Origin of the sequence: Vibrio sp. A11, assembly GCF_013048705.1 — a bacterium.
Lineage (GTDB): Bacteria > Pseudomonadota > Gammaproteobacteria > Enterobacterales > Vibrionaceae > Vibrio > Vibrio metschnikovii.
In genome coordinates this window covers 288,357-346,027 of sequence record NZ_VHSI01000001.1, presented here as the reverse complement: position 1 = coordinate 346,027, position 57,671 = coordinate 288,357, and the positions used below count along the sequence as shown (strand labels likewise).

52 protein-coding genes, 2 tRNA genes and 1 CRISPR repeat array (2 of these 55 cut by a window edge) are annotated in these 57,671 nt (G+C 44.2%); of the genes, 30 read left to right on the top strand and 24 right to left on the bottom strand.

Annotation, left to right across the window (positions count from 1 at the left end):
- Positions 1-250, bottom strand: partial view of an aromatic amino acid transport family protein gene (locus tag FKQ60_RS01505; protein ID WP_170905901.1) — the beginning only. Its footprint begins 1,007 nt before the window's first position; only the first 250 of its 1,257 coding nucleotides appear in the window; its start codon is at positions 248-250; its stop codon lies beyond the left edge, outside the window.
- A 401-nt stretch (positions 251-651) separates the two neighbouring features.
- Between FKQ60_RS01505 and FKQ60_RS01500 the strand changes: the two genes are divergently transcribed.
- Positions 652-1,515, top strand: coding sequence for a DMT family transporter (locus tag FKQ60_RS01500; protein ID WP_158138534.1), 864 nt, complete (start codon positions 652-654; stop codon positions 1,513-1,515).
- A 97-nt stretch (positions 1,516-1,612) separates the two neighbouring features.
- On the opposite strand, the gene FKQ60_RS01495 is transcribed toward FKQ60_RS01500, so the two are convergent.
- On the bottom strand, positions 1,613-2,992 hold the full coding sequence (locus FKQ60_RS01495) for an L-cystine transporter (protein ID WP_154167976.1): 1,380 nt from the start codon (positions 2,990-2,992) through the stop codon (positions 1,613-1,615).
- 271 nt (positions 2,993-3,263) lie between these two features.
- Positions 3,264-3,953 (bottom strand): NAD(P)H-binding protein, encoded by a 690-nt coding sequence (locus FKQ60_RS01490; RefSeq protein WP_170905900.1) that lies wholly within the window; start codon positions 3,951-3,953, stop codon positions 3,264-3,266.
- Between the two features lie 292 nt (positions 3,954-4,245).
- Here FKQ60_RS01490 and FKQ60_RS01485 point away from each other — a divergent pair, with 292 nt between their 5' ends.
- The 6 genes from FKQ60_RS01485 (at position 4,246) to FKQ60_RS01460 (ending at position 12,417) form a co-directional block, all read left to right on the top strand.
- A complete protein-coding gene (locus FKQ60_RS01485; protein WP_170904584.1) occupies positions 4,246-5,274 on the top strand; it encodes a succinylglutamate desuccinylase in 1,029 nt (342 codons plus the stop codon).
- 70 nt (positions 5,275-5,344) lie between these two features.
- Complete coding sequence (gene btuC, locus FKQ60_RS01480; RefSeq protein ID WP_170905899.1) at positions 5,345-6,340, top strand: vitamin B12 ABC transporter permease BtuC; 996 nt, start codon at positions 5,345-5,347, stop codon at positions 6,338-6,340.
- Positions 6,327-7,082 carry a vitamin B12 ABC transporter ATP-binding protein BtuD gene (gene btuD / locus FKQ60_RS01475; RefSeq protein WP_154167982.1) on the top strand — a complete coding sequence of 252 codons (756 nt, stop codon included), beginning with the start codon at positions 6,327-6,329 and terminating at the stop codon, positions 7,080-7,082. Before btuC ends, btuD begins: the two co-directional genes overlap by 14 nt.
- A gap of 372 nt (positions 7,083-7,454) precedes the next feature.
- Positions 7,455-8,177, top strand: a complete 723-nt coding sequence (locus tag FKQ60_RS01470) for a TetR/AcrR family transcriptional regulator (protein ID WP_154167984.1) — start codon at positions 7,455-7,457, stop codon at positions 8,175-8,177.
- A 38-nt stretch (positions 8,178-8,215) separates the two neighbouring features.
- Positions 8,216-9,334, top strand: coding sequence for an efflux RND transporter periplasmic adaptor subunit (locus FKQ60_RS01465; protein ID WP_154167986.1), 1,119 nt, complete (start codon positions 8,216-8,218; stop codon positions 9,332-9,334).
- 8 nt (positions 9,335-9,342) lie between these two features.
- Positions 9,343-12,417, top strand: coding sequence for an efflux RND transporter permease subunit (locus tag FKQ60_RS01460; protein WP_170905898.1), 3,075 nt, complete (start codon positions 9,343-9,345; stop codon positions 12,415-12,417).
- A gap of 100 nt (positions 12,418-12,517) precedes the next feature.
- Here FKQ60_RS01460 and FKQ60_RS01455 read toward each other — a convergent pair whose 3' ends face one another.
- The 4 genes from FKQ60_RS01455 to FKQ60_RS01440 all read right to left on the bottom strand — a co-directional run bounded on the left by FKQ60_RS01455 (position 12,518) and on the right by FKQ60_RS01440 (position 15,755).
- Positions 12,518-13,096 carry a nucleoside triphosphate pyrophosphohydrolase family protein gene (locus FKQ60_RS01455; RefSeq protein WP_154167990.1) on the bottom strand — a complete coding sequence of 193 codons (579 nt, stop codon included), beginning with the start codon at positions 13,094-13,096 and terminating at the stop codon, positions 12,518-12,520.
- A gap of 218 nt (positions 13,097-13,314) precedes the next feature.
- Positions 13,315-13,665: a DUF2750 domain-containing protein gene (locus tag FKQ60_RS01450; protein ID WP_004395137.1), complete on the bottom strand. Its 351-nt coding sequence runs from the start codon at positions 13,663-13,665 to the stop codon at positions 13,315-13,317.
- 116 nt (positions 13,666-13,781) lie between these two features.
- Positions 13,782-14,342, bottom strand: a complete 561-nt coding sequence (locus FKQ60_RS01445) for a DUF1415 family protein (protein WP_115342677.1) — start codon at positions 14,340-14,342, stop codon at positions 13,782-13,784.
- A 216-nt stretch (positions 14,343-14,558) separates the two neighbouring features.
- Complete coding sequence (locus FKQ60_RS01440) at positions 14,559-15,755, bottom strand: MFS transporter (protein WP_170905897.1); 1,197 nt, start codon at positions 15,753-15,755, stop codon at positions 14,559-14,561.
- Positions 15,756-15,872: 117 nt separating this feature from the next.
- Here FKQ60_RS01440 and FKQ60_RS01435 point away from each other — a divergent pair, with 117 nt between their 5' ends.
- Complete coding sequence (locus tag FKQ60_RS01435) at positions 15,873-16,742, top strand: LysR substrate-binding domain-containing protein (RefSeq protein WP_154167992.1); 870 nt, start codon at positions 15,873-15,875, stop codon at positions 16,740-16,742.
- A gap of 10 nt (positions 16,743-16,752) precedes the next feature.
- On the opposite strand, the gene FKQ60_RS01430 is transcribed toward FKQ60_RS01435, so the two are convergent.
- On the bottom strand, positions 16,753-16,986 hold the full coding sequence (locus FKQ60_RS01430) for a glutaredoxin family protein (protein WP_170905896.1): 234 nt from the start codon (positions 16,984-16,986) through the stop codon (positions 16,753-16,755).
- Between the two features lie 144 nt (positions 16,987-17,130).
- On the opposite strand from FKQ60_RS01430, the gene FKQ60_RS01425 reads away from it, so the two are divergent.
- On the top strand, positions 17,131-17,637 hold the full coding sequence (locus FKQ60_RS01425; RefSeq protein WP_040904263.1) for a M48 family metallopeptidase: 507 nt from the start codon (positions 17,131-17,133) through the stop codon (positions 17,635-17,637).
- 125 nt (positions 17,638-17,762) lie between these two features.
- Positions 17,763-17,987 (top strand): hypothetical protein, encoded by a 225-nt coding sequence (locus FKQ60_RS01420; RefSeq protein WP_158143816.1) that lies wholly within the window; start codon positions 17,763-17,765, stop codon positions 17,985-17,987.
- Here FKQ60_RS01420 and pilW read toward each other — a convergent pair whose 3' ends face one another.
- The 7 genes from pilW to FKQ60_RS01385 all read right to left on the bottom strand — a co-directional run bounded on the left by pilW (position 17,988) and on the right by FKQ60_RS01385 (position 25,362).
- Positions 17,988-18,704, bottom strand: coding sequence for a type IV pilus biogenesis/stability protein PilW (pilW, locus tag FKQ60_RS01415; protein WP_170905971.1), 717 nt, complete (start codon positions 18,702-18,704; stop codon positions 17,988-17,990). It abuts the gene before it with no gap.
- 268 nt (positions 18,705-18,972) lie between these two features.
- Positions 18,973-19,914, bottom strand: a complete 942-nt coding sequence (gene metA / locus FKQ60_RS01410; protein ID WP_170905895.1) for a homoserine O-succinyltransferase — start codon at positions 19,912-19,914, stop codon at positions 18,973-18,975.
- A gap of 427 nt (positions 19,915-20,341) precedes the next feature.
- Positions 20,342-21,490 carry an ABC transporter permease gene (locus tag FKQ60_RS01405; RefSeq protein WP_154167999.1) on the bottom strand — a complete coding sequence of 383 codons (1,149 nt, stop codon included), beginning with the start codon at positions 21,488-21,490 and terminating at the stop codon, positions 20,342-20,344.
- Positions 21,477-22,640, bottom strand: a complete 1,164-nt coding sequence (locus FKQ60_RS01400) for an ABC transporter permease (RefSeq protein ID WP_004395146.1) — start codon at positions 22,638-22,640, stop codon at positions 21,477-21,479. The genes FKQ60_RS01405 and FKQ60_RS01400 overlap by 14 nt, the downstream gene beginning before the upstream one ends.
- A 4-nt stretch (positions 22,641-22,644) precedes the next feature.
- Positions 22,645-23,619 (bottom strand): biotin/lipoyl-binding protein, encoded by a 975-nt coding sequence (locus FKQ60_RS01395; protein WP_154168000.1) that lies wholly within the window; start codon positions 23,617-23,619, stop codon positions 22,645-22,647.
- The gene (locus FKQ60_RS01390; RefSeq protein ID WP_154168002.1) at positions 23,616-25,007 is read right to left on the bottom strand and encodes a TolC family protein; all 1,392 of its coding nucleotides are present in this window, start codon (positions 25,005-25,007) and stop codon (positions 23,616-23,618) included. The genes FKQ60_RS01395 and FKQ60_RS01390 overlap by 4 nt, the downstream gene beginning before the upstream one ends.
- Positions 25,008-25,128: 121 nt before the next feature.
- Entirely contained in the window at positions 25,129-25,362 is a 234-nt protein-coding gene (locus tag FKQ60_RS01385; protein WP_040904267.1) for a hypothetical protein, read from the bottom strand.
- 470 nt (positions 25,363-25,832) lie between these two features.
- Here FKQ60_RS01385 and FKQ60_RS01380 point away from each other — a divergent pair, with 470 nt between their 5' ends.
- Together FKQ60_RS01380 and FKQ60_RS01375 are read left to right on the top strand one after the other, a co-directional pair.
- Complete coding sequence (locus FKQ60_RS01380; RefSeq protein ID WP_040904797.1) at positions 25,833-26,804, top strand: chemotaxis protein; 972 nt, start codon at positions 25,833-25,835, stop codon at positions 26,802-26,804.
- A 59-nt stretch (positions 26,805-26,863) separates the two neighbouring features.
- The gene (locus tag FKQ60_RS01375; RefSeq protein WP_154168004.1) at positions 26,864-27,559 is read left to right on the top strand and encodes a DUF2726 domain-containing protein; all 696 of its coding nucleotides are present in this window, start codon (positions 26,864-26,866) and stop codon (positions 27,557-27,559) included.
- Here the strand turns inward: FKQ60_RS01375 and FKQ60_RS01370 are convergent.
- The gene (locus FKQ60_RS01370) at positions 27,551-28,612 is read right to left on the bottom strand and encodes a GGDEF domain-containing protein (RefSeq protein WP_154168005.1); all 1,062 of its coding nucleotides are present in this window, start codon (positions 28,610-28,612) and stop codon (positions 27,551-27,553) included. The two genes, FKQ60_RS01375 and FKQ60_RS01370, sit on opposite strands and share 9 nt — an antisense overlap.
- 351 nt (positions 28,613-28,963) lie before the next feature.
- Between FKQ60_RS01370 and FKQ60_RS01365 the strand changes: the two genes are divergently transcribed.
- From FKQ60_RS01365 to FKQ60_RS01355, 3 genes are all read left to right on the top strand, one after another.
- Positions 28,964-29,040: transfer RNA gene (locus FKQ60_RS01365), tRNA-Val, on the top strand.
- Between the two features lie 20 nt (positions 29,041-29,060).
- Positions 29,061-29,137: transfer RNA gene (locus FKQ60_RS01360), tRNA-Val, on the top strand.
- A gap of 224 nt (positions 29,138-29,361) precedes the next feature.
- On the top strand, positions 29,362-30,576 hold the full coding sequence (locus FKQ60_RS01355) for an MFS transporter (protein WP_154168007.1): 1,215 nt from the start codon (positions 29,362-29,364) through the stop codon (positions 30,574-30,576).
- A gap of 120 nt (positions 30,577-30,696) precedes the next feature.
- On the opposite strand, the gene FKQ60_RS01350 is transcribed toward FKQ60_RS01355, so the two are convergent.
- From FKQ60_RS01350 to FKQ60_RS01335, 4 genes are read right to left on the bottom strand one after another with little or no spacing between them, the layout of a single operon-like run.
- Complete coding sequence (locus FKQ60_RS01350; RefSeq protein ID WP_170905894.1) at positions 30,697-32,484, bottom strand: ABC transporter permease subunit; 1,788 nt, start codon at positions 32,482-32,484, stop codon at positions 30,697-30,699.
- A gap of 14 nt (positions 32,485-32,498) precedes the next feature.
- A complete protein-coding gene (locus tag FKQ60_RS01345) occupies positions 32,499-34,022 on the bottom strand; it encodes an ABC transporter substrate-binding protein (RefSeq protein WP_170905893.1) in 1,524 nt (507 codons plus the stop codon).
- Positions 34,023-34,044: 22 nt separating this feature from the next.
- The gene (locus tag FKQ60_RS01340; RefSeq protein WP_154168009.1) at positions 34,045-34,866 is read right to left on the bottom strand and encodes an ABC transporter ATP-binding protein; all 822 of its coding nucleotides are present in this window, start codon (positions 34,864-34,866) and stop codon (positions 34,045-34,047) included.
- Positions 34,860-35,687: an ABC transporter ATP-binding protein gene (locus FKQ60_RS01335; RefSeq protein WP_170905892.1), complete on the bottom strand. Its 828-nt coding sequence runs from the start codon at positions 35,685-35,687 to the stop codon at positions 34,860-34,862. The genes FKQ60_RS01340 and FKQ60_RS01335 overlap by 7 nt, the downstream gene beginning before the upstream one ends.
- Positions 35,688-36,048: 361 nt before the next feature.
- On the opposite strand from FKQ60_RS01335, the gene FKQ60_RS01330 reads away from it, so the two are divergent.
- Positions 36,049-37,293, top strand: coding sequence for a 2-hydroxycarboxylate transporter family protein (locus FKQ60_RS01330; RefSeq protein ID WP_249374260.1), 1,245 nt, complete (start codon positions 36,049-36,051; stop codon positions 37,291-37,293).
- 236 nt (positions 37,294-37,529) lie between these two features.
- Positions 37,530-38,855: an anaerobic C4-dicarboxylate transporter gene (locus FKQ60_RS01325; protein WP_004395169.1), complete on the top strand. Its 1,326-nt coding sequence runs from the start codon at positions 37,530-37,532 to the stop codon at positions 38,853-38,855.
- Between the two features lie 91 nt (positions 38,856-38,946).
- On the opposite strand, the gene FKQ60_RS01320 is transcribed toward FKQ60_RS01325, so the two are convergent.
- A complete protein-coding gene (locus FKQ60_RS01320) occupies positions 38,947-39,627 on the bottom strand; it encodes a response regulator (RefSeq protein ID WP_170905890.1) in 681 nt (226 codons plus the stop codon).
- Positions 39,620-41,227 carry a sensor histidine kinase gene (locus FKQ60_RS01315; RefSeq protein WP_170905889.1) on the bottom strand — a complete coding sequence of 536 codons (1,608 nt, stop codon included), beginning with the start codon at positions 41,225-41,227 and terminating at the stop codon, positions 39,620-39,622. Before FKQ60_RS01315 ends, FKQ60_RS01320 begins: the two co-directional genes overlap by 8 nt.
- 451 nt (positions 41,228-41,678) lie before the next feature.
- On the opposite strand from FKQ60_RS01315, the gene FKQ60_RS01310 reads away from it, so the two are divergent.
- The 12 genes from FKQ60_RS01310 (at position 41,679) to FKQ60_RS01255 (ending at position 55,374) form a co-directional block, all read left to right on the top strand.
- Positions 41,679-43,103 carry an MDR family MFS transporter gene (locus FKQ60_RS01310; RefSeq protein WP_238925778.1) on the top strand — a complete coding sequence of 475 codons (1,425 nt, stop codon included), beginning with the start codon at positions 41,679-41,681 and terminating at the stop codon, positions 43,101-43,103.
- A 153-nt stretch (positions 43,104-43,256) separates the two neighbouring features.
- Complete coding sequence (gene cas3, locus FKQ60_RS01305; protein ID WP_249374259.1) at positions 43,257-45,869, top strand: CRISPR-associated helicase Cas3'; 2,613 nt, start codon at positions 43,257-43,259, stop codon at positions 45,867-45,869.
- A 2-nt stretch (positions 45,870-45,871) separates the two neighbouring features.
- Complete coding sequence (casA, locus tag FKQ60_RS01300) at positions 45,872-47,395, top strand: type I-E CRISPR-associated protein Cse1/CasA (protein WP_170905888.1); 1,524 nt, start codon at positions 45,872-45,874, stop codon at positions 47,393-47,395.
- 13 nt (positions 47,396-47,408) lie between these two features.
- A complete protein-coding gene (gene casB / locus FKQ60_RS01295; RefSeq protein ID WP_170905887.1) occupies positions 47,409-47,969 on the top strand; it encodes a type I-E CRISPR-associated protein Cse2/CasB in 561 nt (186 codons plus the stop codon).
- Positions 47,962-48,609 carry a type I-E CRISPR-associated protein Cas6/Cse3/CasE gene (gene cas6e / locus FKQ60_RS01290; protein WP_170905886.1) on the top strand — a complete coding sequence of 216 codons (648 nt, stop codon included), beginning with the start codon at positions 47,962-47,964 and terminating at the stop codon, positions 48,607-48,609. The genes casB and cas6e overlap by 8 nt, the downstream gene beginning before the upstream one ends.
- Before the next feature lie 21 nt (positions 48,610-48,630).
- On the top strand, positions 48,631-49,674 hold the full coding sequence (cas7e, locus tag FKQ60_RS01285) for a type I-E CRISPR-associated protein Cas7/Cse4/CasC (protein ID WP_170905885.1): 1,044 nt from the start codon (positions 48,631-48,633) through the stop codon (positions 49,672-49,674).
- A gap of 3 nt (positions 49,675-49,677) precedes the next feature.
- Positions 49,678-50,394 (top strand): type I-E CRISPR-associated protein Cas5/CasD, encoded by a 717-nt coding sequence (gene cas5e / locus FKQ60_RS01280; protein WP_170905884.1) that lies wholly within the window; start codon positions 49,678-49,680, stop codon positions 50,392-50,394.
- A gap of 2 nt (positions 50,395-50,396) precedes the next feature.
- Entirely contained in the window at positions 50,397-51,272 is an 876-nt protein-coding gene (gene cas1e, locus FKQ60_RS01275) for a type I-E CRISPR-associated endonuclease Cas1e (protein ID WP_170905883.1), read from the top strand.
- Positions 51,273-51,297: 25 nt separating this feature from the next.
- Positions 51,298-51,540, top strand: coding sequence for a type I-E CRISPR-associated endoribonuclease Cas2e (gene cas2e, locus FKQ60_RS01270; protein WP_249374258.1), 243 nt, complete (start codon positions 51,298-51,300; stop codon positions 51,538-51,540).
- A 43-nt stretch (positions 51,541-51,583) separates the two neighbouring features.
- Positions 51,584-52,404: direct repeats of the CRISPR family, unit length 28 nt; unit sequence GTCTTCCCCACGCCCGTGGGGGTGTTTC.
- Between the two features lie 300 nt (positions 52,405-52,704).
- A complete protein-coding gene (locus tag FKQ60_RS01265) occupies positions 52,705-54,468 on the top strand; it encodes an alpha-galactosidase (protein WP_170905881.1) in 1,764 nt (587 codons plus the stop codon).
- A gap of 91 nt (positions 54,469-54,559) precedes the next feature.
- On the top strand, positions 54,560-54,808 hold the full coding sequence (locus FKQ60_RS01260) for a TIGR03643 family protein (protein WP_158138510.1): 249 nt from the start codon (positions 54,560-54,562) through the stop codon (positions 54,806-54,808).
- A gap of 98 nt (positions 54,809-54,906) precedes the next feature.
- Positions 54,907-55,374 carry a DUF1456 family protein gene (locus FKQ60_RS01255; RefSeq protein ID WP_158138509.1) on the top strand — a complete coding sequence of 156 codons (468 nt, stop codon included), beginning with the start codon at positions 54,907-54,909 and terminating at the stop codon, positions 55,372-55,374.
- A 59-nt stretch (positions 55,375-55,433) separates the two neighbouring features.
- On the opposite strand, the gene FKQ60_RS01250 is transcribed toward FKQ60_RS01255, so the two are convergent.
- Positions 55,434-56,723: an ATP-binding protein gene (locus tag FKQ60_RS01250; protein ID WP_154168039.1), complete on the bottom strand. Its 1,290-nt coding sequence runs from the start codon at positions 56,721-56,723 to the stop codon at positions 55,434-55,436.
- Between the two features lie 9 nt (positions 56,724-56,732).
- A complete protein-coding gene (locus tag FKQ60_RS01245; protein WP_154168041.1) occupies positions 56,733-57,431 on the bottom strand; it encodes a response regulator in 699 nt (232 codons plus the stop codon).
- A 170-nt stretch (positions 57,432-57,601) separates the two neighbouring features.
- Here FKQ60_RS01245 and FKQ60_RS01240 point away from each other — a divergent pair, with 170 nt between their 5' ends.
- Positions 57,602-57,671, top strand: partial view of a hypothetical protein gene (locus FKQ60_RS01240; protein WP_158143838.1) — the 5' end (the start) only. 1,103 nt of this gene lie beyond the right edge of the window; 70 of the gene's 1,173 nt are visible here — the first part of the coding sequence; it begins with the start codon at positions 57,602-57,604; the stop codon falls past the right edge of the window.

Sequence of the window (57,671 nt, the reverse complement as noted above, 5' to 3'; positions counted from 1 at the left end):
TGTTAGGATAAGCAGAAGATAAGACGAATCTTGCTAGGCCGCGATGAGAGTAGTACGTCATTGGGTAGGCGAGAAGCGCCATAATCAATAACGGCCAAAACCCACCAAGCCCTAGATTAATGGGTAAAAAAAGAATGCCGGCACCGACGGCGGTACCAAATAAGCTGAGTGACCAATAAGTGTCATGTCGGTTCCAAGCGGTCTTTTCTGGAGTGATGCTAAAATGCAATGCTTCTTGGGAGTCTTTCACTGAAATTAGAGCCATATAGAAATGATAATGTGGTAAAACTTACCACATTTAGTGGATGAAGGCTTTTTGTGGTAGTGGTCACATTCACTGATTAACCCTCAGTTGTCGGCCCAATGGAACTATGTAAAAGTGAAAATATTGGTTTTTTATTCCGATTTTATTATTTTTATTGGTTTTTAATTTCTATTTTAAGTTAATTTTTAGAGTTGTATGAATTTGAGAACGGCTGTTCTTGATGATTCAGATATCGAATCAATCTCTATTTATGTGTCGCTTGCAGATGGGTTGTTAACACGTTATAGCAAAGCTAAATCATTGATATTTAGTCGATGAAGAGTGGTTTTATTTTTACATTTGGCGCACAATCTGTTCACTCTTTCCTGCCTTTGTGTGACCTTACCATGATGGTTAAATTTCGCGCTGAATCGATTTTTGTATTAACAACATTGCTCGCTGCTGCGGGTTGGGTGTTTTCAAAACAAGCCATTGAAGAATTACCACCGTTTGGCTTTATTGGCTTGCGATTTATTACCGCCTCTCTGATTTTACTGCCGTTTTGTTTCCCAGCTTTAAAAAAAGCCTCTCGACAAGATTGTCTGCGCGCAATGGGGGTCGGCGTCTTTTTAGGGGGGTCGCTTTTTTGCTGGATACATGCGATTTCATTAAGTCCCACCTTGGGCGAAGGCGCATTCATCATGAGTTTGTCGATGCTATTTGTGCCTTTACTTGCTTGGCCGCTCCACGGTAATCGACCGAATCGAGCTTTTTGGCTGGCTTTTCCAATTGCAGTATTAGGATTGTTTTTGCTCTCTTGGAATGGCGCTTGGCAAATTGCGGTCAATCAGTTGTGGTTTTTAGCGGCGGCGATGGGGTTGGCATTACATTTTAACTTCAATAGTCAATACTCCGCAAAATTGCCCGCAATGTTATTAACCACATTACAGCTTTTTACTGTCGGTTGTTTGGGGGTAGTACTCTGTTGGTTATTTGAACGCTGGCCAGAATCGGTAAGTATTATGACTTGGAAGTGGTTTGCATTGAGCGTGTTATTGGCCACGAGCCTGCGATATCTGATGCAAACTATTGGTCAAAAGCATGCTAATCCGACCAATGCGGCTTTATTAATGTTATTGGAACCGGTGTGGACATTGATTCTTAGTATGCTGGTTTATGCGGAAACCATGCCTTTGAATAAAATCCTTGGTTGTGCTTTGTTGCTTTCGGCGTTAGCACTGTATCGCTTAGGGATCCTGCGTTGGCGATAATTAACACGACCATTAATTCATCATTGATAGAAAAAAGAGACAAAAAAGCCGACCAATATACAGGTCGGCTTTTTAGTGATTAAGCAATTGTTAATGATTAAGACGCTTGGACAGGTTGTGTTTCAGCTTCTGGCTCATGAGTTTGTTTCATGAGTCGACTGGTGATAGTACCCGCTGTCATTGATCCCGATACATTAAGTGCAGTACGTGCCATATCAATCAACGGTTCAATCGAGATAAGCAGTGCTGCGATTGTCACAGGTAACCCCATCGCTGGAAGTACAATCAGCGCGGCAAACGTTGCGCCACCACCAATCCCAGCAATACCAAACGAGCTAATGGTGATCATGGCAATCAATGACAAGATGAAATGGATATCCAGCGGGTTGATCCCCATTGATGGAGCAACCATCACCGCTAGCATTGCAGGATAAATTCCGGCACAGCCATTTTGTCCAATTGTTGCTCCAAACGAGGCTGACAAGTTAGCAATCACTGGTGGTACATTAAGCTTAGTGATCTGAGCTTCGACGTTTAATGGAATGGTGGCCGCCGAGCTACGTGAAGTAAACGCGAAAGTCAGTACTGGCCAAATTTTTTGGAAATAGGTTTTAGGGTTAACGCCAACCAAAGCAACCAATAAACCATGCACAACAAACATCAAAGCAATCGCGAGGTAAGAAGCGACGATAAAGCCGAGCAAGTTTAAAATATCGCTCGCGCTTGATGTTGCAACCATTCTCGCCATCAGTGCGGCAATACCGTAAGGTGTGAGGGCGATGATCATTTTAACCAAGCGCATCACAATGGATTGCAGCGCATCAACAAAGAGGCGAATAGGCGCTTCAAGCTGTTCTTTCTCTTGCATCACTTTACGTGCGGCAATACCGACTAAAATACCAAAGATGACCACGGCAATGATTGAAGACGAACGGGCGCCAGTCAGATCAGCAAAAGGATTTGATGGAATAAAACCGATCAGCATTTGCGGAATGGTTAAGTTAGCAACGGTTGATGCGCGGGATTCAAGTTGTCCCATTCGAGCCACTTCACGTGTGCCTTCGGTTAGCCCTTCAGCGGTTAAGCCAAACGCATGAGTGATCAAAATACCAATCAAAGCGGCAATCGCTGTTGTGAACAGCAAAATTGAGATGGTGAGAAAGGAGATTTTACCCAATGAACCGCTGTTATCCAGTTTCACCACGGCAGAAATCATCGATACTAATACTAATGGCATGATAACCATTTTCAATAGTTCGACATAGCCGCTACCAACAATCGAAATCCATGAGAGCACATCGCGGATAACGGGACTACCTTGGTTAAAAATAAGCTGAAGGGCGAGTCCAAAGACACTACCAAGCACTAGACCTAATAGAACTAAGCGCGATAACGAATGGCTTTTTTTCTGTTGACCAAACAGGAACAGCAAAATACCGACAAATACCGCAAGCATAGCGATAGCTGCAACTGACATAATAGACATCCTTAACAGGGGTAAAACAACACTTAATTTAACCGTGCAGAAAGTTAAGTCCATTAACGTTATCTGGTAGCGTCATCCATTGCATTTAAGCTGCTACAGCTCTGCGCCGATAAATGGTGTAGGTATAGGGGTAATAAGACCAGCTGAGCATAGCGTGATCTAAATCAACCTTAAAAGACCAAAACGGCATAATGTAGAACAAATAGTTATTGAGTGCTTTATTTGGCTGTATTGGCATCAGTGTGGTGATTAAGTGGTCGGTTTATTGGTATTTTTTGACCAGTTCATGCATCGCTACGGAGGGTAAAACGGTAACTCGTTTGGTTGATTGATCAAATAAAGCGTACAAGAGTGCTTGAGCGACCTTATCGGCGTCAATCGGGATCAGGTTTTTTAGGCGACCAAATAGAAAAAATTGTCCTAATTTCATGATTCGTTGTAGCCAAATTTCATCATTTCTCGGCTGTTCACGTTGGCCGACTAACGGACCTGGACGAACAAACACCAGATGATCAAACCCAAGCCGACGAATGGTTTCTTCCATGCGTCCTTTGCAGCGTAAGTAATGGGAGCGGGCACTGGGATTGGCTCCGTAGCTAGAGACAATCGCAAGCCGAGTCACGCCCAAGATTTTCATACTGTGCGCCACCTGACAAACCAATTCAAAATCCACTTTCTCCAAAGCGTGTTTAGAGCCGGCTTGCTTAAGCGTTGTGCCGAGCGCGATAATGCCATACTGAGGGCGAGGCTGCTGCTCAGGCCAGTGGATAATACTGAGTTCAGAATCAATCAACTCGGTTAATTTAGGATGAGGCAGCGATAAACTCCGTCGATTCAGTGCATAGATATGTTGGATGGCAGGTTCAGCTAATAAGCGTCGTAATACGCAAGTGCCGACTAAGCCGGTGGCGCCTGCAATCATGATCACCGGATTTTGAGTTATGTTATTCATACTGATTCCTAAAATTCGTTGCTATCCAAAGTGTGTATCCCCTTCGTGCTTGAAACTGCAACGCCAAGTCGTTTGGGTGTATGCTGATCATATCAAGTGGTTGACTATCAGCACGAATAACCCAACTCTAGTGCATTAGCAATATTTAGTGTTAGAATTCGGGGAGTTAAATCCGTTTGTGATGCTTACTTGCAGGTTATTCAGCGTTCGGGTTTTGATAAGTGAGATCCTCTCTACATAAATTGGCTAAACAATTCTTTACCATACCCGCTGTGCAATAAAGGAGTAGCGCATGACGACATCCCTCTTTCGCCGATCTTTTCTTTTCGATAGTTTGGATATTGACCAGCCGATGGTCAGCGAAGAAATCACCACTCAAGCAGGCGTCCGACTTAAACTGTGGCAACGTGGTGTCCTTGAAGTATTACCAGCACATTATTCTGCGGATAGTAAAAATATCGTCATATCCTGTGGTGTGCATGGTGATGAAACGGCGCCAATGGAGCTGGTCGATAAAATTATTGATGATATCGTCAGCGGATTTCAACGTGTGCAGCAGCGCTGTTTATTTATCGTCGCTCATCCACAAGCCACTTTGCGCCATACCCGTTTTATAGAAGAAAATCTCAACCGATTATTTGATGATAAGCCTCATGCTGCGAGTTTAGAAGCGGATATCGCTACCAACTTAAAAGCGCAGGTCAGCCAGTTTTTTAATAAAACGGCACCAGAGACTCGCTGGCATCTCGATTTACACTGTGCGATTCGTTTGTCAAAGCACTATTCATTTGCTGTCAGCCCGAAAACTCGTCATCCAGTCCGTAGTCGTGCTTTGATGGCATTTATCGAGAGCGCACACATTGAAGCTGTCATGCTTTCTAATGCTCCTGCAAGTACCTTTAGCTGGTTCAGTGCCGAGCATTTTGCTGCGCAAGCGATGACCGTTGAACTCGGTCAAGTGGCAAAACTGGGTGAAAATGATTTGGCACGCCTTGCCGCATTTGATCTCGCATTACGCGATTTAATCGCGGCAGAGCAGTCGGAACATTTAGCCAAGAAAACCATCATGTATCGAGTGAGCCGAACGATTGTTCGCTTACACGAAGATTTTGATTTTCGCTTTGGTGACGATGTAGAAAACTTCACCTCTTTTATGCATGGGGAAGTATTTGGCCATGATGGCGATAAACCCTTAATGGCGAAGAATGAAGGGGAGGCGATCGTGTTTCCCAACCGCAAGGTGGCGATTGGTCAACGTGCGGCCTTAATGGTCTGCAAGGTGGATACTCGATATGAAGATGATCAATTGGTTTATGATTAAGTAAAGCACTTGAGCTTCAATGGGGTTAACGATAAGGTTAGCCCCATTATTTTTTTATGCTATTAGGCCGATGAACTTCAACCAATTAATTGCCAACAAACAGCGCCGCTGGCGATGGGTGATTGGTAGTTTTACTTGCCTGTTATTCATATTAAGTGCGACTTATTTAATGGTCGGTGAGCGTTTTATCGGGCTGGGTTCAGATTGGACGATTCTTGAACAACAATTGATCTTAGAGTTACGCCTACCTCGATTACTGGCGGCTATCGTTATCGGTAGCGCACTGGCCTTGTCGGGAGCTACGTTACAGGTACTATTGGGTAACGTATTAGCCGAACCGGGAATCTTGGGGATTTCTGGTGGTGCCAGTGTGGCGATGGTGATTGTCTTATTCTTTTTTCCTACCTTTGCTACGCCATCGCTGTTTATGTTAGCTGCCGTGATGGGCGCGTTAGTTTTTACCTTTCTTTTGGTATCGATTGCCAAGCTGACGAGTTTAACCACTACGCGTCTTTTGCTAGTTGGGGTTGCTTTAGGCATCCTGTCCGGCTCGATAGTGACATGGGCTTTTTATTTTAGTGATAACTTGAGTCTAAGGCAGCTGATGTATTGGCTGATGGGCAGTTTAAGTGGTGTCAGTTGGTATCAACATGCTCTGTCTCTTTTGGCGTTACCCGTTATTATCTGGTTACTGTTTCAAGGACGATCTCTTGATCAATTGATGCTAGGTGAAACTCATGCCAAACAGCTCGGATTAGACGTAATAGCAATACGTTGGAAATTGATTGTTGCTATCTCATTATTAGTTGGTGTGAGTGTTGCTTTAGCTGGCATCATTGGCTTCATTGGTTTGGTTATTCCACATTTGTTGCGTCTTATATTGGGGAGTGAGCATCGTATGTTGTTGCCTGCTTGCGCTGTGTGTGGTGCTCTGCTGCTGGTGGCGGCTGATATGTTGGCAAGGCTTGCTCTTACGTCCGCCGAATTGCCTGTTGGTGTGGTGACGACAACCATTGGAGCCCCAATCTTTATTTGGATGCTGGTGAGAAGTCATGATAAACGTTAGTCATTTACACGTTGGGCAACGTTTACTGCCGCTCTCTTTTCAATCGGTAGCCGGAGAAGTGCTGCATGTGATTGGTCCTAATGGGAGTGGTAAAAGTACTTTATTAGCAGCGATAGCAGGTATGATCACTAGCCAAGGTTCGGTGCAGTTAGACGATGTTGATTTATTGTCACTCTCATTACCCGCACAAGCTCAGGTTCGTGCCTACTTATCGCAAAGTGATAAACCTGCTTTTTATCTTGATGTGTTTCAATATTTAGAGTTATCCCTTCCCCAAGGGGTCAGTTATCAGGAACCTCGAGTCAGCGAAGTACTGCAAGAATTGGTCACACTGCTGGGTTTACAAAATAAGCTCTATCGTTCTATCCACCATTTATCGGGTGGAGAGTGGCAGAGAGTACGTTTAGCGGGTAGCTGCCTACAAATTTGGCCGACATTAAATCCATTTGGCCGATTACTGATCCTCGATGAACCTGCGGCTCCGTTAGATATTGCGCAAGAGCGACTGCTGTATGACCTCATCCAGCGTATTGCCAGCGATGGGATCACGGTCATCATGGCTAATCACGATTTGAACCGTTCGCTACGTTATGCCGATAAAGTATTACTGTTAGATAATGGGGTGATGCATTCATTAGGTGAACCTCGACAAGTGTTAACCGCCGAGCGTATCCAACACGTTTTTCATACCGCCGTTCAACAAGTGGAGATTGCCGGGCAGCCTTATTTAGTCTTTGATTGATGGTGGTGCATCAAGCACCATCGTGGTTCAATAATGATTCGCCTTTGGCAATGGCGTTTTATAAAAATCCTTTATAAACAATAAGATGGTTGATTGTAAAAACTTGGCATGCCAATCGCATTAAACGTATTGATACATTCTCGTTCTTGTTAGACTTTGATAGTCTTTAGCCACCTTGCCCTTAAGGTGGCTTTTTTTATTCTTTTCCCTGCCTATTCTTGCTTATTCTCATCGATGGGGAGTCATTGATGAGAATAAATGATGTTGCAGTTCACATTTTGATACAAATTGTGAACTAAGTGTGAACAATCAAAATTGATCGCTTTTTGAATCACGTTCATAATCTGTTTCCCATTCAAGTATGGTTTGATTATGACAACATCAGAAAGAAAGCTTCGTGAGCGACAAGAAAGAGAACAACTGTTCTTAATAACCGCTTGCGACATGATTGAGCAAGATGGATTCTTGAATTTACATATGGCGAAATTGGCCAAGCAGTGTCAATACGCGACGGGGACGCTCTATCAACATTTTGCAAGCCGAGAGGATTTATTGGCCGCTATTGTCGGCTTAAAGGCAGCGGATAGAACCGAACGTTTTGAATGTATTGCTCAATTGGAGGTCAGCGGGCGCGATAAAATGTTGGCTTTAGCGATTGCCGATCGTTTATTTCAGCAGCGTTATCCGCAACATGCCAAATTAGAACAATACGTTTTTACGGAAGCAGTATGGGAAAATGTCTCTGTCGCTCATAAGCAGAAAATTTTCCAATCCTGTAAACCAATTGGCGAGATCGTCAGTAGAATAACCCAAGATGCGCTTGATTGCGGTGAGCTGCCTGATTATGGCTATCACGCAATGGATCTCTCTTTAGCGCCTTGGGCGCAGTGTCAAGGCCACCATGCTTTGGTTAATGCCGATGGCTTACTAGAGGCATTAGCGGTATCACCTAATTCGATGCAACTTTATCGTAACATCACGATGCTACTTAATGGGATGGAGTGGCAGCCCTTATTATCACTGGAGGATAACGTTATTTTACAAAAAGTAACGGCATTGAAAATCGAACTAGAAAAGTATCCTGCTTTTCACTAACCCTTTTTATTTTTAGGATCAACCAGCAAGGAGTTTTCATGTTAAAACGCATGATCCTGATGTTAATCGTCAGTACGCTGATTTTTGGTGGCATTTTTGCCTACAAAGCGGTCGGCAACCATTTTATGAATCAATTTTTCGATAACATGCCGATTCCACCGGTAACCGTGACGGCTAGCGAAGTCACCACCGATGAATGGCAGCCCTTTGTCAGTGCAATTGGTAGTTTTGTCGCCGTTAATAGCACCGATTTAACCACTGAAGCGAGTGGTATCATCAACGGTATCCATTTTGCTAACGGTAGTAATATCAAAAAAGGGACGCTACTTGTCACTTTGGATGATTCGGTCGATAGAGCGGAGCTAAAAAGATTACAAGCGGTGGAAGAGTTAGCCAATATCGAGTTGACGCGTTATCAGCGTCTGTTCCGCGAGAAAAATGTCTCTGAGTCAGAGCTGCGTCGCAGTGAGAGTGAAGCCAAGCAAGCGTCTGCCGCAGTAGAAAGCCAACGAGCTCGGATCGCGCAAAAGACCATTCTTGCCCCTTTTGATGGTATTGCTGGATTGCGCCAAGTCAGCTTGGGTCAGCTACTGTCTCCGGGTAGTGTCGTTGTCTCATTACAATCATTTGCCCCAATTTATCTCAACTTCACTTTACCCGAGCAGCAGTTGGCTAATATTCGTCTAGGAGAAAGCGTGCAAGTCAACGTTGATTCCGTTGCTGGCCGAGTTTTCACCGGGAAAATTACTGCTATAGCGCCTTCAGTTCGCGAAGCAAGTCGAAGTATTGAAGTACAAGCCACTCTGGATAACCAAGATCTCGCATTGCGTCCGGGTATGTTTGCTCGCGTGCAATTGGATACGGGGAAACCACGTTCAGTTAGCTTAATTCCGCAAACCGCGATTCAGTTTAACCCTTATGGTAACTCAGTATTTGTGATTGAAGAGCAAGATGACAAGTTAGTGGTACAACAACGGTTTGTGCAAACGGGTGAGCGTCGTGGCGATCTGATTGCGGTGGAACAAGGCTTAGAGGTTGGCGATCGGATTGTAACCTCCGGCTTACTCAAGTTACGTAATGGGTCACAAATCATAATTAGTGACAATCCGCGTGTTCAACCGAGTGCGGAAGTGAACCCATCACCCGCGAATCAGTAGGAGTATTCATGCGTTTTACTGATGTTTTTATTAAAAAACCGATCTTAGCGTCGGTGGTGAGCTTATTCATTATCTTACTTGGTTTACGAGCCATTATGGATATGAATGTTCGCCAATTCCCTGAGATCCAAAATGCGGTGATCAGTGTCAGTACCACTTATGTCGGAGCTGATGCGGATCTTATCCAAGGTTTTATCACCACACCATTAGAGCGGGAAATTGCCGCAGCAGAAGGGATTGATTATTTAGTCTCTACGTCGGTCGCGGGTAATAGTACCATCGAAGCGTATTTACGCCTCGATTACGATCCTAACCAAGCGTTGACGCAAATTGCTGCTCAGGTGAATAAGGTTCGCTCAGAGTTACCGGAAAACGCTCGTGAACCGGTGGTGACCTTAAAAGTCGGCGAAAGTGTCGCGGCGATGTATTTGGCGTTCTACTCAGAAGTATTGGGTGATAACCAAATCACCGATTACTTAGTTCGAGTTGTAGAACCTCAGCTATCGACCATTCCTGGCGTGCAACGAGCGGAAATTCTTGGTGCACGTACGTTTGCTATGCGAGTCTGGCTAGATTCAGTCAAAATGGCCGCGTATGGTTTAACGGGGAGCGATGTCGCGACGGCGTTACGCAGTAACAACGTATTAGCGGCGTTAGGTCGTACTAAAGGGCAGATGGTCGCGATTGACTTAACGGCGGCGACTGATTTACGCGATGTTGAAGAATTTAAACAACTGGTGGTCAGCAGTGACGGTCAAAGCGTTGTTCGTTTAGCCGATGTTGCAGAGGTTGAATTAGGCGCTGAGAACTACGAGAGTTCGGTGAGCTTTAATGGCTTAGCTGCAACCTTTATTGGTATCGAAGTCTCTCCGGATGCGAATGCGTTGGATGTGATCGCAGATGTTCGTCAAGTGTGGGATCAAGATATTATTCCTCAGCTGCCTCAAGGACTTTCTGCGTACATCGCTTATGACTCGACGGAATATATCGAAAATGCCATTGATGAAGTAGTGATGTCGATTATTTTGGCGTTGGCAATCGTTGTTTTCGTTATTTATGCGTTTTTAGGCTCATTTCGCTCGGTTATCATCCCTGCGGTGGCGATACCTGTATCGTTGATTGGTACTTTTTTCTTGATGTGGTTGTTGGGTTTCTCTATCAACTTACTGACGCTACTGGCGATGGTACTGGCGATTGGGGTTGTGGTCGATGATGCGATCATCATGCTCGAAAACATTCACCGTCATATTGAAGAAGGTAAAAGTCGTATTGATGCGGCGATCCAAGGGGCGCGTGAGCTTGCATGGCCAATCATTACCATGTCAACGACCTTGGTTGCGGTTTTTCTACCGATCGGTTTTGTTGGTGGTTTGACGGGCGTATTATTCGTTGAATTTGCGTTTACTCTTGCAGCATCGGTTATTCTATCGGGTATTGTTGCGTTAACGTTATCGCCAGTAATGTGTGCTTATATTCTTAAGCCACACAGCAGCGATAACAAAAAAGAGAAATCGCTTGAGCAGTGGTTAGATAAGCAGTTTGACCGATTACATCATTCGTACCAACGCACGCTGCACAGCTTACTGGATAGTAAGAGTGTCGTGTTAACCTTTGGTGCGATTGTACTGGTTTCTTGTTACTTCTTGTTTATCACCAGCCCTTCAGAGTTAGAGCCACCAGAAGACCAAGGTTTCGTGTTCTCTATTTTGGAAAGCGATAGCTATCATACGCTGGATGCACTGACACAAAGTACTCGAGAACTGGATAGATTGGTTGATGATGTGGAAGAAATTGAGAACGTCTTCATCATTAATGGGTTGGGTGGAACCAACACGGCCATTGCTGGGATCGTGTTAGCGCCTTGGGAGCGTCGTGATAGGCTCACTCATGATGTGCTGGCTAAAGACATTCAGCCTTTTCTTGCTCAGCAACCCGCGCTCAATAGTTTTGCTTTAGTGCCACCGTCACTGCCCTCTCCTGGTGGTGGTACACCGGTTGAATTTATCATCGGCTCAACTCAACCTTTTGAAGCACTGCAAGAGGTGGTACAAGAGATCTTAGGCCGAGCAATGGCGAGCGGACGCTTTATCTTTGTTGACAGCGATTTGAAAATTAATCGTCCTCGACAAACCGTCGAAGTGGATCGTGAAAAAGCGGCGCTGATGGGCGTGTCGATGCAGCAAATTGCCGCTGACTTAGGCAGTCTGCTGTCTGGCGCTGATACTGGACGCTTCTCACTGGATAACCGCTCTTATCGCGTGATTCCACAGGTTGAGCGCAGCGAACGTCTTAATCCAGAGCAGTTGACTAACTATTATACCCGCAACCAACAAGGGGAGTTAGTGCCACTGTCTGCCTTAGTGACGCTGAGTGAATCCGTTCAGCCACAAGCTCTACGTGGATTCCAACAGCTTAATGCGGTGAAAATTTCTGGTGTGCCACGTCCGGGTGTTCCGCTCGGTGAAGCGTTAGCCGTACTTGATAATATTGCGGCAGAAGTGATGCCTGCTGGGTTTAGCGTCGATTATTCCGGACAATCTCGTCAATATAAGAGTGAGGGGCAGCAACTGGTTGTGACGTTCTTCTTTGCATTGATTGTGATTTTCTTGATCCTTGCCGCTCAGTTTGAGTCATTTAAGAACGCGATCATTATCATGGTTACCGTACCGATGAGTGTGTGTGGCGCATTGATTTTTACCAGCCTCGGTTTCACCAGCATCAACATCTATACCCAAGTGGGTTTGTTGACGCTGGTCGGATTGATCGCTAAACACGGTATCTTGATTGTGGAATTTGCCAATCAATTACAAATGGATGGTAAGAGTAAGCGCGATGCGATTGAAGAAGCCACCGCGATTCGTCTACGACCTATTTTGATGACGACCGCGGCAACCGTATTGGCAATGATCCCACTATTAATTGCGACCGGTGCTGGTGCTGGCTCTCGTTACGCGATGGGCTTAGTGATTGCTAGTGGCATGTCGATTGGTACGCTGTTTACCTTGTTTGTTGTTCCGGCCATGTATTTACTGTTGGCTAAAGATTTATACCAAGGTCAAGTTGAGTCAGAGGCCTCAGCATAAGGCGATGGTGATTAATTCAGTCTAATAAAATGGCCGTCTCGTTAAAGAGACGGCCATTTTTATATTGGATAGCCTTAGACAACACAATGATCGAATCAGTTTACGATTGGGTTAGCGCTGCTAAGTTCGCGGGACGATAATACACCGATTTTAGCACCTTACCTTGACGAATGGTTTTGCCTTCCATCACGACATCCTTAGCACATTTAGCAATGATGTAATCGCCTTTTTGTACTGCCGTCAGCGGGATATTTTGTTTGGCGTAAAACGCTTCAGTATCGATAAACTCTTGCTCGTTACGACAGACTTTGCTCATGTTTGAGGCATGCACTTCATCCCAGCAGGGAAGAAAATCTATCCCACGATTAACGGCAACATTTAACAGCAAATCAATAAGATAACTGATTGTTAGGTTGTCGGTAATCTGAGTGTGCCCCAAATGCACCAGGCGTCCCATTAAGACATAGACGCTATCAACAATCGCATCGGCTTGCTCGGTTTTACAGTCAGCTTCTGCCAGCTCAGTCAGCTCTTCAATAATTAAAGACGTATGCAGGGTATCGGCTTGGCTATCTAAGCTCGATGGATCAGCGACAGGGAGATCAAACGTATGACGAAATTCGCTAATATCACGATAGAGGTGTTGGTAGATATCTTCAGTCAACTTAGATAAATGCATGGTTTAGTCCGTGGTTGAAATAGTTTAAAGAGTGTATAGATAGGCGTTAATGGCAGCCGTTTAATCACCCACTTGGTTAATACCGTGGTGATTGTTGCTTCTCGTAAACGAACGACAATATCGGTCGATAGGAGAGCGAATAGTATTGGTTTAGCGCTTAGCGTTGAGGCATAAAAAGAGACAAGACGCGATCAGCGCCTTGTCTATGATCACTGGGATTATAGGTATAGCTTAGCCAGTTCAGAAGATTCCATCTCTTTACCGTCTAGTGTGGCATTCCAGTTTGGCCCAATTAGCACGCCGTCTTCGGCTAAAGTGATTAACCAATCTTCGACAAAGATATCCAGAGGGATCTCAAGCACTTCAAAATCAGACCACTCTTCAACGTTATGCAGTTGAGCATCTTCTTTTGAAGACCAAAAAGGCATCACTTCACTGTCTTCAAACTCAGTCGATTCACAAGAAAGCCAGCCTTCTTCATTGCGTAGTCCCCATACCAATTTGTTTTCTTGGGACTCTTTGATGAAAAGATCCAGGTTCGCTTGAATATCTGCTGTTAATTTGCTCATTTTATTCTCTCACTAAGAATGATGCGACTAGAGTAGCATTTTCAAGGCATAAATCCCATTAAGATTTCGATAATATCCGGTCACTGGCGAAGAGTCATTCGTCGCTTTTCTCGCGCCTATTGATTAAATAAATAAGGGAAAAGCGCCTTGCGTTCAGCGGGAGAGAGCTGACTAACACGTTGAATATTTATCTCAGGAATCGCTTCTGGGTTCGGATAATGTTTCAGTACTCTTTCCATGCTCTGTTCACGGATTAAATGAAAGATAGGATAGGGTGAACGGTTGGTTAAGTTCTCATCATCTTCTGGGCAGGTTCCAGCAAAACAATAATGAGGATGAAAGGTCGCGACTTGGAAAATGCCTTCCCAGTCTTGCTGACGAATCAAGGCTTCAACCCAATCGATAAAAAAGTTGTAGTCCATAAAGTCATCTAACATATTAGGGACCACTACTAAGGTTGTCTCTAGCTCTTGTGCTTCTTTCGTATCCAGTTCGAGTAATTGATCAAGAATATCTTGTAGCAGCGCTTCTTCACGGCTCGCTTGACTAACGAAAATTTTAATCTGCTGATTGCGTTGAGGTTTTGCAGCAAATGGACATAAGTTTAAACCAATCACGACGTCATTGAGCCATTGATTGACATGTTCGGTAATCGTTGAGGGACTAAGTGTTGACATAATGGTTGAGCACATTGATTAATATCCCTTTACCACTTGAAGTCGCAGTAATGTTGGCGAGCTTCGTCAATTCCCATCAGCATCGCTGATTGATGCTGACTGGAATTGATTCACTGATCGCCTACCTATTGTTCCAAGTCGTTTGGGTATAGTGATGAATAAGCGTCTTAGCAGCGTAATACTACTCAGACATAGAGTAATATCAGATTGTATCGGTTACTTACTGTTGATCGCCACTTTTTCTTGCTTTGGGTATAGCTGCCAGCAAAGTAAGAACAAAATCAAATAACACACCGTGCCACCAAGAGTAACCATTACCCAGCCTCCCTGTTGCCAGCAATAGAGCAGGTAAAATCCGCCCAGACTACCCCCTACGTAGTAATGTACTAGGTACAGTGCGGTCGCGGTTGCTTTGGCTTGAACCGCTTTTTGACTGACCCAAGCATAAGCTAAGGTATGAGTGAAAAAAGCGCCGAAGCTTATCAAAAGTAAACCAAACACCATAAACCATAATGATTCGACGGCGGCTAGCCACATTCCGGCCATACTGACCATGGCACCAAGAATCATCCCGGCGACAGGATGATAATGCGATGTCCAGCGGTTTGTGAGTCGAGAGCTGATGGTGCCCGCGAGATAACAAAGAAAGATTAATGAGGCAATGCCAACGGGTAGCGCATACGGATCTGCGACTAAGCGAAAACCCATTACCGAATAGAGATTAACGAACAAAGCAAAGTTGGTGCCACCGATGAGCATGGCTAACCATAAGTTACGTTGTCTTAGATGAGATATGAGTGCTTGATTATGTTGTAAAAAACGCCTACGTTGTGGCGTAAAATGGTGTTGTACGGGCAAAGAAAAATAAACAATCAATGCGCCAAATAAAGTAAAGATAGCCATAGCAACGACGGCCGTTTGCCAGCCAAAAGCATCCGTTAACAACCCGCCAGCAATACGACCACTGATCCCCCCAAGTGAATTGGCGGCGATATATCCACCAATCGCTTTGTTAAACGCTTGTGGCGATAATTCTTCGACCATATAAGCCACCGCAACAGACGCAAAAGCGGCTAGGGCAATCCCCATCAAAGCTCGACTGATGATCAGTACCCATAATTGATCGCTCAATAGAGTGAGTAATCCAAACCATGGCATGGCAAACAGCCCGAGCAGCATCACCCCGCGACGGCCAAAAACTTCAGAACTGATCGCCCAAGGCACTAGGCTTACCGATAATGCTAACGTTGAGGCAGCAAACAGCCAGTTAATTTGTGTTTCTGACACCGCAAAGTGTTGAGCCAGATAAGGCAGCATTGGTTGGAAAAGATACAAGTTACAGAAGATCAAAAAAGATCCAAGTGCAAGAGCAAACGTAACTCGGCGATAGGCTGGGCTGTGTTGTTCAATCATACGTTTTATTGACCAGGTGAAGTCGTTAGGGAAGCTTAATGTGATCAAACTAGCAGCGTTATCCGGATTAATAAAATATATTATAAATATCGAAGCAATAACTTTAATTAATAGCTAATGGATAGTCGTCAATTACGATATTTTCTTGCGGTGGCAGAGCATGAGAACTTCACTCATGCCGCACAGCAACTGCACATCGCTCAGCCAGCATTAAGTATTGCTATTAAAAAATTTGAGCAGCAGCTGGGTGTAAACCTATTTAAGCGTGGTGATCGTAAAGTAAGTTTAACGCATGAAGGTTCGGTATTAATCGACCATGCTCGACGAATTTTGCAGCAAATCGACAATGCTCAATTAGCCATGGATGAACTCAAAGGACTGGTAAAAGGGGAAGTGCGCTTAGGTGCACCAAGTATGATGGGTAGTTATTTTTTTCCACCGATCGTAATGGCGTTTAAAACCCAGTTTCCGAATTTAAAAATGACGGTCATTGATGCGGGAACCCAATCGATACGCAAAATGTTATTAGCAGGAGAGCTCGATGTCGGCGTGATTTTAAATCAAGATGTGCCTGCTGATTTAGAAACTGACCCGTTACTCTCTTCCCCGATGGTGGCCGTTGTAGGCCAGCATCATCCACTGGCTGCTCAAACACAGATCGATTTTAAGCAATTTTTTGAGCATCAACTGGTGATGTTTAAAACGGGTTATTTTCACCGTGAGTTCATTGATAAGGTTTGTAAAACACATCAACATGAGGCAAAAATTGCTTTTGAGACTAATCTGTTACCGATGATCCTCAGCATTGTTAAACAAGAACACGCGATTACTGCTTTATTGAAGCTGGTCGCAGATAATGAACCGGAAGTGAGAGCAATACCGTTCACACCTCCCGTCTCCATTGATCTCGCGTTAGCGTGGCGTAAAGAAGGCTATTTATCTAATGCCGATAGAACGTTTATCGAATTTGTAAAGCAATACGTTTAATCCGCCGCGCTTAGCTTTTTTGGGTATAGAGTCGTTCAAAATTACTGACGTTCCAGCCAATCAAGAGCTGATCGCCAATTTTGAGGACAGGGAGACTTCTTGCTCCTAGCGCATCTAACTCTTTGCGACCGCGCGCCATTTTGGCATTACACAAACGGTACTGAATACCTTTCGCATCCAAATAACGCTGGGCATCTTTACAGTGAGGGCAATTGTCTTTGACATAAAGGACAACACGTTTCATTTTTAGGCTCACTTTGACCAAAAGGGCGAATTCTAACGCTGGCTGAGCCGATACACAAGCCGCCTTGTAGTGGCAATAGGCATTACTTCTTGGGCCATTTAAGTTACACTGCCACGTCAAAAATTGATGCGACAGAGTGAATTTATGCATCCTGTATTGAAGTATATTCAAGGTTATCCCACCTCGCTAATAGAACAAATTCAACAATTAATCACTCAAGATAAGTTGATCTCTTGGTTTGAGCAGCGTTACCCAGAGCGGCATGCTATCCAGAGTGAAAAAGCGCTGTTTAACTACACGATGGCGATTAAAAATCAGTATATGAAGAAGACGTCACCGCTGAGTAAAGTGGTGTACGATGGCAAAATTCATCTTATTAATAATGCGCTCGGTCTACACAGTTATGTTTCTCGGGTGCACGGCAACAAGATAAAAGCCAAAAATGAGATTCGTATTGCTAGTGCATTCAAACAAGCACCAGAGCCTTTATTACGTATGCTCGTTGTGCATGAGTTGGCCCATTTACGTGAAAAAGACCACAATAAAGCTTTTTACCAACTGTGTTGTCATATGGAGCCTAATTATCATCAGTTAGAGTTTGATGCTCGACTATACATGATGGTACTAGAATTGAGAGCTCAACAAGGTTAAGTCGTTCTGAAAGCGAAAATTTTAGATAAATTACGTGTATAATGACATCAGAGTCAAGAATATGGCTTATCTGCCGATAAATCAGTAAGAGGTATAAATAGCGCCTAAATCTAAGGAGGCCACAAATGGACATCGACTTCTATCTGCCATGTCAACCTGAGTGGCTTTGCGTGCCCTTTATGACCGTCTTTGGGTTACTACTCTTAGCTGGGCTGATTAAGTTTATTCGTATTGCTTATCGTGAATATAAGAAAATTGAACGTGCCAAAGCCGTTAAAAAGCAGCGCCGTGTCAATTATCGCGAGCGTAAAGGCGGCAAAGATGGCCGCCCTACCAACATCAAAAAATAGTTAGACCAGCTCTGCTAATAATGCCTGATATTTGTTTTCTAACGCAGGATTGCCGCTGCGTTTTTCTAGTTCAATCAATAGCTCTAAGGATGTCTTTTGATATCCATATTGTTGATGGAACTTCATTAAACGCAGCCGTGCTGGAATAAATTGGTCATTATCAATCTCCAACTTAGCCAGTTGTAGGATTGAGCGAGCACGATTAGGGTCATGATCTAACGAACGTTCGAAATAATAGTGCGCTTTTTGTTTATCGCCCGATTTTAAAGCGCAAAATCCTGCATTCTCATAGCTGGCGGGGATCAGATAATAGTAAGGCTGCTCAACGGCACGCATAAAATATTGATCGGCTCGGCTATATTCCCCTTGTTTACACAAAAAGGCACCGTAGTTATTAAGCACATTACCATTTCTGGGGTGCTCCCTTAATGCGGTTTGATAAAGCTGCTGCGCCGTTTCATTCTCTCCCACTATTTCAAAGTAGTGCGCCATGGAGAGCTGAGCGCGGTAATAGTGCGGTGCATGTTGGAGTGCTTTTTGTAGGCTTTGCCGAGCTTTTACTCGGTTACCTTGTTCGAGATAACCTAACCCTAACGCAATTCTTGATTCTGCCATTTCAATTGGAGTACTTCGTAATTCTGCTTGTCCCTGTTCCGTCATAGTAACGCAGCCACTTAGCCACAAGGCACTGATCCCTAATCCTAATACGGCTCCCAATTTCATGCCATTTCTCCATTCAGCGACGTTGTGATGTTTGTTTTACTCGAATGTTCAGTAGTGTCATCGCACTGATTCTCTGGCATCACATTATCGATAGAACTCATCAGAGTGATTAAAGGATCTTGGCGAAGCCCAAATACAGCCGTAAATTCAAGTTGTTGTGGCGTCTATAATAGAATGATTGGGGGTTTGAAAAATGGCTAACCGACAAGGATGCGAGTCAGTTAGCAAACTCAGTTAGCCTAAGGTAAGAGGGGAAGTAGTGTTAATCGTCTTTAGTGAATTTATCTTCACTAAAGTGCTCAAGATCATAGGGCGTTTGTTGATAAACACAGTAATTAAGCCAGTTGGCAAATAATAAGTGTCCATGGCTTCGCCAGCTCGCCCGTGGTGGCTGATCTGGATTATTGTCAGGATAATAATTGAGTGGAATTTGCGGTTGCAAACCCTCGGCAAGATCTCGCACATATTCTTGATGTAGGGTATCAGCATCATACTCAGGGTGGCCAGTCACAAATACATTTCGTTTATCTTTCGTTGCCGCTAAATAAACGCCTGCAATGCTTGATGTTGCAAGCAGATCGAGATCGGTATGTTGCTCTAGATAATCAGCGGCGAAATCAGCATACCGAGAGTGTGGAGCGAGGAAGGTATCATCGAATCCTCTTAGTAAAGGATGAAAAGGCTGATGAATCTCATGCTGATAAACCCCAGAGAGTTTTTCTTCTCGAGTGCGTTTGGGGAGGTTATACAACAGCTTTAACCCAGCTTGCGCAGCCCAACAAATGTATAACGTTGAAGTGACATGATGTTTGGCCCAATTCATGACGCGCTGTAGATGATCCCAGTAAGCGACATTTTCAAATTGAACCAATCCAAGCGGCGCGCCAGTAATGATAAGGCCATCGAAATTGCGTTGACTGACTTTATCAAATTGACGATAGAAAGCATTGAGATGGGCTTCCGGTGTATTTTTACTCGGACGATCATCGATGCGTAATAATTCAATATCAACTTGCAAAGGGGAATTAGACAGCAGTCGTAAGAACTGTGTCTCGGTTTCAATTTTTTTGGGCATTAAGTTTAAAATTAATACCTTAAGAGGTCGAATACCTTGTGTCGATGCACGAGATTCAGACATAACAAAGATGTTTTCTTGGCGTAGCACATCGGTTGCAGGTAGTTGATCGGGGATCTTAATTGGCACGGCTTGCTCCCTAAGCTAATGGACGTCTATACTTCTAGACTTATAACCTATGCAACTTTAAAAGTCGATAGCTAAGTGATATCTATCATGGTTATTTATTTAACTTCGATAAGGAATAAGATAGAGGAAGGATCTCGTATTAATAGCGATAACAGATGCATGTATACCCAAACAACTTGGAGTTGCAGGTCGGCGGCAAGTGGAGTGAGTCCCCATGAGCATAGATAGATTCTATGATTGGGGTGAACAAACGTAGCCAACACTCCTGCAGCTTCAAGTAGGAAGGGTATAGCAGGGGGGCGATGGCGATAATACAAGGGCTGGTGGGCTGCTCAAGCCACCGAAGTCATTCTTTGGTTCTTATGATTTCATGCCAACCCAGGATAAGAAAGTTTGTAGAACTTTCATTATCCTGAGTAGAGATTAGTTAGTCATGATGAGCGAGTTTTCCTTTGCCGGTTCGACGGTATTGCCACCACGCTAGCCAACCCCAACCTAATGTTTGTAACCAAAGCAGTGTCCATTGTGGTGCAATTTGCCACCATTCCGCGCCCATTTGATTAAGAGCAAGAAAACCTTGTATTCCTGGGGTGCTTGGAAATAGGCTGGCCAGCCAAGTGATAGGGGGCGGAATCGCTTCTAGTGGCCAAATAAAGCCAGAAGAGAAAACTAAAGGCATCGAGCTGATTAAGACGACAACGGTGACGAGCTCTCGCCTTGGGGCGAGCGCACCAAGCCAGATACCGAGAAAACAAGCACTCAATAAAAAAGGCAATAAAAGTGTCAGCAATTGCCCCATATTGGCGAGAGTACTGATACCTAAACGACTAAAACTGGCTCCAAAGTAATACATACTGAGGAGGTAATAACAGGCGACAAACAGCAGTGTTCTTATTGCAATCAGTCGAAGTGGAGAGACGCGCTGCCAGTAGCCTTTACCCTGTTTTTGAGTACCGACCATTAATCCCACCGCCATAATCAGTGTTTGATGCAAAATCAACACAAATACACCGGGCACAACGTAATCGATATAACCCATTTTAGGGTTAAAAGTCGGCTTCATATTCGATTGTAGTGCAGACCAGTGTTCCATCGCGAGTCCCAAAGGCTCTCCATCGACGACCAAGCGCGCAACTTTCGCTTTCGCTGATAAAGTGCCACCAGCTTGAACCAATCCCTCTACCACCGTGCCATAGACCAGAAAGTACGCCGCGTCTCCGGCATAGGCTAGCGTTGGGCTTTTACCCAGCAGTAAATCTTTATAGAAATGTTCAGGGATCACCAAAATACCACTCACTTCGCCAGCTAAAAAGGCTGCTTTGGCATCCACGATCGAGTGATTTCGCTGGATGATTTTTATCTGTGGGGTAGCATCAACCATTCGCTCAAGTTGATAGCTAGTCTGGCTTTTATCTAAATTCACTACAGTAATGGGTAATTCACGAGGGGTTTGTTGGCTATACGGTAATGGATAGAGAAAAGAATAAAAAACCACACCACCGATCATGGTTAACATCACGACAGGATTAGTTATCAGCGCTTTTAACTCGGCTTTGAACAGATTAAACAGAGTCATGATTACTCCTTAGCGCGGTTTCTTTGCTTTGATGTTTATTAATAAGCACGAGTGTGATCACTAAAGGGAGTAGGTAACCGAGCATTGGCCATAAATGCTGAAGTGACTGCTGAGCGTTCAGTCCATAATTGACTTGACTGATCTGCACTTCAATATAATGACTGATGGGTAACAAACTTCGCCAAGCGAGCGCGACGCTACTCATATCTGAGGCAGGGAAAGTGACGCCCATGAACGCAAAGCTCGGCGCGGTAAATGCACCCGCAAAACTCATTGCTCGAGCAGGGTCAAGGGTTAAAAAGTAAAAAAAACAGCCCATAATCATACAAGCTAAAATAGTCACCATCTGAGCAACAATGATGATTGAGAATCTACCGTGCATCGGCCATTGCATGGCTTGATAGAACCAAATTAAAAATCCAATTCCCTGAAGTAGGAAAATGACAAAATAGGGAGCCAGTGTTTTACTCAGGTTTCGGAAAGGGTGAGCCGCTAACCAACGTTGTAGACCATATTCACGATAATTTGCCGTTAAAATTAAAATTGTCGCGACCACGATAAAAATTTGCCACAGTGCAGGAACCGCCGCAGAGACTAAAAATTGAGCATAGTGATTATTTTTATTAAACAGTGGAGTCACTTGAGTTCGAACAGGCACCGCTTGTCCCAAAGCGCTCAACAGGGTTTGATCGCCTTTTGCTAAGGTTCTGGCTCCATCCAGTTGAGCGTTAAATGTTCCTTGGGCTTGAAGAACCGCTGAATTGATTAATCGTCCAATCAAAATATATTGGCTATTGTAAAAAGTACTGACTTGAGGCTGCTCCCCACGATAAATACTTTTATCAAACTGAGTAGGAATAACGACGTAAGCATAAATATCACTTGAGATTAATGCTTGTTTCGCTTCCGAGGCACTTTGATAGTGGCGTGTTACCGATAAGGTTGATGTAGCATCCAGTTGACGAACCATTTGCCGCGATAATTGGCTGTGTGATAGGTCGACCACACCTATCGGTAAATGATGGAGGATACCTTGGGAAAATATCCACCATAATAGCGCCGCTAGAGTAATGGGCACCCAAGTCAGACATGAGAGTAGCCAGTGATCGTGACGTAACAACTGCCACTGTGAAGGGAGACGGTTTGACATGGTCTTATAACTCAACAGCAACACTCATGCCCATTCTTAACCCATCAACGGGTTGTGTGGGACGAGCTTCAACTTCAAAGGTCCTTAAATCAAAACCTTGTGAAGTATCGGTTGATCGCCAAGTAGCAAAATCGCCCATTACTGCGATGTGGGTCACGGTAAATTCAACGTATTTATCCAACGCAGGTAAGAATGCTTTGAAGGTTGATCCTTGTTCAAAGTGGCGCAATAAATCTTCTCGAACATTAAAGACTGCCCAAGAGTCGGCGCGATCAACCACGGTGACGACAGGAAAACCTTGCGGGGCTAATTCTCCGGCTTGCATTAATACTTGAGACACTTCACCGTCAAACCAGCTTTCAATGCGAGTATCAGCGGCATAAGCTTCTACTTCAGCCACCGCACCTGCGGCCATGCGTTCATTTTCAGAAGCGGCGAGTATGGTCTCTTTACGAGCCCCTTCTTTAGCCATTTCATACATTTGTAGAGCGGCATTTTCACTGTATCTGGCTGCACGCCATTGAGTATTGGCTTCATCTCGTCTTTGCTCAGCAACAACGCCTTGCTCGAAGAGATTATTCACTCGTAAATAGGTTTTTTCAGCCAGATCAGCCGCCGCTTTTGCGGTTAGCCATTGGTCTCTTGCTGCTTGTATTTGTTGGCTACGTGAACCCGTTTCCGCTTCTTGAGCTAATGCGCCAGCCGCTCTTTGCCCCGCCATCGCTTGTTCTAACTTAGCTTCGATTTCCGGACTATGAATGGTGAAAATTAGCTGACCTTTGCTGACGAGATCCCCTTTGCGAACAAAGACTTGATCAATACGTCCCGGCACTTTGGATGAGATACTGTATTGTTGAGACTCAATTTGTCCTTGGAGACGAATGGGTTGAGGCTGATAAGCTTGATAAAAGCTATAACCTATCCAAGCGACGGCGGCGACGACAGAAATTACAATAACAGAAGATTTAACCGCTTTCATGAAGGTTCCCTTTGTGAATCGACAAGGTGATTGGGCAGCATCGTTAAAGGAACTGCCATCTGCTTATAATGAGAGAAAGTTTGCATCTCACTCGATAAGGCTAAAAGCTTACTCAGAGAAATGAGATAGTTAAAACCAGCCACGGCTTGTTGAGTTTTAATGCTGGCTAAATAAAGTTCGGCATCGACAACGTCAAGCGAAGTGGCCAGACCTTGATTAAAGGCTTTTTGACGTAATGATAAGTTTTCTTGTGCCAAGCGTAAGCTTGAATTAAGCCCTTGTGCTTCTTCTAGAGCTTGTTCGGCTTCTTTATAGGTTTTTTCAACCAATACCGTTAAATCTTGTTCTGCTTGGGCGCGCAAAGAACGGACTTGAGAGACTAAACTGTTTGCGGCTCGGACTTGGTGACTGCGCCCAGTGTTCTCTATCAGCGGAATACTTACTCCAACACCGACCATCCAATCGGGTGTGAGTTGACTGAGAAGTGAATCATCTTCGTACAAACTGTAATGGCCAAACAGATATACGTCGGGATAGTACTTACCTTTTTCTGCCTTAATCAGGCTATTAGCTTGTTTCTCTTTAGCACTCAAGAGATCTAAACCTGGGTAGGTGGCTAATGTTTGCTCAATAAAAGCAGTTAACGGGGGGAGGTTTTTATTAATAAACAATTGACCGCTGGGAGCGACTGGCTGAGTTTGGTTCAGAATCTGTGTCAACGCACTTTGAGCTATGTCTAATGTTTTTTCTGATTTTTTACGCTCAATAGTGGCTTTATCTAAAGATGCTTCGGCCTGTAAACGTTCAACTAAGGCAATTTGTCCCTGTTGTTCAAGTTTTAATGCATTATCGCGATGTTTGGTTAGGCCCTGTTCGACAGCAATATGTGTTTGTAATACTTCTTGAGCAAGTACCACGCTAAAATAGTATTTGGCTAAATCCTCATAACGAGCTTGCACTACCATGGCAAATTGACTTTCAGCCTCTTGTTTTTGTCCTTCTGCGGCTGTCTGTGCTGCGGTGATTCGTCCACCGGTAAAGATAGGCCAGATAGCGCGAATGGATGAACTATAAGCATTTTTATCGGCTAAAGTTATACCGATTGTATTGGGGATCGGCAGTGGTAATTCTAGATGAGGTGTAGGAAGCGTGATATCTCGTTCAGCAATTCTAGCATAAGTTGCGCTAACGGATAGAGAAGGGTAGTTAAGATGACTCGTTGCGCTTTGCAAATGCTGGTAATGTTCGACATTGGCTCGTTCGGCGGCTAATGAGTGGTTGCTTTGCTGCAAAATATCCCAAGCTTGCTGAAACGAAATAGGCATGCTGTGGACAGAAGCACTACCCAGCAACGAGCACAACGTCAAAGTAATGGTTTTTAGCTTCATGTTACCGTTCAGAGTTCGATTTAGAGTGATTGCTCTATAGTAGCGAGTTTTTTTTCGAGAGAGTAGTATTTTGTTGTAACAAGAGTTCAAAGCTGATTCGTTACCACGAATCAGCTTTGATTTATCGATGAGGGAAATGGGGACAGAAGAAATCTGCTCGCCAAATCAATTTTTTCGTGCCTTGCATCGTAGTGAGCACATCCTTGCCCGACATTTGTGGAAAAGCGAATAATACGCGGACTTGTTCATCGTTTTCTACCGCCAGTTCGTAAGCCCGAACATGAGTAAACGTTGACAGAAGATGCTCGCTTAGCATGTCTCGTGAAAGGCATATACCTAAAGCATCTTTTTCCATAATGACTTTCCTCCTGACGATGTAAAATGAGATAAGTCAATCGTTCCTAATCTATTTAAATGATTATGATGAGTAGGGAATGATTGATGATTTAACACCTCACTGCACTTATCAGTATATAGAAGAACGTACCTGTTGAGTAAAAAATAAGCGACATTATAAGTGATCGATGTCACATATTGATATGCAAAAGAGTTTCTATTGAGGTGTTATTTTTCCCATTTTAATGGGTTAATCATTGGTTCTGTGGTGCTTCTTTTACAACTACTCATCTATATTCATAGACTTGCTGGCAATAGCACGGTTTAAGGGAGCCATGGCGGATTAACGAGAGACTTTTTTCTTGGTAATTGGGTATAGATAACAAATTAAATAAACAATCTACCCCATTATCATTTTCTTTGGACGACTTGCGTATATACTACAAAAAGGAACGAACTTAACGCTTTGCCGAAAAGATGTGAATGATTATGAGCAATCCAAATAATACAATTTTATTAGAAAGTGGTACTAATGAGCTGGAAATTATTGAATTCCATCTAGAAAAACTATTGCCTAGTGGTGAGACGAAAACCTGTTACTACGGGATTAACGTTGCCAAAGTACGAGAAGTCATTCGTGTACCTGAAACCACCGATTATCCCAATGCACAGCCTCACATGATAGGGGTCTTTTCTTCTCGGGAAATATTAACACCCTTAGTCGATCTTGCTGGTTGGCTTGGTGTTCCCACTCGCCCAGATATTAAGAACAAATACGTTATAGTGACCGATTTTAACCGTATGACAAACGGATTTTTAATTGACAGTATTAGTCGAATTCACCGTATTTCGTGGAATGATGTTGAGTCACCGAGTCAATTTTTAGAAGCTGGTGAGCAAGACTGTGTCGTTGCCGTCGTCCGTAAAGACAAAAAGCTGATCATGATTTTAGATTTTGAGAAAATCATTGCTGACATCAACCCAGAATTAAGTATGGGTAAATACGATGTTAAAATGGATCGTTCGATTGATTTAAATCAGAAAATGGTCAGCAAACGCAATGCTAAAACGATCATGGTAGTCGATGATTCGGCATTTATTCGTAGTATGATTCAAGAAACGCTGAGTTCAGCTGGTTATAACGTGATTGCTTGTAAAGATGGGGGAGAAGCGTACGAAAAGCTAATGGATATTCAGCGTGTGGCCAAAGAAGAGAATACCTCCGTTAGTGAGTTGGTAAATGCCATCGTGACTGATGTAGAAATGCCGCGTATGGATGGGATGCATTTAGTCAAACGGTTACGTGAGAATGAAGCATATAACCAAACACCAATCATCATGTTCTCATCATTAATGAGCGATGATAACCGAGCTAAAGCGCTTGCTCTAGGTGCTAACGACACTATCACTAAACCTGAAATTGGTAAGATGGTCGGTTTGATGGATAGTTTTATTTTTTAATAATAATCAATATAGCGATAAGCTTCTCGTTAGCGTTGTATAGATAAAGAATAGGTACTATGGCGAACGTCTTTATTATAGTTGCTCTTTTGGTTGGTTTTTTTCTATTCATTCAAAAATATTTAATTCGTAATGATGATAGTAAAGATTACACTTACAAAAAAAGTGGCCCGTTACTGAATGCCGCAGAAAGTACCTTTTTTAATGCATTAAGAGCTGCCGTCGGTGAGCACGGTATTGTGCTGGCAAAAGTAAGCATGACCCATGCTGTTATGCCCAAACCATTGAAGAACAAAAAACAATGGTTTATTGCTCATAGCCGGATTGCTAAGCATTATTTTAGTTTTGTGGTTTGCGATGCAAGAACGTTAGAACCACGAGTCATCATGGAACTCGATGATGGAAAACCGTTAAACAAAGGAAAAATAGAGCGACAAAAGTTGTTACTGCAAGTATGTCAGTCAGCTAATATTCCATTAATTGGCGCCAATATTAAATACAGTTATCAAGTGGGTAAACTACGCCGATTGCTTGCCGCACATATTGATCTTATTGAGCCGGATAAAGAAGTTCGTTTTTGTAAGCGTTGTGGTAGCCCAATGGTCATCAAGACGGCCAGCCAAGGTGAGTTTAAAGGCCGACGATTTTTCACTTGTAGTCGTTTACCTCATTGTACCTATACTGAGAATTATAACGTTGTTTTTGAAACTGATGAAGCTGAGGTACCGGTGTCCGAAATAAAACGGCTAAATTGAATCAGCTTGTGAAAGTTCAGTATAATCTTTGCTGGCTGATGATTGACAAATACAGACTTGATTTCGGCCATTTTTTTTCGCTTTATACAGTTCCATATCCGCTAATTTAATTAACTCATTCAAGTTATCCCCGCTGCGATACTCACAAATACCGACACTGAGTGTTAACTGGATAGCTTGTTGTTTAGAAAATGAGTAATTAGCAACAAGATTGCGTAGCCTTTCGCCGATTTGCTCTGCCTGTAACAGTGAATGATCAAAGAGAGTAATACAAAACTCTTCCCCACCAATTCGAAATAAGTTTTTCTCCCCAACATGTTGAGCAAATAATCGACATGTTTCTACTAGCACTTTATCGCCAGTATCATGGCCAAACTGATCGTTGATTTGTTTGAAGTAATCTAAATCAATAATCAATAAGCAAAGCGAGGTATTTGGGCTCTTGTTTTGCTCAAAATAGTCAAATGCAGAATGCAGCGAAAGTCGATTATGAGCTCCAGTTAATGGGTCTCGAGTGGCTAAATGAGTCAGCGTAAATTCAATTTTATGGCGATTAGATTCATAAAGATGAGCAATAAACCAAAGGCCGCTATAGCAAAAACTAAAATTAATCAGTATAGGTATGGCATTAGGATACGATGAGTAGGGGAGCTGAATAAACAAAAGGCAACTGATGATCACGACGATCATACCGGTTACTACTCCGCCTAGTTTCTGACCCAGAAAGACGTAAAGTACCACCGGAGCCAATAAGCCCCATATAAAGGTCCCATTGCTAATCGGTTGTAGATAAGTTGCTAACACTATGATCGTTAATAGGACACAAACGTAAGACTGAGCATGGCGCTCAGAGTAGTCATTCTGTTTAGCGTATTGATGAACATAGAAAGAGTAGCCTGAAAACAGAACTTCAATACTCGCTAGGCCGAGTGCTTGATGGTAGACAACGTTGAAGATGGCCATAGAGAGAGCAATAAAACACAAAAATAAGCTCAGCCCGCGAAGTACGGACGCTCTTAGCGTTTGTGAATGATTAAACAGTTTTGCATCCATGTTCTACCGACTCAATTGCATATTCGTTCGAATAGCCGTTATAGTACCCATTTGCCTTCACCAATCAACGTTATTTTTGAATCCAAATCACAAAAAGAGGAGCTAGTTCTAATTAACGGCCTTTTTGATTTTTGATGTGATCCACTTTTTCTCTTTTTTTATGACTTACTTACGGCCTACTATAAAAGGGAGATGACTGTGAACTTAGACAGAAAGATTGGATGATAACGGTTATTTTAGAGCAAAAAACCAGCAAGTTGATCGCGTAAGAGTCAGTTGATTCAAAAATAGTAAAAATCCACTTGCACTGAGTAAAATCAATCGCTAATATCCACCCCGTTCTCAAGTGATGCGTCCGTAGCTCAGCTGGTTAGAGTATCGCCTTGACATGGCGGGGGTCGGTGGTTCGAGTCCACTCGGACGCACCAATGTGAACAAGAAAAAATTTGGGTCTATAGCTCAGTTGGTTAGAGTACTACCTTGACATGGTAGGGGTCGGCAGTTCGAGTCTGCCTAGACCCACCAAATTTTAGACAAAGCCCGCTTTTGAGCGGGCTTTGTTGTTTCTGCCCCTAAATTTCCTTTCTTTTTCTCTTACTTTTTACCGTTTTCAATACCGTCAGTGATCTAGCAATATCTGTTAATGCCTATCATTAGTATTCAATAGCGTTTAATGATTGATTATTGTTATAATATTACAATTTTCTCATTCAGTTTCTTCTTCTCAATCAACAAACGAGTTTAATCCAATGATAAAACGCCCACCGGTTGCTCTTCTTAATGATTGGCAGCTTCTTTCCCCGGCAGGAAAAGTTTTGGTCGCGAATAGCCTAAGTTTTAACTTAGGTTTCTATATGTTGATGCCTTATTTAGCTGACCATTTACAAGGTTTAGGCTTAAGTAGCGCCTATATTGGGCTGGTTATCGGTTTACGAGTTCTTAGTCAACAGGGGCTATTTTTAGTTGGAGGCACTCTCGGTGATTGGTTTGGTTATAAACCGATGATTTTATTTGGTTGTATGGTTCGTATTGTCGGCTTTTTGATGCTTGCCTTGAGTGTTGAATTACCGTGGATTATCGTCGGAGCTTTTGCAACTGGATTTGCCGGGGCATTATTTACACCAAGTAGCCAAGCATTTCTTGCTGCTGAATATCCTGAAAATCAACAACGCAATCGAGTCTTTGCATTACAAAACCTTGCTAGTGAAGCCGGTATGTTATTAGGGCCTTTGCTTGGTTTGATGCTATTAAGTGTTAGTTTCACGTTGGTTGGCGTGCTATCTGCTGGTATTTTTATCCTATTACTATTGTTGCAATGGTTTTTTCTACCGACTCAAAGGCACAAAATAAACCGATCAGCTCAACAGCCATTTTGGCAAGATTGGCTAGAGATGTTACGCAATAAACCGTTTATGGCCTTTGTAATGGCTGCTTCTATTTATCAAGTGCTATTTCACCAACTGTATATGGCGATACCTTATCATGCGCGCGTAGAGACTAATGACCCTAGCATTATTACTTGGGTATTTATGGTTTCGTCACTGATGGGGGTGGCACTACAAATGATAATAAGCCGTTGGATAGATCGCTCATTAGGCACAGCAAAAGGGATGGGATGGGGAATGTCACTGATGGGAGGAGCATTCTTAATCCTTACTCTATCTTTTCCGCTTTGGCCTGCATTACCGTTTGTTTTATGCGCCGCATTACTCAGCTTTGGCTCAATGATGGTTTTTCCGTTACTGAGCGCTTACGTGCCTAATTTTGCTTCCTCAACGAAATTGGCTAGTTATTACGGTTTACAAGCTTGTATTGGCGGTATTTTTGCGTTTATTGGCAATAGTCTCGCGGGATGGTTGTTAGGTTTAAATTTTTCAACCAACTGGATCTGGATAACATTAGCCTTATTAGGTGTTTTCTCTGGTGTATGGCTGCATCGACAAACGTCACGCTCATCGTTTTAAAATCGTAAGGTAAAATTCAAGACTTGTTTAACCACTCAAAGTTCGTCGTGCATCGAAACTTAGCACGATGAACTTTGAGTGCCCGCAAAAAGCCAGTGATAGTTTTTGAGCTCCCCTATTTTATTTAAGAAGCTTTCTAGCTCCAATAACATTCACTGAACTGACCGCAAACACGGATAATGTTATTAACGCCAGTGATGGCGCAAGAACGACCCAATAACTACGTTCAATGTAGGGCATCCCTTCGGCAAGAATTCTCCCCCATTCAGGGCTTGGTGGCATAGCGCCTAACCCCAGAAAACCAAGAGAAGCAAGAGCGAGGGCAATACCAGGCACTCGTAACATGGCATGACGTAATAATGGTTTGATGACGGCTGGCAATATATAAAATAGATTACGACGAATCATTCCAACGCCAATAAGTGGTAACATTTGGATATAAGGTCTAGCTCGGACTTCGGTTGTTAGCGTAGCAGCATGAGCAGCAAGAGGTGCCCAACTGATCAGGATGACGGATAGAGCTGCGCCGTACAATCCAGGTCCATAGACTGCTGCGACTAATAAGCCGCTTACTACAGGAGGCAACGCGTTAGCGACTTCAATCGGGCCGGTCATTAATCGTGGAAATTGACCAATCAATAAACCAATAAAAAGGCAACTGATGGCAACGCCAACGGCCAATAAGCAAGTATAAAGACTTCCATGAGCGACCCTAGCCAATAGATCGCGTCCCATGGCATCTGCACCAAAAGGCAGTAGTAATGAAGGAGGTTCGAGTCGCATAAACTCAATGGCATAAGGATCACGCCCCAAGCCAAATAACATCACACTGGCTAATAGCATGATGCATAGCATTGGGGTTCGTCGTGTACTCTTACCCATAGTGATATTTGATTCTTTAGGTAACGGCATCGCGCCTTGTGTCAGTGCTCGGCCTAGCAGTAAAGCTTTGGTGATGTTCACCGCAACCCCAACCATAAACGCGAGCAAAAGAATCAACAAAATACCCAGTTGTAACGTCGGTAGATCTTTCGCAATGGCTGCTCCTAGCGTTACTCGTCCTAAGCCGGGTATAGCAAACACTTTTTCCACCGCAATCGCTCCACCTGTTAGTGATACGATTACTAAACCAATCATTGGTAGAACGGTAGTCAAGGCTCGTTTGAGAACGGCCAAAATGATATGAATACGGCGAATACCTGCAACGCTCCAAGTTGCTACCCAAGCTTCAGTAAAAACTTGTGCAATGGCATCAGAAAATAAACGGCCTAGATAGCCGCCAGCGGGAATACCTAATGCTAAAGCAGGCAAAATAGTATAACTAAAACCATACCAACCGAAAGGTGGTAGCCAGCGTAACCATACCGCACCCACCAAGAGTAGTAACGAAGCGAGGAGAAACTCTGGTAGTGCAGTTAACCCAACAGCAAGAATGCCGTTGCTTCGATAGGCTTGTCCTTTTAATCCTCGACGAAGTGTTGGGGTAACTAAAAGTGACGCGATCACAAATGCTACCCCAAGAGCCAGAACCATCAGCTGCAACGATACGCCTGCAGCACTTAACATGTCATTAAGAATCGGCTTGCCAGTGACCCAAGATGTCCCTGGGTCACCTTGTAACAGATTAGTTAGCCAGTGGAACATTAGTGAAAATGGTCCTTGATCTAACTCTAGAGATTGGCGGATAGCATTAAGTGTTTCCTCACTTGGGTTTTGTTCTGCTGAACGTGCTCTTAATAAAGCTAAGGCGGGATCTTGTCCGGATAGCCAAGGCAGCAAAGCAATCAGAACAACAACGCCCGCCATGGTAAAAATACGTGAACAAAGCGTAATTAAAGTGGGAGTATTGATGCTTGATAATCGCCATGGTATCAACGTTTTTCGCGTGAAGTGTTGTGTTGTCATCATGGATAGCGATGCCTTTATTTTGATGTTTCAATGATTGTGCTCAGATAAGTCTGATTACTGATTAAGGTTCGCTCTCGGGGATCACGATCGGCATGACGAACGTAAGCGGATTCTCCTTGAATAACCCGTTCATGTAGCATAGGAATAGCCGCATCACTAGCTAAAATAAGTGCTTCAGCGTCCATGATAGCTTGTTGTCTTTCTAAACCTGCAGGTAATTCCGATGCTTTTTCCAAAGCATTATCAATATCTAACTGGCAAAGCTGTGCAATATTGAACGAACCTTTACAGCTGAAATCACTGTACATATAAGCCACGGGATCGCCAGAATCGAGTACGGTTGCACGAGAGAGAATAAAGGCATCAAATTTTCCTGCTAAAGCATCCGCTTCGATTTGAGAATACTCACGAACCACTTGTCTGACCTTAAACCCAGCTTGAGTCAACTGTTGTGCCAAATAGACCGCCACTTCCGGTAGTTCCGTTCGGTCGGTAAACGTAGCTAAAGTGATGATCGCTCCATTAGGATGAGCCGCTGGCGTTGGATGCTTGATTGGCTGGCGTAATTTCGCCGCCCAAGGGATAGCTGGGCCAAGTAGACCTTGGGCAATATCAGCACGTTTTTCATAGACAGTATTGACGATTTGCTCTCGATCAATTGCATCACGAACGGCAGCTCGTATTGCCGGGTCTGCCATTACTCCTTGGCGAGTATTCAGATACAAGGTATTGGTACGAGGCATCGGCACTTCATGAACTAGGTTTGGATCTAATAAAGGTGCTTGAGATACAGGGATTGCTTCAACGATATCGACAGAATGAGTGCGCAGTGCTGAAGCTCGGGCGAGGCCATCAGGTACAAAACTGACGTCAATACCAGCCGCTTTTGCTGGTTCTCCCCAATAGCCTTCAAAACGATTTAATTGAGCACTACTCGTGCCATGAACATTAACTAATACAAAAGCACCGGTACCTGTATTAATAGGATTAATAACGCCATTATCACCATAAGCATTGTGTGACAAAATCGACAGCTGTGGACTAGTTAAACGTTGCGGTAGCAGTGGGTCTGGCGTTGCAGTATGTACGATTACCGAGTATTCACCGTCAGCCTCAATAGTCAGATCAACGCCATCCAAAATACGAGGCTTAGGTTTTGCTGTTGCTGCGGTATTGAGAGCATTGACAACAGCCTTGGCATTAAAAGGCGTACCATCATGAAATAGAACTTCAGAGCGTAACTGAAATCGCCAAGCTGTAGGGGTAAGCCTATGCCACTCAGTTGCTAATGCCGGGGTAAGATTGCCCTCATCGTTTAAATTAAGTAGTGTTTCGGCCGTACTCCATCGAGATAATTTGAACGCATCATCACTTAACGGCGTTAAACCTGAGCGTGGCGGGAGTAACATCGCAAGTCTAATTCGATTATTATCATTTTCAGCTAAGGGGACCGTTTTGTTATCTGAGTCAAAACAGCCAGTTAATAAAAACAAAGGGGCAGCAAGGCCAAATATTAATCCAATTTTTACCTGTAGCATCGCGTTGTGAATCCTTAAATAATCAAACGGTGTGGGAAGATGATTGGTCGTGGAGATGGTGGAAATCAATTCTAGGTACGGTTTCGATCAATTTTTGGCTATAAAGGTGCACTGGTGATGCGATCACCTCACCGGTTGCACCATCTTCAATAATTTGTCCTTGGTGCATGACTAGCATTCGCTCACATAAATCCGATACCAGAGAAATATCATGGGTCACGACGAGTAATCCCATCTGGTTTTCATGACAGACCCTTTTCAGTAACGACTTAATTTGCTCTCTCAATGGGAGGTCAAGGCCACTGGTTGGCTCGTCTGCTAATAGAAATTTAGGTTGTATAATCAATGCACGAGCTAATGCAATCCGCTGAGCTTGACCGCCCGAGAGTTCACCTGCCTTCTTATAAAGAATACTAACCGGTAACTCGACTTGTTTAACGGCACGCTCTAAGGCGGCTTGACAAGGTTTCCCTACTGCCAATCGTTTAAGCGGTTCTGCGAGCAATTTTGCTACGGTTTGAGTGGGAGGCAAGGCGGTATGAGGGTCTTGTGGAATATATTGTACCAAACGTCGATAATTTTTTAGTGTTTGCCAAGGTGAGTGGATAATGGGCATTCCCGCACAATGTATTTGTCCCGTCTGCGGTGCCGCTAAACCTAGGATCAGCTTTAATAGTGTCGATTTGCCACTGCCTGACTCTCCAACTAAGCCAACACGCTCTTGTTGTCCGATGGATAGCGAAAGAGAATCAATGATGGTGTGTTTTTTTTTCGCAGTTCTATAACTGTAATTTAATGCATTGAGCACAAGAAAATATGCATGCGGATCAATATGTTTTAACATGCACTCGCCACTCTTGTTGGTATGATAAGCTCATGGAGGTTGTGGTTGCTTGCCGCTTTAACCAGTTGCTGGGTATAGGGATGAGCGGGGGAGGTGAGAAGACCGTTCATGCTGCCGGTTTCTACAATACGACCATTTTCCATCACAATTGCTCTTTGGCACAGTTGAGCCGCGACATTAATGTCATGAGTAATAAAGAGCAGAGAAAGGCGATAGCTATGCAGCTGTTGATCGTGATTACAACGCTCACCGCAACATTGCTGAAGTAAAGTGATGACCTGTTTTTGATTAATGACGTCGAGTGCGGTTGTTGGTTCATCGGCGACGAGTAGGCTTGAGCCACTTAACAGCGCAAAAGCAATACATAAACGTTGTCGTTGTCCGCCGGAGAGCTCACAAGGTAAACGAGACAGGAGATCATCACTATTAGATAATTGCATTTTATTCATTAGGGTTTGCAATTCATGCTGCGAACGGAGGTGAGTACTAAGCAGCATTTGTTTACCGACACTCATCAGTGGATTGAGTGCGCTAAAACTATCTTGGAAGATCGTTGCTACGCGCGATTTGGAACGGCGGGCCAAAATTGGCTGTTGTGCAATACTATCGCCATCGAAATCGATTTCTCCCTCAATATCGCAGTAAGGAGGTAAAGTACCACTGATTGCTCTAGCGGTCAGTGATTTACCAGACCCTGAAGCGCCTAATAAAGCAACTCGTTCCCCCTCATATAACTGAAAGCTAACGTTATCCAAAAGTTGAGTTCCATCAATGCGCAAGCTTAAGTTTCTGACATCTAAAATCTTTTTCTTATTTTTCATAATACGAACTTTTGGATTGATTGAAATACGTTATAACATAACAATGTTGTCATGATTATAAATAACTTTCAATTTGATTTTTATATCATTTAATAAGCAATGAGTTGCTCTTTGGTTAAGTCTTCGTTTGATTAAAAGGGAAACGCTGTCATTACTATCTAATGAACACAGTATGTCTGTAAGCGTTATAGGAATTCCTAACGTCATGAACAAAAGTTACAAAAGCTAAAGATAGTTACATTAATAGGAGGCTCAATATTCGATGTGTTAAGGGTTGTTAGAATGACGGCATAATTTTAACAATCTAATAAAAAGGTAGAATATGTTAGCCAATAATGTGAACTCCCAAAAAGATAAGCGGATGATCAATATCATCTTTGCCTTATCGGCTGCTGTGATACTCTTTTCAACGCTGTCCAATAACTTACCAACGGGAATCATCGGCGCGATTGGCGTCATGGTCGTGGTTGGTTACATCCTTAATCTGATCGGTGATAAAACGCCGATTATCAATCAATTTTTTGGTGGTGGGGCGATTGTCGTTATCTTTGGCTCTTCCTACCTTTTTCATAGTGGCATTATGCCGCATGAAACTACGGAAACCGTGACTACCTTTGTTAAAGGTGGCGGATTTTTATCCTTCTTTATTGCCAGCTTAGTGACCGGTTCTATCTTAGGTATGGACACTCAAGTCTTGAAAAAAGCGGCGCTGAAATACATCCCAGTTATTTTGGGCGGTGTGGCGTGCGCTTTTTTATTTGCAGGCCTTGTCGGCAGCCTATTGGGTGAAGGATTCTTTGCATCGGTTATGTTGATTGCTTTGCCTATCATGGGTGGCGGCATGGGCGCTGGTGCGGTCCCTTTGGTTGAGATTATGTCGGGTAATACTGGTATGTCAGCCGAAATGCTCTTATCGAAAATGGTCCCTGCATTAGCGATAGGTAACGCGATGGCGATTGTTATCGCTGGGCTACTGGATAAGTTGGGCAAAGTTTACCCTTCATTAACGGGGAATGGACAACTGATCCGAGGGAACGCCGAGCAGCCAGTTGCGTCGGAAAATGAATCACCGATATCAATCAATGTGTTGGGGATAGGCGCACTGCTGGCAATCACCATGTATTTCGTTGGTACGATGTTGAGTGATGTGATCAGCATGCACCCTTACGCTTTAATGATTCTATTTGTCGCATTAGTCAAAGTTATGGGGCTGATTCCGCGTGAGTTAGAGAAAGCCGCTCACGGTTGGTACAAGTTTGTGGTTGATAACTTAACACCAGCGTTATTGGTAGGAATTGGCGTGGCGTATACGGATCTTAATCAAATTCTCGCCTCATTGACGATGGTCTATTTCTTAATGGTTTTGGCAACCGTGCTCGGTGCGGTAGTTGGGGCCGCGTTGATTGGACGATTAATCGGTTTTAATCCTATTGAAGCAGCAATCACCGCCGGATTATGCATGGCAAACATGGGCGGAACGGGAGATGTGGCGGTGCTTGCAGCCAGCAAACGAATGGAGCTTATGCCTTTCGCACAAATTTCATCACGCATTGGTGGGGCTTTGATGCTAATCATGGCGACCTTTATCATTGAACTCTTAAAATAACGCCTTAGATTAACGCTTAACGGGTTAAGTTGTGTTAGTGATAGTTAGCACTATAATTATCAAGAGCATGATTGAGCTTCGATTTTACTTCAAGAAGGCACGATAGGCGTGATCGTATTTGGAGCGCGGTATTGGCTTTAGATTGACCGGCATTGATGACAGTCTCTGGGTACGCTCGCTCATCAGCTTAGTGGTTCCGACAAGCGTTTAATTGATTTCTCTATTAAGGAAAATACATGTTCTATTTACATATGCTGCTTCTTTTTGCGGTGATTTTTACTGGTATTCGCTATGGCGGCATCGCGTTTGGTTTACTCGGCGGCTTAGGGGTTTCGGTTCTCGCGTTTGTCTTTGGTGTCGCTCCCGGAACGCCGCCAATTGGTGTCATGCTGATCATTTTAGCGGTGGTATCGGCTTCAGCGACATTAGAAGCCACGGGCGGATTAAAACTATTGGTAAAATACGCAGAAAAAATGCTGCGTAAACATCCCAATCATATCGTTTATCTCGGACCACTTTGTACCTATTCATTAACCGTATTAGTCGGCACTGGTCACTCGGTTTATCCGCTGTTACCAGTGATTTATGATGTTGCATATAAGAAAGGGATTCGACCTGAACGGCCGATGGCGATTGCGTCAGTGGCATCACAAATGGGCATTACAGCCAGCCCCATCGCTGCTGCTGCTGCGGTATTTATGGCTACCGCTGCTGACAATAATTTAGATATCGGTTTACACAATGTATTGATGGTGACTATTCCTGCCACTTTGATTGGCTTATTGGTGGCTTGTACGTGGAGTTTAAACCGAGGAAAAGATCTCGATAAAGATCCTGAGTTTCAAGCGCGTTGCCAAGATGAAGAATTTCGTAACGGCCTGATTGATCCTGAAGCGGAGGTCGTTGAAGGTTCTAGCGAAGACAAAAAAGCCAAAACGGGTTTATTGGTCTTTATGCTGGGGATTGCCTCGGTGATTTTTGTCGCCATGTTCGGCAAAGAGTTAGGCTTACTGCCTAACGGCGTCAATATGTCGGTAGCGATTCAGTTCTTAATGCTGTCCGTTGGGGCCATCATCTTATTAACCACCAATATTCAACCATCGAAAATCGTCAACAGTCATGTTTTCATTGCTGGTATGACCGCGGTAATCATCATCTTTGGTATCGCTTGGCTCAGTGACACCATCATCAGTTATCACAAAACCTTTTTGATCGATATGGTGCGTGATGTGGTGAATCATCACCCGTGGACTTTTGCTATTGCGATGTTTGCGGTATCTATCTTCTTAAAAAGCCAAGCAGCGGTATTAACCATTATGTTACCGTTGGGTTTTTCTTTGGGTATCCCACCAGAAGTGATCATCGGTGTATTACCGGCTTGTTACGCGTATTTCTTCTTTCCGTTTTACCCAAGCGATCTTGCTGCGATAAGTTTTGACCGCTCAGGCACGACTCGGATCGGTAAATACGTGTTAAACCATAGCTTCTTGATCCCTGGATTTATCGGTGTTTCAACCGCAACCGTCGTGGGTTATTTTCTCTCGATGGCGCTTAATGGCTAGCGCTTCCATTCGCTAATGACGGGCTCATTCTTATGCCGAACACTCAATGGTGATCTGGCTGAGGATGAGCTCACTTAAGCGAGCAACAAGATCAGTTAACCAGATGATACAAACGGCGTGGCCTGCCACCCGTTTTATAATTAAGCGCTAAACGAACCATCCCTTCAGATTCTAAAAACTCTAAATAACGGCGAGCCGTAATTCGGCTCACGTTCATCTGCTCGCCAATATCATCCGCTGAAAATTCAGCCAAGTGAGGTTGTTGTAATAATGCCTTCAAGGACGCTAACGTAGTGGCATCAATCCCTTTGGGAGTTTGGCGTAACGGTTTAGTGACCGATTTACCGAGAATATCATCGATATCGCCTTGATCAACGGTTGCCGTACGCGCTAATTTTGCGGTGTAATGTTTGTAATCATCTAACGCTTGATGAATACGCGACATGCGCAGCGGTTTCACCAAATAGTCGGTCACGCCTAACTGAATGGCTTTTTGTACCGTTGCCGTTTCACGTTCGGCGGTCGTCATAATAAAATCACAAGCTGCTTGCTGATCACGTAATTGACGAATCACCTCAATGCCATTGCCATCTGGTAGGCTGATATCAACAAAAATCAGTTGCGGTTTAAAGGTGGTATATTGCAGTAAAGCATCGGCGCAACTTTCGCTGGCGGCGACAACGATAAAATCAGCATGCTGATTAATCGCTGACTCAAGCATATAACTCGCTCGGGGATCATCTTCAAGTAACATGACGGTTGTTTTATTCATAATTAATGACTTTGTTTTTATCTAAATAAATACTGAATAGGGTAGTATTTTCGTCGGTTCTTTCCCAGTCAATACTGCCGTTAAAATTATCGACCCATTGTTTGACCAAATACAAGCCTACACCGCTTTGCTCGTGATCGAGTTTCGTGCTGACTCCAAACTCTAAAATATGCTCGGTAATTTGCTCACTGACTCCCGCTCCGCTATCCTGTACCTCAAAAATAATATGATGACTTCGATCACTAAGATAAATATGCACCAATGGACAACAGCTTGCCCGGTTTTGCCATGCAGCCAGTAAAGCGTTATCAATCAGATTGCCTAAAATAGTCACAAACTTTTCAGAAAGATTTTTCGGATAACTCGATAAGTGAGTATCTTCGTCAATAATAAATTTAACGCCAATCTCTGAGGCTTTATTAAATTTAGCCAGTAATAAACCAGCAATGACACTATCATTGACTGAAAAAACAATATTATGAATGATGGATTGATAGCGATCGGTTTCTTGTTGAATAAATTCAATGGCCTCATGGTGTTTTTGACTTTGTAACAGGCCAGATAAAACATTTAATTTATTGGAATACTCATGGGTTTTACTGCGTAATAGCTGGGCATAATTTTTAAGATAAACCACTTCACGCTCAAGTTCGTTTTGCTCCAGATTGGGAAAAAAGACAATCACTTGGCCTTTAACACCTTTGGGGCTAGCAATCGGGTAAATATCTACTTTGTAGTTTAATTGACCAATAGAAAATTCACCTTGATGCAGCTGGCTCGGTTTGGCTAAAACCAAGTGACTTAATGGTGTTGAATAACGGGAGAGTGGTTGGTTTAAATAATCATAACGATTACAGACGCCCATAGAGAGTTTTTGCATCGCACTATTATTGATGGTGGTAATGTTCATATTATTATCTACGGCAATAATCGCATCGCGAATACTGTCTAATACCATTTCATGCTCACGGAATTTATGAATAATAAATTCCGGTTCATAGTCAAGAAACGTTCGTTTCATTTTAAAAACAAACGCACTGCTGATCCCGATACCCAGTAAATAGACGACAGCAATTAAACCACCAAGATGACCATATTGCGCCAATAAAATATCCGATGTTTTCTCAGATAAATAACCGATACTAACCGCACCAATCACCTCGTCTTGCCAGTAAATGGGTGAGAAATTACGAATCGCTTTACCTAACGTTCCTGAATGGATACTACTGTATTCAGCACCTTGGATTAACGCGGGATAAATATCTTCGCCAATAAATCGTTGACCGACACGCGTCGGATCAGGATGACTTAAACGCATGGCCTTTTTATCTACGACCACAATATAAGACGCATCGGTTTGGGCGCGGATATGTTCCATATAATCAGCAATTGATGAGCGGGTAGGCGATGTATTCTGCGCGTTCACTGCCTCAATCACCGCAGGATCATTCGCGATGACGCGAGCTAACTCTAAACCGCGAGCTTTAAGCCCTTCGGTGTAGGAATTTTGTAGCAGAAAAAAAATAGCGCCGGTCACAACAATCACAATCGAAGAGGTTGTCGCAATCGTCGTTAATGCTAAATAACTTTTGAGTTTCATGCTCCCGCCTAATGACGATGGACTGTACGCTTAGCCCTGATAATTAAGATAAAAATAAGATCATCAGTATATCTCGAAACGACAGCAGAATGTGCAGTTATCCCTGAACGCAGTTCGCGAAAATGTGAGTTAAAGCGGCAATAAAAGCATGATAGACACGGCATTATTTTGTTAACTCGGTAATAGAAAGTGGTTTTTTGCGCCGAGCGTGTGATGTAAACAGATTTAAAATCACCTGTGTAAGGTATTTGTAAAAAATCAGGACTATCGAGATTTGGCATTATCTTGTTGTGCCTGAGAAGTATAAGCGCTTGACGGCTTTAGATTCAATTTCTATCTTTTAACGCTATTTTTGACATTTAAGCTTCTTTTTTCACTCAACGCTCATTAAAGTAACCTCAATGAAAAGTGAAAGGGTAGAGAAAAAATGTCACCACGCGTAGAAAATAATATGGTTGATAGAAAAACCTTTTTAAGGATTTTTATCACCGTTTTTCTACCTATGTTTTTAGCCGCGGTTGACCAAACCTTGCTCGCGACAGCCACACCAACGATTGCCAGTCAATTGGGTAATCTTCAACTCTCATCATGGATAGCCATAGGCTATATGTTAGCCAGTGCCGCTAGCGTTCCGGTATATGGCTGGCTCGGCGACCGTCATGGTCGCAAACCCATGCTGATGACAGCGTTAGTGATTTTTGCTCTCGGCTCGTTATTTTGTTCCTTTTCTACCAGCATGACTTGGCTGATCATTGGTCGAGTGATACAAGGTTTAGGCAGTGGCGGATTAATGAGTTTATCCCAAGCCTTAATTGGCGAGTTGGTGCCGCCACGACAACGAGCGCGTTTCCAAGGCTATTTTTCTGGTTTATTCGCTTTAGCCAGTATTGGCGGCCCAATGATCGGCGGCTTGATCGTCACTTATCTTTCTTGGCCTTGGTTATTTTGGTTTAATTTACCTTTGATAGGCTTAGCGTTATATCGATTAGCCACCTTCAGCATTCCATCAAGTCCTCGACAAAATAAAGAGCCGATTGATATCGGAGGTTTAATCTTATTCCCCACATTAATGACCATTGGCATTTATTGGCTGTCTGCTGGTGGACACTATTTTGCTTGGGCTTCGACCACCAGTATTAGCTTGATAAGCGTTTTATTATTCATTTCATGGCTATTTATTGCTCAGCAACGACGTGTGCGTGCTTCTTTTTTACCCCTTGCGTTACTGGCGCAACGTGAAATTTACATTCCTTTGTTATCCACTTTTATTTTTGCTGCTTGCTTATTTGCGTTGATTTTTTTCTTGCCAATTTATTTACAACTCGGCCTAGGGGTTAGCCCAGCACATTCTGGATTATTACTGATCCCATTATCCTGTGGCTTGATTTCAGGGGCTTTCATTACCGGTAAAGTGATTGCCAAAACCGGCATTCCTAAATATTTACCTGTTTTTGGAATGGGCTTAAGTAGTGTTGCTTTTATGATAATGGCATTGGTTACCTTGCCTGCGCATGGGGTCAGTGCTATTGCAGCTTTATGTGGCCTTGGTTTAGGTACCGTTATGCCATCCACTCAAGTATTGATCCAGACTATCGCCGGTAAAGCCAACTTGGGGCGGATTACCGCGATGGCTTCGCTAAGTCGCTCGCTGGGAGCCTCGGTGGGTACGGCTTTGTTTGGTACATTAATCTATTCATTATTACCGGGCTTATCAGCCAATACAGGCACGCAAGTGCTTACCGATTTACCAGCAGCAGAAGTGCTATCTGCTTTCAAGATAGGCTTTTTACTGGCCGCCTTGTTTGCTTTTTGCGGGCTATTAAATGCACTACGTGCACCAAGTATTCAGTTGGATGATTATGCGTTTGATCGTTAGTGGTGATGTGCCAAAGTTTCCAAATATATTTCAATTTTAAGATATGAATACTTATAAAGTATGAATTTTGTGAACGTTACATTTGATAAGCTAAAGAAAAAATCATAATGTATTTCGTTGCATATCTTTCATTTATTGTCTGGAGAAAGAATTTTGAGACGAAGGTCAGCGGTGTGTAAAAATCAACCAAGCGATTTGGTGGTGGATTTTTTTCAATGCCCTGCGAAAACCTGGCAGCAGGTAAAAGGTGTAGTAATTCCTGGGCGTAGTGTCCCTGAACATTGCCAAATTGTTGGTGAAATTGCCAAAGTGCTGATTCAACGATTTCCTCCCGAAATACAGAGTATCTTATTTCCTGTTGGGAGTGAGCTTGCTGCAGCATGCCATGACATTGGCAAAGTCAGCCCAACCTTTGTTGCCAAAATTTTTAAAGCGTGTGGAATCGATACTAAATCGCTGTCCGCTCTAGCTAATGTGAATCCGTCCTTGGAAGCGCAATGGGGTGGTCATGCAGGCGTAAGTCAAGCGACCGCAGAAGAAATCATGGCCCCCAAGTACGTTGCGCATATCCTTGGACAACATCATGGTTTTAGCCCAAGGGGCGTTGATGATAAGCGAGGAAATGCGGCGGTATTTGGCGGAGACTCGTGGTTTGAGGAACGTTGTAAACTTGTGAACCATCTAAAGGAAGTATTGAACACGGAGTGGCCTAAATTTGAGCGAGCAGAACAAGCTAGAGTTGTTGCTGGTTTAACCTCTGTTGCCGATTGGATTGGCTCAGGCAGCTTTTTTGAAGACCCCACTAAAGCCTGGAAACCTAATGTTATTAAAGCGCTAAATTGTGCTGGTTTCATAACGCCTTCAATTATCAAAGACTTGTCTTTTACTGATATTTTCGATCCAGCTAAACGTAACATGAAACCCAGAGAGGCCCAGATTCAGTTTGTCAATCAGGTTACAGGTCCTGGTGTGTATGTGCTTGAAGCGCAGATGGGAATGGGAAAAACGGAGGCTGCACTCTACGCCGCCTACCGTTTGCTTGCTGAAGCCAAAGCCACTGGGATTTATTTTGCGCTACCGACGCAACTGACCTCTAATAAAATTTATGACCGTTTTAATTCATTTCTAGAACAAATTATCGCGGCTGAAACATCCAACCGCGCACTGTTAATTCACTCAGGTGCATGGTTACTGAAACAAGCAGATATGGGTGAAGAGGGCAGTCCAGGTGGAGCTTGGTTTAATCACAACAAGAGAGGTCTTTTAGCGCCTTTTGCTGTTGGGACTATTGATCAGGCGCTAATGGCCGTGATGAATGTAAAACATGGTTTTGTGAGAGCCTTTGGGCTCGCTGGCAAGGTGGTGATCCTTGATGAAGTCCATAGCTATGATCTCTACACAGGCACCATCTTAAATGAGCTGGTGGCGTTTCTTCGGCAAATTGGCTGTACCGTCATTATATTAAGTGCCACGCTGAGCCCTGCTCGCCGTCATTCCCTACTACAACAACACACTTCCAGTTCCGAGTATCCATTAATTACCGCATTGCATAATGACAGGGATTCTCCGAGCGAAGTTGCTATTCCCTGCGTCGATGGCGCAAAGGTGGAACTGACACATTGCTGCAACGACTTGCAAGCTATCGAAGAGGCGATAAACCGTGCAGCTATGGGGCAACAAGTATTGTGGATTGAGAATACCGTGGCAGATGCCCAACAGCGCTATTTAGATATGGCGAGCAGAGGCATGGGTTTAGGCTGTGAAGTGGGATTATTGCATTCAAGATTTACTCCGCAAGATAGAGAGAAGAATGAACAACACTGGGTGAGTCTCTTTGGTAAAGCGGGTTGGTCGCAGCGTCGGCAATGCGGTCGTATCTTAATTGGAACTCAAGTTCTCGAACAATCGATTGACATAGATGCTGATTTTTTGATTACCCGATTTGCTCCGACCGATATGCTGTTGCAGCGCATTGGTCGGTTATGGCGTCATCTTGATACTCCTAGAGCGACATCAGCACGTTGTGAGTGTTGGTTGTTGGCTCCCAACCTTGAACAAGCACTGAGTTCGCCATCCTCAGCCTTTGGTCATAGTGCTATGGTCTATTCGCCCTATGTGTTGTGTCGCAGCTTGGAAGTATGGCTTGGCCTATATCACCTTGCGCTGCCTTCCAGTATTCGTCCCCTAATTGATCAAACCTACTGCGAGCGTGATGAATCAGCACAGTGGGCATTTTTACTCCATCAGCTCAAAGAAGGTTCACGGTATAAAACAGGTGAAAATGCGCTGCAAGCATTAGCCAAAATCACCTTAGCAAAGGCGGGAAAAACCTTACCCGAACATAAAGCCGATACCCGCTATAGCGATCAAGATACTTATGAAGTATTGCTGCTACGAGCTATTCGCACTAGCGAAGGGCATACCTACGTACGATTGTTGGATAACCGTGAATTGATCTTTCCGCATGCTCGCTACCAGTTAAACAAAGTACAGTGGCGAGAACTGGCTGTTGAGCTTCACCAGTCTCTGGTCAAAGTGAACCTCAAAAATTGTCCAGACAAAATATCCAAACACCAACTTGAGCAACTGTATTTACATCATGTCTTTTATCTCGGTAATCCGGAGGAAGATGAGGCGTTACTCAGGATTGCTTTAGTTAGCCCCGTGGGGGAGTTGCTAACGTTGGATGGACGCAGAGCCAGCGACAAATATCAGTTGGAATACCGACACGATCTGGGCTACCGGGTCATTGTGCAAAAGGAATAAGGATGGATAATCGCTTTAATTTGATTGATGAGCCCTGGATACCAGTTACAAATGCTGGGCTGGTGAGTTTACGGGAGATGTTCCTAAACAACGATCTACGTTCTTTGGGTGGAAATCCCGTGCAAAAAATTGCGCTGACTAAATTGTTGTTGGCGATTGCTCAATCTGCGGCTACGCCAGAAGATGATGGAGATTGGCGACGTATGGGCTACACAGGTATGGCGGACAAGTGTCTGAGCTATTTAGAAAAGTGGCATAACCGATTTTACTTGTACGGCAATATGCCATTTTTACAGATGCCTGCCATCCAACGTGCGGAGGTCAAATCTTTTGGTGTTCTCTCACCTGAGGTCAGCACAGGCAACACTACGGTTCTAACGGAGTCTCAACAAGAGCAGACGCACAGTGATGCGGATAAAGCCCTTTTGCTTGTCGTGCAGATGGCTTTTGGACTGAGTGGTAAGAAAACCGATAACTCAGTTGTTTTATCTCCCGGTTATCAAGGGAAATACAATGACAAAGGTAAAGCAGCAAGTGGTAAAGCCGGATCTGCCGTTGGTCATATGGGGTTGTTGCACTCTTTTTGGTTAGCTGAATCTGTGGTTGAGAGCGTTTGGCTCAATCTCTTGACACAAGAAGACATTGGCGATTTGCCTATGTATTCCATTCTAGGTACAGCTCCTTGGGAACAGATGCCAAGTGGCGAAGCGGATTCTGTAGCCGAAGCCTTAAAAACGTCGCTAATGGGGCGGCTTGTGCCATTAGGTAAGTTCTGTTTGCTGACAGATAACGGTATTCACTACTCCGATGGCATCGCACATCCGAGTTACCTAGAGGGTAAAGCCGATCCTAGCGCATCGGTCGACTTCTCTCAAAAGAAACCGAAGGCATTGTGGGTCAATCCTGATAAAAGACCATGGCGAGAACTGACCGCTTTATTGCAGTTTATCGAAAGCGGAAAAAATAGTGGTTATGAGACGCCACAATTGGCGCGCACCATTAGGCGAGTCAAATATGGGGTTGAGAGTTTTGCCATCTGGTCGGGTGGGCTGCGAGTGAGCAGTAATGCCGGTGAACAATATGCATCCGGCACCGATGATTACGTTCAGTCAGAGTTTTGGTTACTGTCGAGTGAATTAGGGGATTCTTTCCTTGCCCAACTCAAACAGGAAATGTCGGAGCTTAGTGCACTTCAAAAAACCTTATGGGGTGCTGTCGTCCGTTATTTTCGGCAGCTTTCTGATATAGACAAAAGCAGTGCAGGGAAAGCACAGCCTTTTGTGGCGAATCAAGCAGAGCGAGCTACCCATTTATTTTGGCAGTTGTGTGAGAGACAGGCGCAAGCCTTGTTAGATGCTTGCAACGATGACATCGATGCCAAAATTGAACGCCAACGTCTACGCAAGATCTTCGCTGGCTATGCCTTGCGAGTCTTCGACCAAGTATGCCCGAACGACAGCAACCGGCAGTTAGATGCTTGGGCTCAGTCTCGGCCAAATTATCATCAATATCTCAACGTCGAATAAGGAGTGCGCCACAATGGACAACAATCCTGTGGTAACGCGTGATAGCGCCGTTGCTCAGACATCCAAAACAGGTCGATTTATCGCTTATGTTATTGAGCGAATTCAAAAAGACAAAGGGTTTGCGGCTCGTTTGAAACGAGCGGACAACCAGACTACCGAGTACCAAAGTTGGGAGTTATTAGCGAGCTTCGACGTCGATTTAGAAAAAGAGTGGGAGCGCCTGCCCTATTGTATTGTTGGGGCGGCGCTTGCTAAGGCAAAACCGAAAAGTAACGGCCATCTTACCCTTGGACAAGCGATAGCTGCCTGCTATGACGATGGGAATCAGTCCGAGCAAGCCAAAGCACGTTTACGTCGCTTGCTAGCGTGTTCGAGTTCAACAGAAGTGTGCCGTATTCTGCGCCCGCTACTTACTTTGATTGAAAGCAAAGGCGTTGCATTGAATTACCACCAGCTACTGGAACAACTGCTCTGGTATCACGGTAAAGCGCAAGACTCGATTCGTGCACGCTGGGCGCAGGATTTCTATCGTCGATCTGCCACCGCCCAAGCACATGAGGTGAACTATGAGTGAGCTGTTTGCCAGTGCCCTCCACTTAGATAGACGCGCGGTTAAGGCGCTGAAGATAACGGATGCCTACTCCCTACATCGAGTGGTTTATAGCCTTTTCCCGGATGTGAGAACACCAGAGGAAAAAGGAGGCCATACGCAAAGTGGGATTGTCTATGCCGATCAAGGGGGCGATTTTCATGGCCGCAAAGTGCTGGTAGTTTCGGATCGTATGCCGAACGCTAGTGTAGATGGAGTACACGGTGAAGTTGTGAGTAAGACAATTTCTGAGGGGTTTCTCAACCATCAAACTTACCGTTTTAAAGTGCAAGTTAACCCCGTCAGGAAAGACAAGCAAAGTGGTAAACGTATTGCGGTGAAAGGTCGCCAAGATATCGCTCGATGGTTTATTGAAAGGGCCGCGAAAAGTTGGGGCTTTGAAGTACATCCACAGCATCTACAAATCGATAGCATTGAGGTACAGCAATTCAACGATAAACACGGCCGTAAGATCACCCTTGGAAAAGCTCATATTCAAGGTCAGCTCCGCGTGACGAATGCACTGCAATTTCACCACAGTTTTAAACATGGCATTGGTAAAGGTCGGGCATTTGGCTGCGGCTTACTGCAAATTGTACCAATCATAGAAAATCCATTTGCCTGATCTGATTTAAGGATAATAAAGATGAACCACACACTAAAAAATACGCGCATTGAGTTCCATATTTTACAGTCATTCCCAGTCACTTGCTTAAATCGAGACGATGTCGGCGCGCCAAAATCTGCCATTGTTGGTGGTGTTTCTAGAGCGCGAGTCTCCTCTCAATGTTGGAAGCGCCAGGTTAGGTTGGCCATGTCGGAGTTTGGTATTCAGCTGGGTGTGCGCAGTAAAAAAGTCGCTGCACTGTTGCAACAGCACTGTTTATCTTTGGGGGCGAGTGAAGATCAAGCCAACGCATGTGGCGTGCTGATGGCTGGATTTTTTGCTGACGATACCTTGCTGTTTATTAGTGACAGTGAAGCAAAAGCCTTTGCCGCGTATGCACAAGAAAAAGAGTTTGATGCCAAATCACTCAAAGATAAAGAGTTAGTAAAAGTGGCAAAAAAAGTTGTGAATAAGACGCTTGATGCGCTCGATATTGCCTTGTTTGGTCGTATGGTCGCAAAAGCTGCTGAAATGAATGTCGAAGCGGCCGCCTCATTTGCTCATGCCATCTCAACGCATAAAGTTAGCAACGAGTTAGAATTTTTTACCGCGGTTGATGACCATAAAAGTGAAGAAGAAAGTGGCTCTGCACACATGGGCACTTTGGAATATAACTCTGCAACCTATTACCGCTATGTCAGTTTAGATTTGGGTCAACTTCAACAAACACTCGGTGATGATGCCGATATCAGTACCGCGCTCGAAGCGTTTGTTAAAGCACTTTATGTTGCGGTGCCTAGCGCTCGTCAAACCACGCAATCAGGCGCTTGTCCTTGGGAATATGTTCGCGTATTGGTGCGTAAAGGACAACGGCTACAAGCCTCATTTGAACAACCTGTTCGTGCTTCGGGGGAAGGGTATTTATTACCGAGTAAAAAAGCACTTCAAAGCTGGCTAGAACAGCGTGAAAAACTCTCTGGTTCTCTATTTGGGAAGCTGGGTGATTATGAATGGGGTGATGACTTAGACTATAGCATTGATCATTTAATTGCCGATCTTCAATCTCACTTAATGGTGAGGTAAGTCATGTGCGAAAAAAACGCCTATTTGCTCCTGTGGTTAGAAGGACCACTGCAAGCGTGGGGGCACGACTCTAAGTTTGGGGTACGCAATACACTTAATTTTCCGACTCGTTCAGGGATCTTGGGCTTGCTTTGTTGTGCCCGTGGGGCTGGTGGTGAGCAACGTGAGTGGTTAGAAAAAATGTCGCCTATGGCGATGGAGGTTTTAGCCTTTGACCGTAGCGATGCTGAGGGAGAACCGATAATGCGGGAAGCTACATTGAGAGATTTCCACATGGTAGGCAGCGGTTATGATGATGCTGACCCTTGGCAAAACTTGCTCATTCCTAAAACAGCACAGGGGAAAAAAGCGGTCGGCGGTGGTACCAAAATGACCTATCGCTACTACCTGCAAGATGCCCTCTTTGCAGTGATTCTAGAAATTCCTGCTGATGACAAGGAAGCCTTGGAGGATGCGCTACAGAATCCAAGATGGGATCTCTACCTTGGCCGTAAAAACTGCGTACCGACAGAGCTAATCTACCAAGGCATTTATCATTCAACTGAGACAGCAAGGCAGCGTGCTCAAGAGCTGGCGGAGAATAAATACCGTCACTTGAGTTATACCATTGTCGAAGGTGAGCAGGAGGGCGGAGAAGTGTTCACTCTCAATGATGTTCCCGAGCAATTTGGCGTGTCTAAACGTTATCGAGATCGGCGTGTGACGTTATTGGAGCACTAACAATGGCAAAGGGAGAACGACTGTTTGTTAAAGTAACGCGTGAATCCTTGCCCCAAGTGAAAGATAAATATCCCTTTATTTATCTTGAGCGAGGACGGCTGGAAATTGACGACAGTAGTATCAAGTGGATTGATGCCGATGCCAACGTAGTCCCGATTCCAGTAGCAACGATTAATACGTTGCTACTAGGGCCGGGAACCAGTGTAACTCATGACGCAATCAAAACCGCAACTGCGGCAAACTGTTCCATCAGCTGGGTGGGGGAGGATAGCTTACTGTTTTATGCAGCTGGTTTTCTTCCCACGGCAGACACAAGAAATCTAAAGAAGCAGATGTTGTTAGCGGCCAGCGAAGAGAGTGCATTGAAAGTGGCACGCATGATGTTCGCTAAGCGTTTTCCTGATGCAGACCTTGAAGACAAAACCCTAAAAAGCATGATGGGCATGGAAGGTAACCGTGTAAAAGCGCTCTATCAACAAAAGGCCGAGCAGTATGGCGTCGGCTGGAGGGGGCGACAATTTACCCCAGGTAAGTTTTCTTTAAGTGATCTTACCAATCAAATCATGACGGCTAGCAATGCTGCTTTGTATGGCATTTTGTGTTCAGCCATCCACTCAATGGGCTACTCACCACACATTGGATTTATCCATTCGGGCAGCCCATTACCTTTCGTGTATGACATGGCCGATCTTTACAAAGAACACCTTTGTATTGATTTAGCTTTCTCGCTTACCCGAGATATGGCAGGCCACTATGACAAACATAAGGTCTCTGATGCGTTTCGAAAACGCGTTATCAGCATGAATCTGTTACAGCAAGTCTCCTCGGATATCAATGAGTTGATGGGAGGGGGAAATGCTCGTCGTACTAGCAAATGATTTGCCCCCAGCAGTTAGAGGGCGTATGAAGCTATGGTTTGTTGAACCAAGAGCCAATGTGTTTGTTTCTGGCGTAAAAGATTCAGTTGCACTGACGGTCGTTGACTATTTAATGCAGCATTGCCCTGTGGAATCTGGCTTAATGTTATTTCGCAGTATTCCAGAACCACCCGGTTATGAGATTCGCTACAAAGGTGAAGTGCGCAAACCCGTGATTCAGATTTCTGGATTACAATTGATAGTCGAAACCCTTATTTCGTCAAAATAGCAATATATGGGTTTATTTTTGCGATCTTTAACAATATATTGGTGTCTTCCCCACGCCCGTGGGGGTGTTTCTGGGTTCAGGTTAGTAAATAACGAGTTAATTTTGTCTTCCCCACGCCCGTGGGGGTGTTTCTCCACGTATCGCGCACTTGCAAAGCTTTAAGCAGTCTTCCCCACGCCCGTGGGGGTGTTTCTCGGCTTATCATTAAAAGCTTGCGGTATTGATTGTCTTCCCCACGCCCGTGGGGGTGTTTCTAACAATACATCCGGTCAGGTCGGGATTGACGGGTCTTCCCCACGCCCGTGGGGGTGTTTCCACGGCCAAGTGTATGACCAAGTATAAAAGTGAGTCTTCCCCACGCCCGTGGGTGTGTTTCCGTTACACCAAACCGAGCAACCATTTCATCCGCGTCTTCCCCACGCCCGTGGGGGTGTTTCTACTTTACGGCGGGAGAAACTCCACCAAGTCTTGTCTTCCCCACGCCCGTGGGGGTGTTTCCAGAGAGTGATATCCGCTCCTCGATTGGCACAAGTCTTCCCCACGCCCGTGGGGGTGTTTCTCAATACAGACCAACGTCTGCGTGGGAAAAAGGGTCTTCCCCACGCCCGTGGGGGTGTTTCTTTGACTGTGCCAGTTTGCGTCCACCATTTTTCGTCTTCCCCACGCCCGTGGGGGTGTTTCCCAAATATCGCTAGTGCTCGAGTCGATGGCTGAGTCTTCCCCACGCCCGTGGGGGTGTTTCTATTTATACGTCAAAGCGGCAGCGGGTGAGCTTGTCTTCCCCACGCCCGTGGGGGTGTTTCTACTGGCCAGAAAACCGCTGATAAACAGCTTTAGTCTTCCCCACGCCCGTGGGGGTGTTTCCTTTCTTCGGCGTTCCTACTTACTTTTATCGCTGTCTTCTGTCACCGATTATGCAAAACTGATCCACTTAATACTCTCAGTCCGCATGGATTCCCGCCTGCGCGGGGATGACGGTTTGGCTATTGTATGGGTGGTCAATTCGATACTCATCTTGCCAGGCTGTGCCTGTCATAGCTCTTCGTTAATCGGGGCAATACAATATTTTGCGCAGATTCGACAAGAAAATGTGAGTAAAGTAACAATATGCGTCTTTCATTCATTAGACACTATTAACCATAAACTTTGTGATTGGTTGAATCTATGAAAACGTTAACTTTACCTTGTCAGCGAGACGTTGAAATAAACGCCGCAGAGCTAAACGTCACCCTTAAAGGTCATGAGCTGCATTTTTCTTATCAAGGTGACCCATCAAAACCGATCAATGATCGTTTTATTCTTGCTCGTAGTTTACTCGAAATGGATGCTAATGCGCTTGTTGTTGGCGATGGCTTTCAAATGCTCGCTCAAACCGCCGGTACATTCAGTCATCCGCAGGATATAGGCCGCTGCCCAGATAATAGTCAAAGTTATCGTATCTACTCACCTCAGGCTAATAAACGTTACTACAACTATTTGGTTATTGAAGATAAAGGTCAGTTTCATCTATTTGGTTTCACGTCTTGCCATCGTTTTGCGGGTTATTTTGAAATTGTCGTTGAACAGCACAACCGATACCTAATTGCGGCTATTGATGGTGAGCAAAGCATACCTAATCAATGGCGACATCAAGGGTTAGAGTCGTTAGTCATCTTGCAAGCCTCATCTTTAGAAGAGTTGTATCAACAGTATGGCGATTATATTACTCAGCATCACCAGTCACGTGACGGTGTCACTAAGCCAGCGCCGATTGGTTGGTGTTCTTGGTATGCTTATTACGCTGAGGTGACTGAACGTGATATTCAATCGAATCTGATGGCGATGCAAGGTGAGTTAGCCGATTTGCAGTGGGTACTGCTAGATGATGGATACCAAGCTTTCATGGGAGACTGGTTGACGCCATCAGATAAATTTAGCGGTGGTGTAAAAGCGCTGCTCCAGAGTATTAAAGCGGCGGGTAAAAAACCAGCAATCTGGCTGGCTCCGTTTATTGCTCAGCCTGAATCGGCTTTGTTTCAGCAACACCCTGACTGGTTTGTTAAAAATCACCAAGGACAGCCTCTAAAAGCCGAAGATGTGACCTACGGCGGATGGCGTTGCACGCCTTGGTATGTGTTAGATGGCTCTCATCCACAAGCTCAGGCTTATTTAACTCATGTAATAAAAACCATGCGAGAAGAGTGGGGGGTTGAACTGTTTAAACTGGATGCCAATTATTGGGGAACCCTAAAAGGTTTGCGTTACCAATCAGGCGTTACTGGGGTTGAGGCTTATCGGATGGGCATGCAAGCGATAGCCCAAGGAGCCGGAGAGGCTTGGTTATTGGGTTGTAATGCGCCGATGTGGCCATCACTCGGTTTGGTGGATGCGATGCGAGTGTCTGATGATGTCGAACGTCGTCGTCAACGTTTTGCGCAAATCGCTAAAGAAACCTTTTATCGCAGTTGGCAACATCGTCAGTTATGGCAAATCGATCCCGACTGTGCCACCTTGGTGTCGTTAGCCGATCAGGCTACCGATCTCGCCAGTTATGAATTTCATCGTAATGTACTACTTGCTTGTGGAGGGGTACTGCTTTCAGGTGATCCGCTCACCGAGTTAACGCCTTTTGCTAAGAGCAGTCTTCAGCAATTGATCGCTCGTCAACATCAGACTCAAGAGACGTCGACGCCAACGTCTTTAGCACTTAATCATTGGCGATTGGCTTTAACCCCTAATCATGAGTTGCACTGTTTATTCAACGATCAAGCTACCTCACAGCATTATACCTTGACCGCTACCCAACCGGTCGATTGGTATGACTATTGGAGTGGCGAAAAACTTGTTCAGCAGCCGGCTCAGGTGTTGGATGTGTCATTGGCGGGAGGATTAACCAGCCGAGCTATCGTCGCCTCGACAGAGAGAACACACTCATCGTATCGAGAATAATAACCGAAATTTTTTATGATGGAGACGCATCTATCCTACTTTAGGTTACGTATTACGCTGAGTGTGTTTATAAAAGGAAGAGTACCAGCGTATGTTTTCTGCTGATGAGCAATCAAGAATTATTGAAATGGCATGGGAAGATAGAACGCCATTTGAAGCTATTTTTCACCAATTTGGTTTAACTGAACCACAGGTGATTCATTTTATGCGCAGGCATCTAACCACACGTAGTTTTAACTTGTGGCGAAAGAGAGTCAGTGGCAGAGAAACCAAGCACCTTAAATTACGTCCACCTGAAGTTGATCGCGGTTACTGCCCGACTCAATATAAACCTCGTTAACGGGTTTATTGATTGGGGATCCTGGTCAGGTCTGCTAAAGTGACGACCTGCCAGCGATCAAGTTGATAGCGCTGGAGTACCTAAGACTAGGAAAAACTTTGACCAATAATGATATTTTCTGCGCTTTGCGCACGACGTTTGCTTTTAACGACCAAACTTTATTAGAGATTTTTCATCTCGCGGATAACGAGACAACACCAGCACAATTAGCCTCTTGGCTGAGCAAACCGCAAGCCCCTGAGTTTGCTGAACTGAGTGATCCGCAATTAGCGAGTTTTTTAAATGGTTTGATTAACCTCAAACGCGGCAAGCGTGAAGGGGAAGCGGCAAAGCCAGAAGCGAATTTGAATAATAATATGGTATTTCAGAAACTGCGTATTGCGTTAAATTTGCAAGCTGATGATTTACTGACTCTTTTTCAGCAGGTTGGGGTTGAGCTGAGTAAAAACGAAATCGGCGCTTTTTTCCGTAAGCCGGGTAATAAGCATTACCGAGAGTGCAGTGATGCAACGTTACGTCAGTTTTTACAGGCTGTTGAACATCACACGCCAGCCGTTACAGAGTAACCGTAAGCTAACAATAGTGTCGTGAACATCGTGAGAAGCGATCCCTTCTCACGATATTGTTATCTCTCTTCACTGATATCGAGCGGTAGGGTGAACTTAAAACAGGCCCCACCCAAACTCGAGCTCGAGGTTACTATCAAATGCCCATGATGTTGACGGGCGATTTGTTCAGCAATCGCTAATCCTAATCCAAAACCACCACTGGCCTTATCTCGCGCCGATCCGACTCGATAAAACGGTTTAAAAATATGTGGCCAATGGGTTTCCGGGATCCCGGGACCATCGTCTTCAATCGTCACTGTCCAATCAATATAATCACAACTGACACTGATTTTTACTTGCTGCTTGGCATAGCGAGAAGCATTGCGTACGACATTAGAAATGGCACGATTCAATAAATTACTATCGACTAGTGGCGTTGGCCATTGCTGTGGCGCTTGCAATTCAATGGTTACTGGCGACTCGATTTGCCATTTTTCGATTTGCGTTGGCAGCCATTGCGCTAGGTCGAGGCTAATGAAGGTTAATGGCGTCGTTTCCATTTTACCTAAGCGAAGCAGCTCGTTAATCATCTCTTCGAGTTCGTGGATGTCATCTTCGATGCCAGCAATGTATTTATCCTTTTTTTCTGGCATATCTTGCAGCATATCAAGCTGACACTGAATCCGAAACAGCGGGGTGCGCACCTCATGGGCAATCGCGTTGGTGAGCATTTTATGACTTTCAATCAGATGAGAGATTTTATCTGCCATAGCATTAAAGCTGCGGTTAAGCGTTCCCAATCTCATTGACCCCGTCTCTTTAGCTCGAATGCTTAAGTCACCTTTGGCTAAGGCTTGCGTTACTTGTTCAAGGTGTTTGAATCGCCACATAAATAGCTTCATCATCACCATGCTGTACACGGCAAAGCAACCCATTAAAACCAGGACAAAAACCCAACCTTCGATCTCTGAGGCAATCCAAATCTCAGCTTCTGGATCGCGATAGATATGATAGATGGTATCGGTTGGATTAAAGGTAAATATAGAGCCATCGTCGTCGGTGGTAAACACCCCATGATTGGCTAGTCGCTCTCTAACTTGAGGGGTCAGTAAAGGGGAGTTTTCGGACAGCGCGTCAATGACTAGCCAGTTTGCATCGGCAATGGCTTGCAGTTTTTCTTTGGCAACGTCAACCCCATGCTGATCGGCGACAAATTCTAAAAGCTCAAGGCTACTTTGAATTTGCTGACTGCGTGCGACTAAGTCAAGATCAGGAGAGAGCCAGTCATTAATGCTGACATAACTCACTAGAGTAAACATAAAAATACCGACTAGAGCGAGATAAAGCTCTAAATAAAGACGTTTCATAGTCTCCCTTTATGACCAACTTTCTGGGACAAATAAATAACCTTTACCACGCAAGGTTAAGATACGTTTTGGGACCGATGAGCTGTCGCCAAGTTTACGGCGTAAAATGGCCACTTTATTGTCGATGGTTCTATCAAGACCATCGTACTCAATACCACGGGTTTCTTTGACTAAATACTCGCGTGACAGCACTTGCTCAGCATGGCTAGCCAGTAACCACAAAAGGTCAAATTCACTGTCGGTAAGTACAATATCTTCACCAGAGAGAGAGCATTGACGAAGCTTATGGTTGATACTGAGCTGCCCAAAATGAAGCTGATGATCGTTGTCTGGATGCGCTAACTCGGTTTGTTGTTGGCGACGTAATAGCATGCGGATTCTCGCCAATAATACCCGAGGTTTAATCGGTTTATTAACAAAGTCATCGGCGCCTAGCTCAAGGGCGGCGACATGGTCGATATCATCATCACTGGCGGTTAAAAAGACAATTTTCCCTTTGTAGTCGTTACGAATCTCTCGGCAAATCGATAAGCCGTCTAAACCGGGTAGCATCAGGTCGAGAATCACTAAATCTGGCTGAACTTGCAAAATCAACGCGCTGGCTTGTAGGCCATCATGAGCCAGATGAACCTCAAACTCATTATTTTCTAAATAGCTAGTCAGGAGCTCTGCTAGCTTTACATCGTCTTCGATAAGTACAATTTTCATAAGCGAATCATCAGTTAAAAATAGAGTGGATACAATAGGGGCGGACAAAACGGTACATTATGTGGTGCTGTGTACGGCTTGCATACATACGCGTACAAAACATGAGTTGTGTCACAAAAAGTAAGTAACTATAGTTCGGGCCAATACGTTAATAGTACGAGTATTATCCCATGAATTCTATACAACCCAATGAAAACCGTACGCGTTTAGTCGGCCTCGACTTTTTACGCGGCTTGGTTA

Excerpts from the sequence above, each read along its gene's own strand:
- FKQ60_RS01500 (WP_158138534.1), top strand. The coding sequence starts at position 652 with ATGATGGTTAAATTTCGCGCTGAATCGATTTTTGTATTAACAACATTG.
- FKQ60_RS01495 (WP_154167976.1), bottom strand. The coding sequence starts at position 2,992 with ATGTCAGTTGCAGCTATCGCTATGCTTGCGGTATTTGTCGGTATTTTG.
- FKQ60_RS01490 (WP_170905900.1), bottom strand. The coding sequence starts at position 3,953 with ATGAATAACATAACTCAAAATCCGGTGATCATGATTGCAGGCGCCACC.
- FKQ60_RS01485 (WP_170904584.1), top strand. The coding sequence starts at position 4,246 with ATGACGACATCCCTCTTTCGCCGATCTTTTCTTTTCGATAGTTTGGAT.
- btuC (WP_170905899.1), top strand. The coding sequence starts at position 5,345 with ATGAACTTCAACCAATTAATTGCCAACAAACAGCGCCGCTGGCGATGG.
- btuD (WP_154167982.1), top strand. The coding sequence starts at position 6,327 with ATGATAAACGTTAGTCATTTACACGTTGGGCAACGTTTACTGCCGCTC.
- FKQ60_RS01470 (WP_154167984.1), top strand. The coding sequence starts at position 7,455 with ATGACAACATCAGAAAGAAAGCTTCGTGAGCGACAAGAAAGAGAACAA.
- FKQ60_RS01465 (WP_154167986.1), top strand. The coding sequence starts at position 8,216 with ATGTTAAAACGCATGATCCTGATGTTAATCGTCAGTACGCTGATTTTT.
- FKQ60_RS01460 (WP_170905898.1), top strand. The coding sequence starts at position 9,343 with ATGCGTTTTACTGATGTTTTTATTAAAAAACCGATCTTAGCGTCGGTG.
- FKQ60_RS01455 (WP_154167990.1), bottom strand. The coding sequence starts at position 13,096 with ATGCATTTATCTAAGTTGACTGAAGATATCTACCAACACCTCTATCGT.
- FKQ60_RS01450 (WP_004395137.1), bottom strand. The coding sequence starts at position 13,665 with ATGAGCAAATTAACAGCAGATATTCAAGCGAACCTGGATCTTTTCATC.
- FKQ60_RS01445 (WP_115342677.1), bottom strand. The coding sequence starts at position 14,342 with ATGTCAACACTTAGTCCCTCAACGATTACCGAACATGTCAATCAATGG.
- FKQ60_RS01440 (WP_170905897.1), bottom strand. The coding sequence starts at position 15,755 with ATGATTGAACAACACAGCCCAGCCTATCGCCGAGTTACGTTTGCTCTT.
- FKQ60_RS01435 (WP_154167992.1), top strand. The coding sequence starts at position 15,873 with ATGGATAGTCGTCAATTACGATATTTTCTTGCGGTGGCAGAGCATGAG.
- FKQ60_RS01430 (WP_170905896.1), bottom strand. The coding sequence starts at position 16,986 with ATGAAACGTGTTGTCCTTTATGTCAAAGACAATTGCCCTCACTGTAAA.
- FKQ60_RS01425 (WP_040904263.1), top strand. The coding sequence starts at position 17,131 with ATGCATCCTGTATTGAAGTATATTCAAGGTTATCCCACCTCGCTAATA.
- FKQ60_RS01420 (WP_158143816.1), top strand. The coding sequence starts at position 17,763 with ATGGACATCGACTTCTATCTGCCATGTCAACCTGAGTGGCTTTGCGTG.
- FKQ60_RS01405 (WP_154167999.1), bottom strand. The coding sequence starts at position 21,490 with ATGACTCTGTTTAATCTGTTCAAAGCCGAGTTAAAAGCGCTGATAACT.
- FKQ60_RS01400 (WP_004395146.1), bottom strand. The coding sequence starts at position 22,640 with ATGTCAAACCGTCTCCCTTCACAGTGGCAGTTGTTACGTCACGATCAC.
- FKQ60_RS01395 (WP_154168000.1), bottom strand. The coding sequence starts at position 23,619 with ATGAAAGCGGTTAAATCTTCTGTTATTGTAATTTCTGTCGTCGCCGCC.
- FKQ60_RS01390 (WP_154168002.1), bottom strand. The coding sequence starts at position 25,007 with ATGAAGCTAAAAACCATTACTTTGACGTTGTGCTCGTTGCTGGGTAGT.
- FKQ60_RS01385 (WP_040904267.1), bottom strand. The coding sequence starts at position 25,362 with ATGGAAAAAGATGCTTTAGGTATATGCCTTTCACGAGACATGCTAAGC.
- FKQ60_RS01380 (WP_040904797.1), top strand. The coding sequence starts at position 25,833 with ATGAGCAATCCAAATAATACAATTTTATTAGAAAGTGGTACTAATGAG.
- FKQ60_RS01375 (WP_154168004.1), top strand. The coding sequence starts at position 26,864 with ATGGCGAACGTCTTTATTATAGTTGCTCTTTTGGTTGGTTTTTTTCTA.
- FKQ60_RS01370 (WP_154168005.1), bottom strand. The coding sequence starts at position 28,612 with ATGGATGCAAAACTGTTTAATCATTCACAAACGCTAAGAGCGTCCGTA.
- FKQ60_RS01355 (WP_154168007.1), top strand. The coding sequence starts at position 29,362 with ATGATAAAACGCCCACCGGTTGCTCTTCTTAATGATTGGCAGCTTCTT.
- FKQ60_RS01350 (WP_170905894.1), bottom strand. The coding sequence starts at position 32,484 with ATGATGACAACACAACACTTCACGCGAAAAACGTTGATACCATGGCGA.
- FKQ60_RS01345 (WP_170905893.1), bottom strand. The coding sequence starts at position 34,022 with ATGCTACAGGTAAAAATTGGATTAATATTTGGCCTTGCTGCCCCTTTG.
- FKQ60_RS01340 (WP_154168009.1), bottom strand. The coding sequence starts at position 34,866 with ATGTTAAAACATATTGATCCGCATGCATATTTTCTTGTGCTCAATGCA.
- FKQ60_RS01335 (WP_170905892.1), bottom strand. The coding sequence starts at position 35,687 with ATGAAAAATAAGAAAAAGATTTTAGATGTCAGAAACTTAAGCTTGCGC.
- FKQ60_RS01330 (WP_249374260.1), top strand. The coding sequence starts at position 36,049 with ATGATCAATATCATCTTTGCCTTATCGGCTGCTGTGATACTCTTTTCA.
- FKQ60_RS01325 (WP_004395169.1), top strand. The coding sequence starts at position 37,530 with ATGTTCTATTTACATATGCTGCTTCTTTTTGCGGTGATTTTTACTGGT.
- FKQ60_RS01320 (WP_170905890.1), bottom strand. The coding sequence starts at position 39,627 with ATGAATAAAACAACCGTCATGTTACTTGAAGATGATCCCCGAGCGAGT.
- FKQ60_RS01315 (WP_170905889.1), bottom strand. The coding sequence starts at position 41,227 with ATGAAACTCAAAAGTTATTTAGCATTAACGACGATTGCGACAACCTCT.
- FKQ60_RS01310 (WP_238925778.1), top strand. The coding sequence starts at position 41,679 with ATGGTTGATAGAAAAACCTTTTTAAGGATTTTTATCACCGTTTTTCTA.
- casA (WP_170905888.1), top strand. The coding sequence starts at position 45,872 with ATGGATAATCGCTTTAATTTGATTGATGAGCCCTGGATACCAGTTACA.
- casB (WP_170905887.1), top strand. The coding sequence starts at position 47,409 with ATGGACAACAATCCTGTGGTAACGCGTGATAGCGCCGTTGCTCAGACA.
- cas6e (WP_170905886.1), top strand. The coding sequence starts at position 47,962 with ATGAGTGAGCTGTTTGCCAGTGCCCTCCACTTAGATAGACGCGCGGTT.
- cas7e (WP_170905885.1), top strand. The coding sequence starts at position 48,631 with ATGAACCACACACTAAAAAATACGCGCATTGAGTTCCATATTTTACAG.
- cas5e (WP_170905884.1), top strand. The coding sequence starts at position 49,678 with ATGTGCGAAAAAAACGCCTATTTGCTCCTGTGGTTAGAAGGACCACTG.
- cas1e (WP_170905883.1), top strand. The coding sequence starts at position 50,397 with ATGGCAAAGGGAGAACGACTGTTTGTTAAAGTAACGCGTGAATCCTTG.
- cas2e (WP_249374258.1), top strand. The coding sequence starts at position 51,298 with ATGAAGCTATGGTTTGTTGAACCAAGAGCCAATGTGTTTGTTTCTGGC.
- FKQ60_RS01265 (WP_170905881.1), top strand. The coding sequence starts at position 52,705 with ATGAAAACGTTAACTTTACCTTGTCAGCGAGACGTTGAAATAAACGCC.
- FKQ60_RS01260 (WP_158138510.1), top strand. The coding sequence starts at position 54,560 with ATGTTTTCTGCTGATGAGCAATCAAGAATTATTGAAATGGCATGGGAA.
- FKQ60_RS01250 (WP_154168039.1), bottom strand. The coding sequence starts at position 56,723 with ATGAAACGTCTTTATTTAGAGCTTTATCTCGCTCTAGTCGGTATTTTT.
- FKQ60_RS01245 (WP_154168041.1), bottom strand. The coding sequence starts at position 57,431 with ATGAAAATTGTACTTATCGAAGACGATGTAAAGCTAGCAGAGCTCCTG.